At 70.9% G+C, this 57,350-nt stretch carries 50 protein-coding genes; 30 read left to right on the top strand and 20 right to left on the bottom strand.

Annotation, left to right across the window (positions count from 1 at the left end):
* Positions 1-234: 234 nt before the first annotated feature.
* Positions 235-609, top strand: a complete 375-nt coding sequence (locus ABD817_RS08775) for a hypothetical protein (protein ID WP_344916863.1) — start codon at positions 235-237, stop codon at positions 607-609.
* Between the two features lie 49 nt (positions 610-658).
* Here the strand turns inward: ABD817_RS08775 and ABD817_RS08770 are convergent, their stop codons facing one another.
* The 5 genes from ABD817_RS08770 to ABD817_RS08750 all read right to left on the bottom strand — a co-directional run bounded on the left by ABD817_RS08770 (position 659) and on the right by ABD817_RS08750 (position 5,568).
* The gene (locus ABD817_RS08770; protein WP_344916861.1) at positions 659-2,956 is read right to left on the bottom strand and encodes a tetratricopeptide repeat protein; all 2,298 of its coding nucleotides are present in this window, start codon (positions 2,954-2,956) and stop codon (positions 659-661) included.
* A gap of 11 nt (positions 2,957-2,967) precedes the next feature.
* Positions 2,968-3,396 (bottom strand): hypothetical protein, encoded by a 429-nt coding sequence (locus ABD817_RS08765; RefSeq protein WP_344916859.1) that lies wholly within the window; start codon positions 3,394-3,396, stop codon positions 2,968-2,970.
* Positions 3,397-3,513: 117 nt separating this feature from the next.
* The gene (locus ABD817_RS08760; RefSeq protein ID WP_344916857.1) at positions 3,514-4,107 is read right to left on the bottom strand and encodes a DUF6879 family protein; all 594 of its coding nucleotides are present in this window, start codon (positions 4,105-4,107) and stop codon (positions 3,514-3,516) included.
* Positions 4,108-4,194: 87 nt separating this feature from the next.
* Positions 4,195-4,440 (bottom strand): hypothetical protein, encoded by a 246-nt coding sequence (locus ABD817_RS08755; RefSeq protein WP_344916855.1) that lies wholly within the window; start codon positions 4,438-4,440, stop codon positions 4,195-4,197.
* A gap of 357 nt (positions 4,441-4,797) precedes the next feature.
* Positions 4,798-5,568, bottom strand: coding sequence for a TetR/AcrR family transcriptional regulator (locus tag ABD817_RS08750; protein ID WP_344916853.1), 771 nt, complete (start codon positions 5,566-5,568; stop codon positions 4,798-4,800).
* A 128-nt stretch (positions 5,569-5,696) separates the two neighbouring features.
* Here ABD817_RS08750 and ABD817_RS08745 point away from each other — a divergent pair, with 128 nt between their 5' ends.
* The 3 genes from ABD817_RS08745 to ABD817_RS08735 all read left to right on the top strand — a co-directional run bounded on the left by ABD817_RS08745 (position 5,697) and on the right by ABD817_RS08735 (position 8,057).
* Positions 5,697-6,701 (top strand): ATP-binding cassette domain-containing protein, encoded by a 1,005-nt coding sequence (locus ABD817_RS08745; protein ID WP_425583295.1) that lies wholly within the window; start codon positions 5,697-5,699, stop codon positions 6,699-6,701.
* 118 nt (positions 6,702-6,819) lie between these two features.
* Positions 6,820-7,620: an ABC transporter permease gene (locus tag ABD817_RS08740; protein ID WP_344917255.1), complete on the top strand. Its 801-nt coding sequence runs from the start codon at positions 6,820-6,822 to the stop codon at positions 7,618-7,620.
* 164 nt (positions 7,621-7,784) lie between these two features.
* Positions 7,785-8,057 (top strand): hypothetical protein, encoded by a 273-nt coding sequence (locus tag ABD817_RS08735; protein ID WP_344916850.1) that lies wholly within the window; start codon positions 7,785-7,787, stop codon positions 8,055-8,057.
* Here the strand turns inward: ABD817_RS08735 and ABD817_RS08730 are convergent.
* Positions 8,011-9,810, bottom strand: a complete 1,800-nt coding sequence (locus tag ABD817_RS08730; protein WP_344916848.1) for a phosphatidylglycerol lysyltransferase domain-containing protein — start codon at positions 9,808-9,810, stop codon at positions 8,011-8,013. The two genes, ABD817_RS08735 and ABD817_RS08730, sit on opposite strands and share 47 nt — an antisense overlap.
* 411 nt (positions 9,811-10,221) lie before the next feature.
* Here ABD817_RS08730 and ABD817_RS08725 point away from each other — a divergent pair, with 411 nt between their 5' ends.
* Positions 10,222-11,199 (top strand): hypothetical protein, encoded by a 978-nt coding sequence (locus ABD817_RS08725; RefSeq protein WP_344916845.1) that lies wholly within the window; start codon positions 10,222-10,224, stop codon positions 11,197-11,199.
* 25 nt (positions 11,200-11,224) lie between these two features.
* On the opposite strand, the gene ABD817_RS08720 is transcribed toward ABD817_RS08725, so the two are convergent.
* The gene (locus ABD817_RS08720; protein ID WP_329092552.1) at positions 11,225-11,545 is read right to left on the bottom strand and encodes a GroES family chaperonin; all 321 of its coding nucleotides are present in this window, start codon (positions 11,543-11,545) and stop codon (positions 11,225-11,227) included.
* A 194-nt stretch (positions 11,546-11,739) separates the two neighbouring features.
* On the opposite strand from ABD817_RS08720, the gene ABD817_RS08715 reads away from it, so the two are divergent.
* On the top strand, positions 11,740-13,446 hold the full coding sequence (locus ABD817_RS08715; RefSeq protein ID WP_344916842.1) for a DUF885 domain-containing protein: 1,707 nt from the start codon (positions 11,740-11,742) through the stop codon (positions 13,444-13,446).
* Between the two features lie 74 nt (positions 13,447-13,520).
* Here ABD817_RS08715 and ABD817_RS08710 read toward each other — a convergent pair whose 3' ends face one another.
* The 3 genes from ABD817_RS08710 to ABD817_RS08700 form a co-directional block, all read right to left on the bottom strand.
* Complete coding sequence (locus tag ABD817_RS08710; RefSeq protein ID WP_344916840.1) at positions 13,521-14,315, bottom strand: ABC transporter ATP-binding protein; 795 nt, start codon at positions 14,313-14,315, stop codon at positions 13,521-13,523.
* On the bottom strand, positions 14,312-15,400 hold the full coding sequence (locus ABD817_RS08705; RefSeq protein WP_344916838.1) for a FecCD family ABC transporter permease: 1,089 nt from the start codon (positions 15,398-15,400) through the stop codon (positions 14,312-14,314). The genes ABD817_RS08710 and ABD817_RS08705 overlap by 4 nt, the downstream gene beginning before the upstream one ends.
* Positions 15,401-15,544: 144 nt before the next feature.
* Positions 15,545-16,630, bottom strand: coding sequence for a FecCD family ABC transporter permease (locus ABD817_RS08700; protein ID WP_344916836.1), 1,086 nt, complete (start codon positions 16,628-16,630; stop codon positions 15,545-15,547).
* Positions 16,631-16,716: 86 nt separating this feature from the next.
* On the opposite strand from ABD817_RS08700, the gene ABD817_RS08695 reads away from it, so the two are divergent.
* A complete protein-coding gene (locus ABD817_RS08695) occupies positions 16,717-17,736 on the top strand; it encodes an ABC transporter substrate-binding protein (RefSeq protein WP_344916834.1) in 1,020 nt (339 codons plus the stop codon).
* A gap of 91 nt (positions 17,737-17,827) precedes the next feature.
* Here ABD817_RS08695 and ABD817_RS08690 read toward each other — a convergent pair whose 3' ends face one another.
* The gene (locus ABD817_RS08690; protein WP_344916832.1) at positions 17,828-20,224 is read right to left on the bottom strand and encodes a helicase-associated domain-containing protein; all 2,397 of its coding nucleotides are present in this window, start codon (positions 20,222-20,224) and stop codon (positions 17,828-17,830) included.
* A gap of 385 nt (positions 20,225-20,609) precedes the next feature.
* Positions 20,610-21,173, bottom strand: coding sequence for an ATP-binding protein (locus tag ABD817_RS08685; protein ID WP_344917252.1), 564 nt, complete (start codon positions 21,171-21,173; stop codon positions 20,610-20,612).
* Between the two features lie 184 nt (positions 21,174-21,357).
* Between ABD817_RS08685 and ABD817_RS08680 the strand changes: the two genes are divergently transcribed.
* The 3 genes from ABD817_RS08680 to ABD817_RS08670 all read left to right on the top strand — a co-directional run bounded on the left by ABD817_RS08680 (position 21,358) and on the right by ABD817_RS08670 (position 22,836).
* Positions 21,358-22,218: a helix-turn-helix domain-containing protein gene (locus ABD817_RS08680; protein ID WP_344917250.1), complete on the top strand. Its 861-nt coding sequence runs from the start codon at positions 21,358-21,360 to the stop codon at positions 22,216-22,218.
* Positions 22,219-22,455: a DUF397 domain-containing protein gene (locus tag ABD817_RS08675; protein WP_344749145.1), complete on the top strand. Its 237-nt coding sequence runs from the start codon at positions 22,219-22,221 to the stop codon at positions 22,453-22,455.
* A gap of 123 nt (positions 22,456-22,578) precedes the next feature.
* Positions 22,579-22,836, top strand: coding sequence for a hypothetical protein (locus ABD817_RS08670; RefSeq protein WP_344916830.1), 258 nt, complete (start codon positions 22,579-22,581; stop codon positions 22,834-22,836).
* Between the two features lie 90 nt (positions 22,837-22,926).
* On the opposite strand, the gene ABD817_RS08665 is transcribed toward ABD817_RS08670, so the two are convergent.
* Positions 22,927-23,508 carry a histidine phosphatase family protein gene (locus tag ABD817_RS08665; protein ID WP_344916828.1) on the bottom strand — a complete coding sequence of 194 codons (582 nt, stop codon included), beginning with the start codon at positions 23,506-23,508 and terminating at the stop codon, positions 22,927-22,929.
* Between the two features lie 158 nt (positions 23,509-23,666).
* Between ABD817_RS08665 and ABD817_RS08660 the strand changes: the two genes are divergently transcribed.
* From ABD817_RS08660 to ABD817_RS08620, 9 genes are all read left to right on the top strand, one after another.
* Complete coding sequence (locus tag ABD817_RS08660) at positions 23,667-24,521, top strand: Gfo/Idh/MocA family protein (protein WP_329092575.1); 855 nt, start codon at positions 23,667-23,669, stop codon at positions 24,519-24,521.
* 270 nt (positions 24,522-24,791) lie between these two features.
* Positions 24,792-25,739, top strand: a complete 948-nt coding sequence (locus ABD817_RS08655) for an ABC transporter substrate-binding protein (protein ID WP_344916824.1) — start codon at positions 24,792-24,794, stop codon at positions 25,737-25,739.
* A gap of 31 nt (positions 25,740-25,770) precedes the next feature.
* Positions 25,771-26,958: a FecCD family ABC transporter permease gene (locus tag ABD817_RS08650; protein WP_344916822.1), complete on the top strand. Its 1,188-nt coding sequence runs from the start codon at positions 25,771-25,773 to the stop codon at positions 26,956-26,958.
* Positions 26,959-27,049: 91 nt separating this feature from the next.
* The gene (locus tag ABD817_RS08645; RefSeq protein WP_344916820.1) at positions 27,050-27,823 is read left to right on the top strand and encodes an ABC transporter ATP-binding protein; all 774 of its coding nucleotides are present in this window, start codon (positions 27,050-27,052) and stop codon (positions 27,821-27,823) included.
* Positions 27,824-27,914: 91 nt separating this feature from the next.
* Positions 27,915-28,571: an adenosylcobinamide amidohydrolase gene (locus ABD817_RS08640; protein WP_344917248.1), complete on the top strand. Its 657-nt coding sequence runs from the start codon at positions 27,915-27,917 to the stop codon at positions 28,569-28,571.
* A gap of 68 nt (positions 28,572-28,639) precedes the next feature.
* Complete coding sequence (locus ABD817_RS08635; RefSeq protein ID WP_344916818.1) at positions 28,640-29,224, top strand: Uma2 family endonuclease; 585 nt, start codon at positions 28,640-28,642, stop codon at positions 29,222-29,224.
* Between the two features lie 268 nt (positions 29,225-29,492).
* A complete protein-coding gene (locus ABD817_RS08630) occupies positions 29,493-31,091 on the top strand; it encodes a tetratricopeptide repeat protein (RefSeq protein ID WP_344916816.1) in 1,599 nt (532 codons plus the stop codon).
* The gene (locus ABD817_RS08625) at positions 31,091-32,668 is read left to right on the top strand and encodes a serine/threonine-protein kinase (RefSeq protein WP_344916814.1); all 1,578 of its coding nucleotides are present in this window, start codon (positions 31,091-31,093) and stop codon (positions 32,666-32,668) included. Before ABD817_RS08630 ends, ABD817_RS08625 begins: the two co-directional genes overlap by 1 nt.
* 186 nt (positions 32,669-32,854) lie before the next feature.
* Positions 32,855-33,517 carry a response regulator gene (locus tag ABD817_RS08620; RefSeq protein ID WP_344916812.1) on the top strand — a complete coding sequence of 221 codons (663 nt, stop codon included), beginning with the start codon at positions 32,855-32,857 and terminating at the stop codon, positions 33,515-33,517.
* Between the two features lie 154 nt (positions 33,518-33,671).
* Here ABD817_RS08620 and ABD817_RS08615 read toward each other — a convergent pair whose 3' ends face one another.
* On the bottom strand, positions 33,672-34,295 hold the full coding sequence (locus ABD817_RS08615; RefSeq protein WP_344916810.1) for a hypothetical protein: 624 nt from the start codon (positions 34,293-34,295) through the stop codon (positions 33,672-33,674).
* A gap of 614 nt (positions 34,296-34,909) precedes the next feature.
* Between ABD817_RS08615 and ABD817_RS08610 the strand changes: the two genes are divergently transcribed.
* The 4 genes from ABD817_RS08610 (at position 34,910) to ABD817_RS08595 (ending at position 39,626) form a co-directional block, all read left to right on the top strand.
* On the top strand, positions 34,910-35,545 hold the full coding sequence (locus ABD817_RS08610) for a carbonic anhydrase family protein (RefSeq protein WP_344916809.1): 636 nt from the start codon (positions 34,910-34,912) through the stop codon (positions 35,543-35,545).
* A gap of 240 nt (positions 35,546-35,785) precedes the next feature.
* Positions 35,786-37,912, top strand: coding sequence for a DUF6421 family protein (locus ABD817_RS08605; protein WP_344916808.1), 2,127 nt, complete (start codon positions 35,786-35,788; stop codon positions 37,910-37,912).
* The gene (locus ABD817_RS08600) at positions 37,909-38,565 is read left to right on the top strand and encodes an SDR family NAD(P)-dependent oxidoreductase (RefSeq protein ID WP_344916807.1); all 657 of its coding nucleotides are present in this window, start codon (positions 37,909-37,911) and stop codon (positions 38,563-38,565) included. The genes ABD817_RS08605 and ABD817_RS08600 overlap by 4 nt, the downstream gene beginning before the upstream one ends.
* The gene (locus tag ABD817_RS08595; RefSeq protein WP_344916806.1) at positions 38,562-39,626 is read left to right on the top strand and encodes a threonine aldolase family protein; all 1,065 of its coding nucleotides are present in this window, start codon (positions 38,562-38,564) and stop codon (positions 39,624-39,626) included. The genes ABD817_RS08600 and ABD817_RS08595 overlap by 4 nt, the downstream gene beginning before the upstream one ends.
* A gap of 88 nt (positions 39,627-39,714) precedes the next feature.
* Here ABD817_RS08595 and ABD817_RS08590 read toward each other — a convergent pair whose 3' ends face one another.
* Positions 39,715-40,014 (bottom strand): DUF3467 domain-containing protein, encoded by a 300-nt coding sequence (locus tag ABD817_RS08590; RefSeq protein ID WP_329092600.1) that lies wholly within the window; start codon positions 40,012-40,014, stop codon positions 39,715-39,717.
* 74 nt (positions 40,015-40,088) lie between these two features.
* Complete coding sequence (locus ABD817_RS08585; protein WP_344916803.1) at positions 40,089-40,733, bottom strand: DUF305 domain-containing protein; 645 nt, start codon at positions 40,731-40,733, stop codon at positions 40,089-40,091.
* A gap of 134 nt (positions 40,734-40,867) precedes the next feature.
* On the opposite strand from ABD817_RS08585, the gene ABD817_RS08580 reads away from it, so the two are divergent.
* A complete protein-coding gene (locus ABD817_RS08580) occupies positions 40,868-41,623 on the top strand; it encodes a thioredoxin-like domain-containing protein (RefSeq protein ID WP_344916801.1) in 756 nt (251 codons plus the stop codon).
* 104 nt (positions 41,624-41,727) lie between these two features.
* On the opposite strand, the gene ald is transcribed toward ABD817_RS08580, so the two are convergent.
* On the bottom strand, positions 41,728-42,846 hold the full coding sequence (gene ald / locus ABD817_RS08575) for an alanine dehydrogenase (RefSeq protein WP_344916799.1): 1,119 nt from the start codon (positions 42,844-42,846) through the stop codon (positions 41,728-41,730).
* An 847-nt stretch (positions 42,847-43,693) separates the two neighbouring features.
* On the opposite strand from ald, the gene ABD817_RS08570 reads away from it, so the two are divergent.
* Positions 43,694-44,845, top strand: coding sequence for an excalibur calcium-binding domain-containing protein (locus tag ABD817_RS08570; protein WP_344916796.1), 1,152 nt, complete (start codon positions 43,694-43,696; stop codon positions 44,843-44,845).
* A 31-nt stretch (positions 44,846-44,876) separates the two neighbouring features.
* Here the strand turns inward: ABD817_RS08570 and ABD817_RS08565 are convergent, their stop codons facing one another.
* Positions 44,877-47,108, bottom strand: coding sequence for a xanthine dehydrogenase family protein molybdopterin-binding subunit (locus ABD817_RS08565; RefSeq protein WP_344916794.1), 2,232 nt, complete (start codon positions 47,106-47,108; stop codon positions 44,877-44,879).
* Positions 47,109-47,222: 114 nt separating this feature from the next.
* Entirely contained in the window at positions 47,223-50,201 is a 2,979-nt protein-coding gene (locus ABD817_RS08560; protein ID WP_344916792.1) for an AfsR/SARP family transcriptional regulator, read from the bottom strand.
* A gap of 1,270 nt (positions 50,202-51,471) precedes the next feature.
* Here ABD817_RS08560 and ABD817_RS08555 point away from each other — a divergent pair.
* From ABD817_RS08555 to ABD817_RS08540, 4 genes are all read left to right on the top strand, one after another.
* Positions 51,472-52,764, top strand: a complete 1,293-nt coding sequence (locus ABD817_RS08555; protein WP_344916790.1) for a helix-turn-helix domain-containing protein — start codon at positions 51,472-51,474, stop codon at positions 52,762-52,764.
* Between the two features lie 89 nt (positions 52,765-52,853).
* Positions 52,854-53,471 carry a copper resistance CopC family protein gene (locus tag ABD817_RS08550; protein ID WP_344916788.1) on the top strand — a complete coding sequence of 206 codons (618 nt, stop codon included), beginning with the start codon at positions 52,854-52,856 and terminating at the stop codon, positions 53,469-53,471.
* On the top strand, positions 53,468-55,510 hold the full coding sequence (locus ABD817_RS08545; RefSeq protein ID WP_344916786.1) for a bifunctional copper resistance protein CopD/cytochrome c oxidase assembly protein: 2,043 nt from the start codon (positions 53,468-53,470) through the stop codon (positions 55,508-55,510). The genes ABD817_RS08550 and ABD817_RS08545 overlap by 4 nt, the downstream gene beginning before the upstream one ends.
* A gap of 176 nt (positions 55,511-55,686) precedes the next feature.
* On the top strand, positions 55,687-56,100 hold the full coding sequence (locus ABD817_RS08540) for a sensor histidine kinase (RefSeq protein WP_344916784.1): 414 nt from the start codon (positions 55,687-55,689) through the stop codon (positions 56,098-56,100).
* 151 nt (positions 56,101-56,251) lie between these two features.
* Here ABD817_RS08540 and map read toward each other — a convergent pair whose 3' ends face one another.
* On the bottom strand, positions 56,252-57,100 hold the full coding sequence (gene map / locus ABD817_RS08535; RefSeq protein WP_344916782.1) for a type I methionyl aminopeptidase: 849 nt from the start codon (positions 57,098-57,100) through the stop codon (positions 56,252-56,254).
* Between the two features lie 44 nt (positions 57,101-57,144).
* Between map and ABD817_RS08530 the strand changes: the two genes are divergently transcribed.
* Complete coding sequence (locus ABD817_RS08530; RefSeq protein WP_344916780.1) at positions 57,145-57,327, top strand: hypothetical protein; 183 nt, start codon at positions 57,145-57,147, stop codon at positions 57,325-57,327.
* Positions 57,328-57,350: the final 23 nt, after the last annotated feature.

Below are 57,350 nucleotides of genomic sequence, written 5' to 3'. Positions count from 1 at the left end.
CTCGCGAGGCTTCCGTCGGGTAGTTCCTCGCCCTATGCCTGATCCATGGTGATTACTCACTGCAATGGCATCGGCGCCACTCTGGGGGCCTATGACACCCAGTGCTGGAGAAACAAAACCGGAACTCCCCGGAGTTTTACCCGGACTCGCCCACCTCGTTATCCATCTTGGATGTGACTCTCCGTAGTGTCTCCACGTCCGATCCGCAGAGACGAATAAGGAGAGTGACGTTCGATGCGCGCCCTGTCCTCGATGTTGGTCCTGGCGGCCGCCGGAGCCGTCGCACTGACCGGCACCCCCGCCCACGCCGACGACGTCAACCTGGCCGCGAGGGTCCAGCCCGGCGAGGAGGTGTTCCTCACGCCCGAGCTCGTCCCCGCGGCCCAGTACAACGGAAACGTGCTGGTCAAGCTCGACGAAAACAGCGTGCCCGTCAAGGTCAAGATCGGTAACTGCCGCGGCAGGTACATCGGGTCGGTGCCGATCGCCGCCAACGACCACGCCGCGTACGTCGCCGCCAGCACCTCCCCGCCCACCCAGTGCATCCGCTACCGGGTGAGGAACATGGGCAACCAGCCGGCGACCATCACGGGCACCGGCTACTACTAAACCGGCTATCGCATAAACCGGTCCGCCGGGGTGTGCGGGACGGGAACGGCTACCGAGGGCGTTCCCGTCCCGCACACCCCGGTTTTTCGGTTTCCGGTCCCGGTCGCCTGAGCTCCTCGAGCGCCGCCTCGCTCTCCCTGGTCAGGGGATGGTCCGCTCCGAGTCTCGCCCGCTGCCCTCGTACGATCGTCAGGATCTCCCGCTCCGCGGCCTCCGGCTCACCGTTGCCCGCCAGTGCCGAGGCCAGACCTCGGCGGATGGTGAGCGAGTTGGGATGTTCTTCGCCGTAGACGCGGGTGTTCGCGGCGAGGATGTCGGTGTACGCCGTTATGGCGGCGCCGAACATCCCGCGTTCGCGGAGGATCTCGGCGATCTCGTAACGGATGTCGAGGGCGTTCAGGTCGTCCTCGCCGAAGTTTCTCCGCCACGCGCGGAGAACCTCCCGGTAGCCCGCCTCCGCCTGCTCGTACCGCCCCTGGTCACGAAGGGTGCGGGCGAGGTTGAGCGCGGACACGATGGTGTCGGGATGGTCGTCTCCCAGAACACGCCGTGCGGTCGCCACGATGGAGCGGAACGCCGCCTCGGCCTCGGTGTGGCGTCCGCCCTCCCGGACGGTGCGGGCGAGGTTGATGCGGACGCTCAACGTGTCAGGGTGCTCCTCGCCCAGAACGCGGGAGGCGATCGCGAGAACGGCCAGGAACTGTCGCTCGGCCTCGATGTTGTGACCGCTCTCCCGGACGGCACGGGCCATCCTGTTGCGGATGTCGAGGACGTCCGGGTGCTCGTCGCCCAGCGATGGGCGCATCACATCCAGGATGGACCGGAAATCCGTGACCGCCTGGTCGTAGAGGCCGGCCATGTAGCGATACCAGGCGACCCTGCGAGCGGGCAGTGTCGCGCCCAGGACGGTGTCGGGGCGGACGGTCTCGTCGTCACGGACGAGATCCAGCAGACCGAGGCAGTGCTCGGCGAGCGCGGCCCAGGTGTTCCAGTCGTCGGCGTCGTCGGTGTCCAGCTCGCTCGTCGCGGCGTTCAGGAGGTCGGCGAGCAGGTCCCGGAATCCTCCCAGCTCCCCGGAACCCCTGATGTTCCCCCGGGTCACCGTGCGTACCAGCGGATGCATGTCGAGCGTCGCGATCCGGCGTGACGCCGGAGTCCCCGACGCGCCCGGATCGCCGGTCCCGGGATCGAGCGAGATGACGCCGAGCCCGGAAAGGGCCTTGAGGGAGCCGCTCAGCCGCCTGGCGCTGGCGCCGGCGCCGGCGAAGAGCGGGCCGCGTTCCAGCACCTCGGGCCTGAGCACGAGCTGGTAGGGCAGCGGCGACGGCGCGCAACAGGCCAGCAGCCGCATGAGCGGCCCCGCGAGATCATGTCCCTGCTGGGCGAGCAGTTCGACGGACATCTCCCACGTCGTCGTGAGCGCACGGCGCCCGTCACGGAATTCCTCGGAACCGGGTTCGTCCATGGTCAGATCCTGGAGACGTCGTTCGTAGGTGCTTCGGTAGCCGGAGAATGATCCGGTCGAGTCCGGGGCGGGAAATGGGTCGGCGTTGGCGCAGCTCAGGTAGCGTCCCACCAACTCCAGGGCCAGCGGGAGCCCGCCCATGGCGGCGGCCAGCTCTCGCGCGGCCCGGAGGGGCCCCGCGTCGGGCGCGAGGTCCATGAGCACGGCCGCCCCGACCTCCGGCGCCAGTGAGGTGACCTTGTACATGCTCATCCAGGAGGCCCATCGTTCCACCCGTCCGTCCCGGCTCGTGATCAGCACGGTTCCGTACGGGGTGGCCGGCGGTCGTACCCAGTCCGTGCCGTCCTCCAGGGTGCGGTCCTCTTCCGAGAGCACGCGCGGGTCGTCGGCGTTGTCGATGACGAGGAGCCAGGGCGTCGAGCGGGAGTTCAGGGCGCGCCAGAGCACGTCCGACGGGTGGGCGTGGTCGAAGTCTGAGTCCAGCGCGCCCGCGTCGAAGGCGACCGCGTGAAGGGCGGCCCGGGTGCCGTCCGGGCTGCCGGCTCGCACCCACCACGTCGTGGTGCCTTTCTCCGCGGTGCTGTGCGCGAGGGTCTGGACGATCGCGGTCTTTCCCACCCCGCCCATCCCGTGAACGAGAACCACTCTCGGGCGTCGCGCCGGGGTCCGGATGAGCCCGTCGATCTCCGACAGCAGGTCGTCGCGACCTCGGAGCCGGGCCGCGAAGGCCCGCCGCTGCGGTATGGCGAGGGGTGGCGCGGAGGAGGCCACCGAGCGTGCCTGCGCGGCCCCGACGAACGTGTTGTACTGCACCCCGCTCCGCTGGACCGCCTGCTGCGCGCTTCCCGCCGCCTCGGCGTGCTGGCTGTCGCCGGGCCGCATCGTCGTCCTTGTCAGTCGCGCTTGAAGGTGTTGGTCTGGACGCCGGTGTACTGGACGGCCTGCTGGGCGTCTCCCTCGGCATGGGCGTGCTGGTCGCCGCCGACACCCTCGATGCCGACGATGGGGGCGAACTCCGCGATGAGCGAACGTGTTTCCTCGGCGGCGACCGGGTCGCCGGCCATCGCCTCCGCGAGCAACGCGGAGACGCGCTCCCGCTGTGCCGCCACGATCGCGGGACGGTCGGTGCCCGAGGCCCGGAGGATCGCCGCCCGCACCTCGTCCATCACCTCACCCTGGACGACCTCCCGCTGATCGTCACCGCGGCCGAGGATGCGCGCGACGCGGTCACGGAGGGCCTGCCATGCGTCGCTCGCGACGCTGGAGACGATCGCCGTCGCGCCCGCCGAGGCGAGGGCGGCGAGCAGTTCAGTGGAGGCCACGGCGGCACTCCCGCCTCGAAGGGGGATGGACCCGCGTCGCGGGGGTGATCGGAGGAAAGGGGGTGATCGGAGGAAAGAGGGAGTATGTCCCGAAGGATGAAGCGCCTGTCCTCATCCTCATATGACGGATCGGTAGATCGGGCTTTCCAGCATCGGCACGGACCTCTCAATCAGTTCGTCGGACAGCTCCGCGTATTTGGCGACCAGGGCTGGACTGTCCACGAGCCGGGCCTCCCTGACGCGTGCGGTGGCCTCGTCGTAGATCAGCGCGACCACCCGGGTGTCGTCGTACAACACGTAATCCGATATTCCCGAGTCTGACAAGAGTTGCCGGATGTCACGGGAGTCGACGAACCGTATGTCCTCCCCGCACTCGATGTCCGCCAGGTAGGCCGGGATCTCATAGTTGACGAGATATGAGCTCAGCGGGAGGTCGCATATCCGGACGCGGACCATGGATATGCCGCGCTGTCTCGCCAGGGTGTATATCTCCTGCTGCCCCCTGACCATCTCCTGGACCAGCTTTCTGGCAGTGGCGAAATCGCCGTTCTTGAAAGCTCGATAGCCCTCGAAGTCGGACTCGTCGTATTCCTGAAGCCTCTCTACCTTCACCCATCGCGATCGGAGCTCGTTGAAAAACCTCCCGAAATCATCCACATGGCCGTCCGTGGTGGAGAGCTCGGTGGACTCAGCCGGGGGATAGATCCTCAATGCCCATGCTCCTTCTGGTCGATCGTGCCTGCCGTGCGCTGAGCGGCCGGGGCGGCGGGAAGGGGCAGGCCGCGTGCTGGAGAGCGGCTATTCCAGGGGGATGTTCTCGCGGGCCTTGACCAGCACGTGTCGCGGCAGGACCACGATGGCCTCACCCGGATCCAGGAAGGCGTCCGGAGGAAGCAGCGGTTCGAGCTCGGTCGTGCGCTCCAGCCCGATGATCGCGAAGTCGCCGCTTTCCAGCTCCCAGATGTCGGGGCAGTTGTTCGCCCCCGCGCTTCCATTACCGCCGCCGTCTCCGTGAGGATGAGGGCCGATGCGACGCACGAACATGCTTCCCCTCCGATTATCTGTTCGATGTGCGGGGTAGGAATGGCGTCCGTATTTTGTCATCGGTAAAGGCTTTGGGTCAACATTTGGGTGAATAGAGCAAAGCCATATTTGGATGCTCTTGTGACTCATTCGTGGATTATCAGGTGATCAAGGGTGAATCCCGCCCACTCTGCTATGGAGGACGTCGCTCTTACCGTCGCAAACTTCACCGAGTAGCCGATCGATTACGGCATTCCGGTCACGAATGCCGGATCCTGCCGGACTCGTCCCCGGTGTCGGCGGCCCGAAAGATTTCTCTTCGCGGTGTGGTGCGCCCCCCGGGGGCGAGAAAGCGAATCCTCGCCATGCGGGCCAGGTTCACGGGCGGTCCTGGTCCGCTATCAGGCCGGCGACTCCGTCCAGGATGCGGTCCAGGCCGAAGGTGAGGGCGTGGACGGGGTCGGAGACCGACTGGTAGGCCTCCCCGGCAGCCTGGCCGACGCGGGAGGCGAGCGGGAACCGGCCGGAGTCCATGATCTTGTCGAGGAGCGGGGCGTTGGTCAGCCACCACTCGGCGTCGGTGATCCCGCTCTCCTCCTGGATCCGGGCCTTGTTGGCCTTGGCCCTGGCGGTGCTCTCCACGTGGCCGAGTACCAGGGTCAGGACGGAGTCCATCTCGACGTCCGACAGGCCGGTGCCGTCCAGCGGGCGCAGCTCGGCCTCGTACTTGAGGGACGCGTTCGGCCCCAGCGTGGAGCGGACGTCGATGATCTGCAGCATCCACGGGTTGCGCCGGTAGAGGTCCCAGTTGCGGGCGGCGACGAACTCCAGCGCGCCCCGCCACCCGCCGGGCTGCCGGGACGGGGCGTCCACGTCGTCGTAGAGCTCCCCGTACGCGGTGTCGATCATGAGATCGACCAGCTCGCCCTTGCCGGGCACGTGGGTGTAGAGGGACATGGTCCCGACCTCCAGCCGCTCGGCGACGTGCCGCATGGAGACGGCGTCGAGTCCCTCGGCGTTGGCCAGCTCGATGGCCGCCAGGACGATCGAGCGCACCGTCAGCCCGGAGCGTCCGGGCTTGCTGTGTGATCCCCACAGGAGCGCCAGGCTGCGTGCCGGGTCGGCGTCGGAAGCTTTCTTCGCACTCATGGGAACAGTCTCCAGATTCTCGGCGTTGGGACCACCGTAGCTGAGTCGTACGATGTACGGTACGGTCTACGCTTCATGGGAATGTCGATGTACGACAGATGGGAAGACGGGTGCGAAGGGTGAAACCGGTGGACGTGGAGACGGCAGGAGGGGACGCGGTGGCGATCGCCGCGTACGGCCTGCGCAAGAACTACGCGGGTGCCGCGGAGGGGACGGGGCTCAACGGGTTCGACCTGAGGGTGGCGGCCGGAACGGTCTGCGGCCTGCTCGGGCCCAATGGAGCGGGCAAGACGACGGCGATTCGAATCCTGTCCACGCTCCTGCGCCCCGACGCGGGCCGGGCGAGTGTCGCGGGGTTCGACGTCGGGACGCAGGCCGGGCGGGTACGCGAGCGGATCGGGCTGGTCGGCCAGTACGCCGCGGTCGACGAGATCCTCAGCGGGCGGCAGAACCTGGTGATGTTCGGCAGGCTGAACCACTTCTCCGCCGCCAGGGCGCGCAGGCGGGCCGACGAGTTGCTGGAGCGCTTCTCGCTGTCCGGCACCGAGGGCAGGCCGGTCGGCAAGTACTCCGGAGGCATGCGCAGGCGGCTCGACCTGGCGGCGAGTCTCATCGTGGCGCCCCCGGTGCTCTTCGTGGACGAACCCACGACCGGCCTCGACCCGGCGGCCCGTCAGGAGGTGTGGGCGGCCATCCGCGACCTGGTCGGCTCCGGTACGACCGTGCTGCTCACCACCCAGTACCTGGAGGAGGCGGACCGGCTGGCCGACCGGATCACGATGCTCGGGGCGGGCCGGGTCGTCACCGAGGGTACCCCCGAGGAGCTGAAGTCCGCCATCGGCGGCGACTGGCTCGACCTCGTCCTCGCCGACCCGGCGGACGTGACCGCGACGGAGGCGCTCGCGGCGCGGGTCGCGTCCGGCGAGGTCCACGTGGACGCCGAGGCACGCCGGGTCAGCGTCCCGGTCGCCGAACGCACCCGGGCGCTCGTCACGATGGCGACCGCGCTCGGCGACGCCGGGATCGAGCCGCTCGATGTCACGCTGCGCCGCCCCACGCTCGACGAGGTGTTCCTGCACCTGACGGGCGGCGCGGAAGGGGCGCGGCTCACCCGTACGGAGGCGTCCGCTTGAGCATCGCACACCCCGGCGCGGGCGCCCGCGCGAGCACGACGATCCCGCTTTCCGGTACGGAGGTATCCCCGTGAGTACGACGACCGCGGCACCGCCCGCCAGCTCCCCGACGTCCCCTATGTCGCTGATATCCCGGTTCGGCTGGGCGCTGGCCGACTCCTGGACCATCACCCTGCGCGACCTGAGTCACTGGGTCCGGCAGCCGGGCCCGGTCGTCCTCGGGTGGTTCTTCCCGATCCTGATGGTGCTGATGTTCGGCGGGCTGTTCGGCGGCGCCATCGGCGTCCCCGGCGGCGGGGACTACTTCGACTTCCTGATCCCCGGCATGTTCGCCATGACGATGCTCTTCGGCCTGGAGAGCACGATGATGGCGGTCACCACCGACGCGGCCAAGGGGGTGACCGACCGGTTCCGCTCCATGCCGATGAGCGCCTCCGCGGTGGTCGTCGGCCGGGGGATCGCCGACATGCTCAACTCGGTCGTCGGGCTGGCCGTCATGATCGTGACCGGGCTGCTGCTCGGATGGCACGCCGGGGGAGGAGCGGCCGCGGCGCTGACCGCCGTGGGCCTGCTCCTGCTGCTGCGCTTCGCCCTGATCTGGGTGGGGATCTACATCGGCCTCGTCGCGGGAGGGCCGGAGGTGGTGACGTCCGTGCAGATCCTGGTCTGGCCCGTCGGCTTCCTGTCCAGCGTGTTCGTCGACCCCGCCACCATGCCCGGCTGGCTCGGGGCGATCGCGGAGTGGAACCCGCTCTCGGCCACCGCCACGGCCGTCAGGCGGCTCTTCGACAACCCCGGCTGGGGAGGTGAGTCCTGGGTCGCGCAGAACGCCACGCTCATGGCGGTGCTCTGGCCGCTGCTGCTGATCGCCGTCTTCCTGCCCCTGTCGGCGCGTACGTTCCGCCGGCTCGGCGGCTGACGGGCCTCGCCGGTCACCGGTCGCCGCGGAGGTTTGTTTTCCGGTGGATCACCGATGGATCACATGGTTCACAATGTTCGCGGCCCCGGGAAGACGCCCCGTGTTTTACATCGTGGTGACGGGATCCGTCGGGACCTGTAACCGACGGTAGTGAGCCTGGACACATGAGTGGGACGGAACGGGAACGATCCGCCTCGGGGTGGACGCTCAACAGTGAACTGCTCAACGTCGGCGCGATCATCGTCGCCGCTGGTATAGCCCATCTCGTCATGGGCCTGATAGGACACGGGAAGTATGGGCCGCTCATGCTCCTGCTGCTCGGCGGGGTGCTCGTCGTGACGGCGCTCGGTCACCGTTTCTACGAACACCGGCGCCACCGCGTCCCCCTGGTCATGGAGTGCGCGAGGTGCGGGGGGATGCCGGGCGGAGGTTCCTGAGGCGGCGGGAGGCGATCCCGGGAAGGCAGAGGGAGATGAAGGCCTCCGCCTGGAGCGCCGACACGCCGATCCTCGGGAGGTCCCGCGCCGCGGGATAGACCAGGAAGCGGGGTTTCCACAGCGGGTGGAACTTCGCGTTGAACCGGTACAGCGACTCGATCTGGAACCACCTGGACAGGAAGACCAGGAGGCCGTACCAGGCACGGAGGATCGGGCCCGCGCCCAGCCGCTCGCCCCTGGCGAGCGCGGCGCGGAACATGGCGAAATTGAGCGAGACCATGTTCACGCCGAGGGCCGGGGCCGCCTGCAGGGCCTTGACGATCAGCAGGTCGTTGAGGCCCGGGTCGGCGGCGGGGTCGCGGCGCATCAGGTCGAGGGAGATGCCGTTCCTCCCCCAGGGGACGAAGTGCAGGACGGCGTGGATGTCCTCGCCCGGCCCGGCCTCGCCCTCCGTCGCGCCCCCGCCCCCGCCCTCCTCGGCCTCCGCGGTGCTTCCGGTGGCCCCGGCGGGCCGGTGCGCCGTGACGACGACGCACTCGGCGTCGGCGGGGTCGCCGAAACGGCCGAGCGCCATGGAGAAGCCCCGTTCGGTGTCCGTGCCGCGCCAGGAGTCGGCGGCGTAGCGGATCCGGTCCTTCTCCGCCTCGGTGAGGTCCCCGACCCGCCGTACGAGACAGGTGTAGCCCGCGCGCTCCACCCGGTTCACCATCTGCCGGACGTTGCGCATCATCCTGCCCTCGAGGGTGAAGGCGGCGACGTCGACGACGGCCTCGTCGCCGATCTCCAGGGCGGACAGGCGTCCCTCCCTCGTCCAGACCTCACCGCCCGTCTCACTGCAGCCGATCACGGCGGGCACCCAGGCGTGCCGCTCCGCCTCCTCCATGAAACGCCTGATCGCGCCCGGCCACGCCTCGACGTCCCCGATGGGGTCGCCGCTGGCGAGCATCACCCCCGAGACCACGCGGTAGGCGATCACCGCCTTGCCCGTCGGGGAGAACACGACGCTCTTGTCGCGGCGCAGCGCGAAGTAGCCCAGCGAGTCGCGGGCACCGTGCCGGGCGAGCAGCTCGCGGACCGTCTCCTCCTGCCGGGGGTCCAGTTCGGCCGCGGGCCTCTCCGGCCGCAGGGCGAGGTAGAGGGTCGTCACCGCGGTGAGCGCGCCGAGGCCGAGGAGGGAGTAGAAGACCAGGTCGGCGGTCCGCTCCGAGGAGTATCTGACCGGGCCCTCCATCCCGACGAGGCCGAGTAGCACGTGCTGGAGCCGCTCTCCGGCGCTGGGGTCACCGATGGTCGCCCTGGAATGGGCGTTGACCACGAGCCAGCCGATGCCGATGTCCAGGACGCCCAGGACGAGGAGGTTCCACAGCGCCCGCCAGCGGGTCCGGGGATCGGAGAGGGCGTAGAACTCGCGCTGCCTGGCCACGAGCAGGGCGACGACCGGCGTGGTGAGGATGGCGGTGAAGGGGTGGTGCGAGTGCAGGAACTCCGTGAGGACGCTCAGCGGCAGGAGCACCATCACCGCCCGCCAGGCCCGCTTCTTCCTGCGCCGGAGGCCGTGGGCGAGCATGACGATCAGGACGCCCAGGACGAGCGAGGCCGCCTGGGCGAGCGAGGTGAACGTTCCGGGCAGGAACCCGGCGAGCTCGCCGACCCGGCTCCTCCTGAACGCGGGCAGCACGGCTCTGAGGATGTCCAGGACGCCGATCGCCATCGCCGCGTAACCGGCCGCGGTGGGCACCCAGGAACGGGGCACACATGACCGATCCCTCATGGGAGGGACATTAATCGGTGATACGGCCCTCAACTCCATGACAGGGCTCACCGAGCCCGAATCCACCCCGCCCGGATCGGATGACTTTGCGTTGGGCGGCACGGACCCTCCGCGAAAACGGTGAAGGACGGTATGGAACCCGCCGCCGTAAAATCACCGTTCTTTTTCGGTCTGCCCGCCGCGTCGCCCTCGACGGCTCCACCCGCCCCCACGAGGTCCAGCGTCCTCGCTTCTCTGTTCGCTGTTTCCCGTTTTTCCTGTTTCGCTGTTTCCCCGTTTTCCGGCACGCCCGCCTTCCGATGTCCCCTCGCCCCGCTCGGTGTCTTTCACACCTCTTCTAACCGATTCGTTCTAGATCAAGATCTTGAGGGCTTTCCGGCTTAGGATTCCGCCGTGTCCGTGACTCCTGGGATTTACCGGTTGCTCGGTTGCCTCGTCGTCCTGGTCTCGGTGATCGTGCCGGTTCCGGCGACCGCGTACGCCGCCGAGCCGGCAGCCGCCGAACCCGCCGCCGCGCCCGTCGACATCGTGCTGCCCGGCACCCGGGTCACCGTCAGGGAGGATGCCAAGGACGCGCTCAGGGTGACCTCCTACTCCTTCGGCAAGATGACCTACCTGCGCAGGGGCGCCGGATTCACCCGGCAGGCCGCCTACCAGGAGATCACGGTCGCGCCGAAGGGGGCCAAGGCCCTCGCGGTGCCCACCTCCTACCAGAGCGGCTACGACTCGGTCGTCCTGCTCGACCTGGCCACCTCCAAGGGCACCGGGATCCGTACGGTGAGGAAGCCGCTCGTCGCGCACTACGCCCACTGGAACCGCAACGGCGGCAAGGCGGTGCTGACCGTCGAGAGGAAGAGCGGGTCCGCCTGGGTGACCTCCGGGTTCGTGATCGTCGACGTGGTGGCGAAGGCCGCCAAGACGGTGACCGTGGCCAATGTCGACAAGGCCGCGAGGTTCCGCTGGAGCTCCGACGGCGTCGACGTCGTGGCCGAGTACGCGGGGGGCGCCCGCTTCTACGGGCAGGACGGCGCGATCCGCCGCACCCTGGCCAAGACCGGCAGGCCCGCCGGTGGAGAGGACGCCTTCACCCCCTCGGGACGGGGCCTGATGACCTGGTGCCCGTCCAGCTACACCGAGCACGTCTGCGTCTGGGACCGCACCTCGGGCAAGCTCGCGGCCAAGGTGCCCGGCATCAAGCCGAAGGCCCTGTGGGGCTGGTGGGACGAGAAGCACTTCATCGCCGTCATCCCCGCCTCCGGCCACTATCAGGTGGTCCTGTCCACCCTGAAGGGCAAGACCACGCGGGTCCTGGCCGCCTTCTCCGCCGACGACTGGTCCAACAGGCTCTACCTCGGCTACACCCGGAGGTGACCGGGCTCCGGCGCGGGCGTGGCCGTCAGAGGTACAGGCCGGTGCCGTTGTCGGTCTGCGGGGTGGCGATGGCGTGCAGGTCGCGCTCGCGCATGACCAGGTAGAGCTGCCCGTGGACCTCGACCTCGTACTGCTCCTCGGGGTTGAACAGGACCTTGTCGCCGACCTTGACCGCGCGGGCGTTCTGACCGGCGCCGCAGACCTCCCCCCAGACGAGGCGGTTGGCCATCTTCACCGTCGCCGGGATGACGATGCCCGCCGTGCTGCGCCGTTCCTCGGACTCCTGCTCGATCTTGACCATCACGCGGTCATGGAGCATCTGGATCTCGAACTTCGGGTCACCCACGACACGAGTTTATGGGAATCGCGGAGCCGTGCCCGCTTGTCCGCGGACTCGGGGTCCACTCGGGGGTGTTCACCGGGTCCGCCAGGGATGTTCATTGATGTTAAGGAGTGTGTAGGTCCGAAGGCCTGTCCGACAGGGGACGGGCGGGCGACGACACCGGTGACGAGATCATCCGCCAAGTAGGATCCGGCGTTATGACGTCTCCTGAGCTCGTGAGCGGCTTCCTCGACTGGTATCTGGCGGCGAATCCCGTCTACGCCGCCCTCGCGGGCGCGCAGGGGTACGACAGGACCCTCGGTGACTTCACCGATTCCGGCATCCTCGCCAGGGAGCGGGAGGCACGCCGCTGGCTGGAGCGGCTCCAGGAGGTCCAGGCCACTGGAGGTCCCCGGGGTTCCGAGGGTTTCGGGGGTTCCGGGAGCGGGGGAAGCCTCGGGGACGCCGAGAGCCCCGCCGGTCCCCAGAGCCCCGCCGGTTCCGGGAGCTTCGAGGACGAGATCGACCGGGAGCTGGTCATGTCCACGCTGCGCGGCGGGATCGCGTACGAGACGTGGCCCGTCTGGCGGCGCGACCCGTCCGCCTACGTGGGGCCGATCTTCGCCTCGATGTTCGGGCCGTTCCTGCAGCGGCTGGCCACCGAGGCCGAGCTGGTGGACGCGGCCGTCGCCCGGCTGGCCGAGGTGCCGGACGTCATCGCCGCCTGCCGGGCCAACCTCGACCCCGCCCTGGCGGCCCCGCTGCTGGTTCAGCGAGGGCTCGGCCAGTCGCGGACCGCCCGGCGCTTCCTCACCGAGACGGTTCCCGGCCAGGTCGCCGACGAGGCCCTGCGCGCCCGGCTGGCCGTGGCGGCCGAGCCCGCGGCGGCGGCCTTCGACGAGCTGGTGGAGTTCCTCGAAGGCTTCCGGGCGACCGGCACCTGGCGGATGGGGGAGGAGCTCTACTCCACCCTGCTGCGCGAGCGGGAGATGCTCGGCTACGGCGCCGACGAGCTGCTGCGGCAGGGCCAGGCCGCCTACGACGAGCTGGACGCGCGGATGCGCGAGGTCGCCGCCAGGCTGGACGGCGGTTCCGGCGACTGGCACGCGGCCATCACCGAACTCCAGGACGACCACGCGCCGACGTTGGAGGACATGCGGGCCGAGTACGAGGCCGAGACGGAACGGGCCAGGAGGTTCGTCCGCGAGCGCGGCCTGGTGACCTTCGCGGAGGGGGAGGAGTGCAGGGTCGTCCCGTCGCCGGAGTTCCAGCGGCCCATCGTCGCCGTCGCCTCCTACATGTCGCCCCCGCCCCTGTCGACCTCCAGGATCGGGCACTTCTTCGTCCCGTTCACCCCGTCGTCCTTCACCGAGGACCAGATCCGCCAGCGGCTGCGTACCAACGCCAGGGCGCAGATGCCCTCCATCGCCGTCCACGAGACCTATCCCGGCCACCACTGGCACCTGTCGTGGATGGCGGACAACCCCCGGCGGGCCCGCAGGCTGTTCCGCACCCCGTACTTCGCCGAGGGCTGGGGCCTGTATGTCGAGAAGCTCATGCACGAGCAGGGCTACTTCACCACCCCGGCCCAGGAGCTCGCCCACCTTGACTTCAGGCTCTTCCGGGCGGCCCGCATCGTCGTCGACACCTCGCTGCACTGCGGCGACATGACGATCGAGCAGGCCGAGGAGTACATGACCACGAAGTCGTCGCTCACCCCCGGCACGGCGAAGGGCGAGGTCGACCGCTACTGCGCGTGGCCCACCCAGGCGCCCTCCTACCTGACCGGCGCCCTGGAGATCGACCGCATCCGCGACGACTACCTGGCCGCCGGCCGAGGCGACCTGCGCTCCTTCCACGACACGCTGGCCGGTTCCGGCGGGCTCCCCCTGGGACTGGCCCGCCGGGTCGCGCTGGAGGGCTGACCCCCGCGGTCACGCCCGCGTACGGGCGGGAGCTACGCGCGGCACGGGAGCCGACCCACGCTCACGCTTGGGGCCTAGGTACGGATGGGGGCGCGGCGGCGGGTCTCGGGGACGATCAGCGGGGTGCCGCTCTGCGGGTCCTCGATGATCTCGCAGCGCAGCTCGAAGACCTCCTCCACCAGCGCGGCCGTGACGATCGAGGAGGGGTCGCCCTCGGCGACGATCCGGCCGTCGCGCATCACGATCAGGTGGGTGGCGTAGCGGCAGGCCTGGTTCAGGTCGTGCAGTACGGCGACCAGGGTCCTGCCCCGCTCGTGCAGGTCGGCGCAGAGGTCGAGCACCTCGATCTGGTGGGCGATGTCCAGGAAGGTCGTCGGCTCGTCGAGCAGCAGGATCGGCGTCTCCTGGGCCAGTGCCATGGCCAGCCAGACCCGCTGGCGCTGGCCGCCGGAGAGCTCGTCGACGCAGCGGTCCGCCAGCTCGGTCACGTCGGTCGACTCCATCGCCGCCGCCACCGCGACCTCGTCCTCGCGGGACCACTGCCGCATCAGCCGCTGGTGCGGGTAGCGGCCCCGGCCCACCAGGTCGGCGACCGTGATGCCGTCGGGCACGATCGAGCTCTGCGGCAGCAGGCCCAGCCTGCGCGCCACCTCCTTCGACGGCAGCGAGGTGATCGCGGCCCCGTCCAGGTGGACCGTCCCGGCGCGGGGTTTGAGCATGCGGGCCAGGGCGCGCAGCATGGTGGACTTGCCGCACGCGTTGGGGCCGATGATCACGGTGAACGATCCGTCGGGGATCGTGACGTCCAGGTCGCTGGCCACCACGCGCTTGTCGTAGGAGAGCGTCAGTCCGGTGCCGTACAGTCTCAACGTCGTTCCCTCCGGAGTAGAAACACCAGGTATACACCGCCGATCGCGGCGGTCATGATTCCCACCGGCAGTTGCACCGGTGCGAAGACGCGCTGTGCGGCCAGATCGGCGCCGACCAGCAGGGTGGCGCCGGTCAGCGCCGAGGTGAGCAGGGTGACGCCGGGAGAGCGGGTGATCCGGCGGGCCAGCTGGGGCGCGGCCATCGCCACGAAGATCACGGGTCCGGCGGCGGCGGTGGCGACCCCGCACAGCAGCACGCCGACGGCGACGGCCGTCGCGCGCACCGGCTCGACGCGGATGCCCGCTGCCCTGGCCGCGTCGTCGCCCATCTCCATCATCCGCAGCGGGCGCGACAGCCAGGCGCAGACGGGCAGGAGCACGGCCAGCGCGTACGCGACCGGGACCGCGTGCTCCCAGCCGCGCCCGCTGAGGCTGCCGGTGATCCACGCCCCGGCGGTGGCGGCGTCGTTGATGTTGGCGCGGGTCAGCATGTACCAGTCGGCGGAGACCAGCAGCGCGCCGACCCCGATGCCGACCAGGATCAGCCGGTAGCCCTGCACTCCGCGCCGGAAGGCCAGGGCGTACACCACCAGCGCGCAGGCGACGCATCCGGCGAGCGAGGCTCCCGCGATCTGCCAGGCGGTGCCGCCCAGTACGACGGCGGCGATGCCCCCGGTGGAGGCCCCGGCGGTGAAGCCGATGAAGTCGGGACTGCCGAGCGGGTTGCGGGTGAGGCTCTGCAGGATGGCCCCGCTCAGCCCGAACGCGGCGCCGACCAGCAGGCCGGTCACGACCCGCGGCGCCCGCAGGCGGCCCACGATGAGCTCGGCGGCCGGGGGCCCCTCGCCGAACAGCGCGGCCACGATGTCGGGGATGGGAACGGTGAACTCGCCGACGGACAGCGCGACCAGGCTGACGGCCAGTCCCAGGACGGCGACGGCGGCCCCGGCGGCGAGGCCGCGCGGAGAGAGCCGCAGCGACCAGGAACGCAGGCGCAGCGCGCCGGGAAGGGCCTTCGCGGCGGGCGTCGACGAAGGGGTCGTGCGGTGACTCTCCGGGGCGGCTGCCGGTGGTGAGGCGTTCATAGCGGATCCGTGCGGTGGGTCTCCGAGGCGATCGTCGGAGGTGAGGTGTTCATTGAGGGTCCGTGCGGTGGGTCTCTGAGGCGGCTGTCGGCAGGGGGTCCGTGCGGTGAGTCTCTGAGGCGGCTGTCGGAGGTGAGGTGGTTTTCATAGGGCGGCGAGCCTCCGGCGGCGGGCGAGCAGGATGAACACCGGGGCGCCGACGACCGCGCACATGATGCCCACCTGCACCTCGGCGGGGGCGGCGACCACCCGGCCGAGGATGTCCGAGCCGAGCAGCACCACGGGGGCGAGCACGACGGTGTAGGGCAGGACCCAGCGCTGGTCGGGCCCGGTGAAGGCGCGTACCGCGTGCGGCACGGCGAGGCCCACGAACCACAGGGGCCCGGCGGCGGCGGTGGCGGCCCCGCACAGCAGGGTGACGGCGATCGCGGTCAGCCCGCGCGTGCGGGCCACGCTCACGCCGAGCGCGCGGCCCGCCTCGTCGCCGAGCGCGAGGGCGTTGAGCGGCTTGGCGAGCAGCAGTCCGAGCGCGAGCCCGGCCGCGAGGAACGGGGCGAGCCGCACCGCGACGTCGCCGCTCACCCCGGCCAGCGAGCCGGTGAGCCAGAACCGCATCCGGTCGAAGGTCGCGCTGTCGGTCCGCAGGATCGCCGAGGCGGCGGCGTTGAAGACCATGCCCAGCGCGACCCCGGCGAGGGTGAGCCGTACCGGCCCGCCGCCCGACCGTCCGGCGGAGCCGAGCGCGTAGACCAGCGCGGCGGCCGAGGCCGCGCCACCGAACGCGAACCAGACGTAGAGGGAGGGGTCGCTCACCCCGAGCAGTCCGATGGCGACCGTCACCCCGAACGCGGCGCCCTGGTTGACACCCAGCAGCCCGGGGTCGGCGAGCGGGTTGCGGGTGAGGCTCTGCATCAGCGCGCCCGCCAGGCCGAGGGCCGCGCCCACGCCGACGCCGATCAGGGTCCTCGGTACGCGCAGGTCCCTGATGACCGTGTGGTCCACCGACCCGTCCGGCGCGAGCAGCGCGTCCAGCGCCGTGGACAGCGGGACCGAGCGCGAGCCCACCGCTACGCTGACCATCGCCAGCAGCACCAGGGCCGCGACGCCGGCCAGCAGCCCGGCCGCCAGCGCCGCCGAGCGCCGTCCCGGCCCTCCTGCCCGTCCAGGACGCGTCCCGTCCGGTTTCCCGGCCGTCTCGGACGCGGCCGTGGCCACACCGGCCCCGCTCACCCGGTACCCCTCTTCGTCGGTAATGGTTAGGTAAGGCTAATCTAACGGATGAGTCATTTAGGCAAGCCTATCCTTTGGAGGGGGAAATGTCCCTACCTGTCCTGTCCCGGCTAAGGTTCCTGGCCGCGGGCCTCGGTCTCGCGTCCGTCCTGGCCGCGTGCGGGAGCGGAGCGGAGACGACCACGGCGACGGACGCCTCACCGGCCGCCGCCTCCCCGGCGGCGGGCCCGTGGACCTTCACCGACGACCGTGGAAAGAAGATCGAGACTCCCAAGCGCCCGGCCCGCGTCGTCGCCCAGGTCGGCGCCGCCGCGGCGCTCTGGGACTTCGGCGTCCGCCCCGTCGCCGTCTTCGGGCCGCACCGGCTCAAGGACGGTACGAAGGACCCCCAGGTCGGCGACGTCGACATCACCAAGGTCGAGTCCATCGGCAACGTGTGGGACGAGTTCAACGTCGAGAAGTACATCTCGCTCCAGCCGGACCTGCTGGTCAGCGGCATGTACGCCAAGGACGCCCTCTGGTACGTGCCGCAGAAGTCCGCCGCCACCATCGAGCAGGTCGCGCCCACCCTCGGCGTGAACCTGATCGGGATGTCGGTGCCCAAGCTCATCGAGAGGTACGGGCAGGTCGCCGCCGCCCTCGGCGCGAACCTCGACGCCCCCGAGGTGACCGCGGCCAAGGCCAGGTTCGACGCCGCCGCCGCGGCGCTCCCCACCCCCGAGGCCAAGGGCCTGAAGATCCTGGTCATGGCGGGCGGCCCGGAGGCGATGTGGGTGGTCAACCCCGACGACCACCCGGACGTGCGCTACTTCAAGGAACTGGGCCTGGACGTCGTGGTGCCGGAGAAGGTCGACGACGGCGGCTACTGGCAGACCCTGAGCTGGGAGAACGCCGACACCTACGAGGCGGACGTGATCCTGGTGGACGCCCGCACCCAGTCGATGCGGGTCGAGGAGATGAGGAAGAAGCCGACCTTCGCCGGGCTGCCCGCGGTGAAGGCGGGACAGGTCTACCAGTGGCACGCCGAGGAGCGTTACAGCTACCAGGGCTACGCCAACGTGCTGGAGCAGCTTCGCACCGACCTCGCCAAGGCCAAAAAGCTCTAGCCGGATCGCCGCCACGGCCCGCCACGAATCACCGCCACGGCCCGCCGCGCGTCGCCACCACGGCTCGTCGCCGAGGATCGGCTCGCCCGCCTCAGGCGTAGGTGCCGCGGACCTCGACGATGTCGGCCAGCGGGAACTCCAGATAGTCGCCCGCCTCCTCGCACCACGCGTCGAGGATGCCGCTGCGCAGCTCGCCGTGGCTGATGGTGGCGGTCAGGCCGTCGGCCAGCGTGATCGCCGCCCGGACGCCGCGGTCGACGACGAAGCCGAGCAGCGACTGCTGGGCGGTCGGCAGGCGGGAGGCCATGCGGCCGATGACCGCCCACGTCCTGCCGGTGGACTGCGCGGCCTCGCCCTCGGCGACGAGCAGGCGCTGGGCGTGCTCGCGCGGATCGGGAGGTGGCTCCACCAGCGGGTACGAGGGCTGCTCGAACTCGGCGACCCGACCCCCGGGAAGCAGGATCAGCCGCCCGTTCCGCGGCTCCTCGACGCGGGCCCTGCGGATGGTTATCTCACCGGTGTCCTCGATCGGCACCGGCGCGTAGCCGTTCTCCCTCAGCGCCGCCAGGGTCTTGTCGGCGGGCATCGAACTGGCCAGCACGGTCGGGGCGAGCAGCCGCAGGCCCAGCCTGCCCAGCCGCCGGTGCCCGGCGATCTCCGACAGCAGCACCGGGTCGGACGCCTGCACGATGCAGGCGACCGTGGTCACCGTGACCTCGCCGTGCCGCCTGGCCACGTCGTGCACCAGGTAGTCGAGGGGCTGCGGCACCGTACCCACCTCCGCGAGGTCGGCCAGCAGGCCCTCGGCGGTGTAGCCGGAGTCCATGGCCCGGCGCACGCTGGCCGGGGTGAACCGCCACACCGAGGCCGCGCCCCGTGACTCGCGTTCGGCGGCCCGGTCGAGCAGCTCGGCGAGCTCGCCGGCGGGCGGGCCGGTCACCACGGCGGTGAGGTCGGCGCCGAAGAGCGCGCTGCGCCGCACGCTGGCCAGCGCCCTGGTGGAGCACTCGACCAGCACGGGGTCGTTCTCCACGATGGGCGCCGAGTCGTCGATCTCGTCACCGGGGAAGGCGTCCAGCCCGGCCATCGCCCGGCCGAGATCGGTGATCGTGTCGAGGGCGACCAGCCCGAGCATGCGGGCCTCCTCCAGTACGGCGGGGGCGCACTCGGCCAACAGTGACTGGTCCAGCAGCGGGGCGTGCCAGTGCGCGGACCCGACCAGCCCCGCCCGGTCGGTGCACGCCGTGCTGGCGGGCAGGCGGGCCAGTACGCCGAGCAGCGCCCGCCGGGCGCGGGCGACCATGGCTCCGGCCGGGTCGTCGCCGAGCACCGTGCCGTACTTGCCGTCGACCTTCCGCAGCGACGAGCGCTCCATCCGCCACCACGCCGACAGCAGCACCCGCAGCCTGGAGGCGGCGTCGTCCAGCCGCCAGCGGTCGAACTTCTCGGTGGGCACCAGCCCGCCGGCCGGCTCGTCCCAGGCCAGCAGCCGGGCCACCGCGCAGACCTCCAGCAGCAGCCGGGTCTCGTCCTCGTCGCAGCCGGTGTCCTTGGCCACCCGCCGGACCTCGCGCACCCCGACCCCGCCCGCCTTGAGCAGCGGCAGCGGGAACTTCGCGGTGTTCTCCAGCATGGCGGCGCAGCGCTCCACCACGTGCGGGGCGGCCAGCGTCATCAGGTGGTCGACGGCCTCGGGGTCGACGGGGAGGGTGGCGAGGTCGGGCGGCGTAGGGGTGAAGGGAGGGTGGTAGTCGGGGCCGCGCAGCGCGAGCGCCACCTCGCGGGGCATCTCGGCCACGTTCCAGCTGGGCCGGAAGAGCAGCCCGTGGTCAGCCGCCCACTTCTCGGGAGCGCCGGGCACCACGAACCTGCCGCCGTCCACGTCGCGGACCGGGCCGTCCCAGGCGAACTCCTCCAGCAGCCGCCTCGTGCCCTCCGGGGCCTTCTCCAGCAGCGCGGTCACCCGCCCGGGGTCGGAGAGGATCTCGGTGACCCTGGTGACCGTGCGCCGCTTGGGACCGTGCGGCAGGCCGAGGGTCCTGGCCAGCCCGTGCAGCGCGTCGGCGCTGACCGTCCAGGAGTTCAGGTAGTGGGGGAGCGGCTCGCCGAGCCCGCAGGGCGCCGTCCACCACCGGGCGACCCCCTCGGCCACCCGGACGCGGCCCTCGCCGTCGGGCCACGCCAGCGCGTGGTCGTACAGCAGGTCGAGCCAGGGCGTCACCTCGTCCTCGGGCACGCCCATGAACCGGGCGACGGCCTGCGGCCCGGCCTGCTCGCCGAGGGCCAGTGACGCCTGCGCCACCTCCAGCGAGGGCAGCGGCAGGCCGCGCATGACCTCCATCACCGCGAACCCGTTGCCCAGCCGCTGCGCCAGGGTGTCCAGGCGGCGCGGCCACGGTGGGGCGATGGCGTCCAGCCGGTTGGCCAGGACTCGGGCGAGCCGTTCTTCGTCGAGGGTTTTCAACCAGCCGAGCAGGTGATCGTCCATCTCGCAGCTCTCTCAGGAATCTCGCGCGGGGACTCTCCGTGAGCCATAAACATCCACGGTAATGCAGAGGGCATCTCTGGCGGCATCTACCGCGCAGAATGCGATGCGTTATAAAGCTCTCCGCCCGGTTCTGACCGGTCCCGGGGCCGCGATGCGGGAGGAGTGGCGGCCCCGGGACCGGTCGGCGCCTCTTGGGGAAGGGGTGGCGCCGTCCGGGAGGGTTCGGTAGAGGCCTTGGAAAGGCGGAGAAGGTCGGAGCCCTGTCGTTCGGAGCTTTATCGTCCGGAGCTTTGTCGTCCGGAGCCCTGGAGGAACCTCGGGGCCGGGGAGAAGACGGGCCGGCCCGAGGGCGTTCGGAGGATTAGCCGGGGAGTCCCGGGGGGGGTTACGGGTGGTCGAGAGGATCGGGCTGCTCGCGGTGGCCCGTCCTGAGGACGGCCCACACGATCTTGCCGTACGGAGCGAGCGGTGCCCAGCCCCATTGGAGGCTCAGCGACTCGACGATGTGCAGTCCGAGGCCGCCGATGTCGAGGGGGGAGGGGTCGCGCAGCGCGGGGAAGCCGGCCCCCGGGTCGTTGAGTGTGCAGGCGACCAGCCCGCCCCTCCGGAGCAGGGAGAGCCGGATCGGCTCCCTGGCCCGTGACTCGGCCAGTCTCAGGCCGTGCCTGATGGCGTTTGTCGCCAGCTCCGAGACCACCAGCTCCATGTTCTCGCTCAGCTCACCGAGGGTCCAGCCGGTGAGGGTGCCTGTCGCGAAGCTGCGGGCGGAGTGGACGGACTCGGCGTGTGGCGGGAGCACGAAGGTGGCGCTGGCCGTGGTCGCGGGGGATCCGGGAAGGAGATCACGCGCGGAGTCGGGCCACCAGCCGGCGGGGGGCCACCAGTCGAGAGCCGTCCATGACGTTGACGCTCGGGGGGGCGCGGTTTGGGCGGACTGCACAGCCGTCATCATGCTGCAAACTCCCGTGCAGGTGCAAGAGCGAATGCACGTGCATAAGGCCTGTGCAACCGCTACCGTTACCCCTGATCGGGTGATTCCGGACGAAAGGGGATCTTGGTCGTGGCCAAGGATTCTTAGGCCATGAAGTGACAGACTGTCGATCAGGAAAGCGAGCGAGGAGCACCACGTGTCCATGGATCCGCCCGGTACCGGTTCCACCGTTCGGCGAATCATGCTCGGCGCGAGCCTGCGCCGGCTGCGTGAGGAGAAAGGGCTCGCCCGCGAGGCGGCGGGATTTCACATCCGCGCCTCGGAGTCCAAGATCAGCCGCATGGAACTCGGCCGCGTCGGTTTCAAGACGCGTGACGTGGAAGACCTGCTCACCCTGTATGGCGTGCTCGACGACGCAGAACGGCGCGGCCTGCTGGAGATGGTCCGCGAGGCGAACACCCCGGGCTGGTGGCACAAGTACGGCGACCTGTTGCCGAACTGGTTCACCACCTACGTGGGGCTGGAGGAGGCCACGAACATAATCCGCACCTACGAGGTGCAGTTCATTCCCGGCCTGCTGCAGACGTCCGCCTACGCGCACACCGTGATCCGGTTGGGCTACCCGGACGTGCCGGAGGCGGAGATCGAGCGTCGTGTGCATATGCGCATGCAGCGGCAGGATCGCCTGACGAAGAAAGACGGCCCCCGATTGTGGGCGGTCATCGACGAGGCGGCCCTGAGGCGTCCCATCGGAGGCAAGGAGATCATGCGTGAGCAACTCCAGCACCTGCTGGAAGTGTCCACGCTTCCCAACATCACCCTTCAGGTGATGCCCTTCCGATTCGGCATGCACGCGGCCGAGGGTGGTGCGTTCAGCATCTTGCGGTTTCCCGAGTCCGACCTGTCGGACGTCGTCTATGTCGAGCAGCTCTGGGGTGCCCTCTACCTGGACAAACGTGAGGACATTGATCCATACCTCACGGCCATGGAGCAGTTGTGCGTGGAAAGCACCACGCCCGGGGGCACCGCCGAGATCCTCGGCGACCTTCTCAGAGAGATGTAAATGAAGCAGACCTACAACGGTATGCCCGCCACTGACCTTGCCGGGGCCAGCTGGCGCAAGAGCCGCTACAGCAACTCGACGGGTAACTGCGTCGAACTGGCCGAACTGTCGGATGGCAGCATCGCGGTCCGTAACTCGCGTTTCCCCGAGGGGCCTGCCCTGATCTACACGAGGGACGAGATCCGCGCCCTGGTGCTCGGGGTGAAGGATGGGGAGTTCGACGGCTTAACGGTGTAACACCGTTTTTACATCGGGGCCGCCGGGTTAACCGGGGCGCGCCTGTGATGTAACCGGGGGAGTGGATCGGCACGGAAGAGTTTGAGATCACAGTGATTGGGGGCTCAAGCCGTGCTCGACCAGATGACCTTGTATCCGGTGGCCGACGACGTGCTGTTCGCGCCAGGCGGGCGCGTCGTGATCCGCACTTACGGCGTCGCCTCGGTGGCGACGGGGGAGGGCGCGCCCACTCCGGTGTCCTACCGCACATGGGTCACCGGAGTGCGCGACCAGCCGCGTTACTGGCGCTGGGGTCACTTCGAGGACGCCTGCCACGGTCATCGCAAGGTCCTCGAATGGCTGACCGGCCGCGGCCCCCAGCCCGTCGCGGCCGCCGCCTGAGCGAGACCTCCCGCCGTACGAGGTGATCGGGCTCGACCGGGCGGGGGGTTCCCGGCTCCCGTCTCTCTCCGGGCCCAAGCCCCTCCGGGGTCAGACGGGGGCGTTCCAGGCGAGGACCACCGGCTCGCCGTGCTCGAAGCCGAGCCGGGAGTAGGTCCCGGTGTCCAGACGGAAGAGACGCCCGTCCCGCGGGGGCAGTCCGAGCCAGCGGGCGCACAGCACCCGCAGGAAGTGCCCGTGGGCGACCAGGACCACGTCGCCCTCCACGGCCCCGGCGCGGGCGATCACCCGGTCGGCACGGACGCCGACCTGCTCCGCGCTCTCGCCGGGATGGTCGGCGTCACCGGGGACGACACCGTCGCGCCACAGATACCAGCCGGGACGGCTCTCGCGGATCGCGGCGGTGGTGACGCCCTCGTAGCCGCCGTAGTCCCACTCCCACAGGTCGGGCTCGACCTCGTACTCCTTGATCCCGGCCAGCTCGGCGGTGTTCCTCGCGCGCCCGGCCGGGCTCACCAGGGCCAGGTCGAACGTCCGGCCCGCGACCAGCGGGGCCAGTGCCCGCGCCTGGTCCTCGCCCTTGGCGGTGAGCGGCAGATCGGTGAGCCCGGTGTGCCTGCCGTCCCGGCTCCACTCGGTCTCGCCGTGCCGCAGCAGCGTCATCTGGTTCATAGTGCCCACCATCATGCCGGTACGGCGGATGCCGCCACCCGTTACCCTCCCTTCTCCCGTCCGGCGTCTCCGGAGGGTGCCCGCGGCTCATAGACGGCGGGCATGGCACGCCACCCGGGGCACGCGATCACGGTGGGAGAGCGTGCGAAACTGGATCGGTGACGTTATCTGTGGGTCTGGTAGGCGCCGGACCGTGGGCCGAGATGGTGCACGCGCCGATGCTGGCGGCTGGTCCGTACACGCGTCTGGCAGGTGTGTGGGCCCGTCGTCCCGAGGCCGCGGCCAGGTTCGGCGCCCCGGTCTTCGAGCGGATCGAGGAGCTCTTCGACAACTGCGAGGCGGTCGCGTTCTCGGTGCCGCCCGCCGTCCAGGCCGAGCTGGGCGTGCGCGCCGCCAAGGCGGGCAAGGCGCTGCTGCTGGAGAAACCGCTCGCCGCCGACCTGGACGGGGCCCGGCGGCTGGCCGAGGCGGTCGCCGAGGCGGGAGTGGCCTCGCAGATGGTCCTCACCTGGCGTTACTCTCCCGCCACCCGCGCCTTCCTGGCCAGGGTGTCGGCCATCGAGCCGTTCGGCGGGCGGGCGGCCAACGTCTCCGGGGCGATGCTCGGCGGGGCCTTCGCCACCTCCTGGCGACTGGAGCGCGGCGCGATCCTCGACGTCGGCCCGCACATGATCGACATGCTGGACGCGGCACTCGGCAGGGTCGTCGGGGTCCGGGCGCACGGCAACCCGCTGGGCTGGGTCGGCCTGCTGCTCGAACACGAGACCGGCGCGGTCAGCGAGGCGTCGCTGTGCATGAGCGTGCCGGGGGAGAACCCGCCCTCCGACGTCGAGATCTACGGACGGCTCGGCAGGGAGTCCCTCGACGGCACCCGGCTGGGCTCCGACGTCTTCTCCCTCATGCTCGCCGAGTTCGCGCTGACCGTACGGCGCGGCGGCGGCCACCCCCTGGACGCCGCGCACGGCCTGCGCCTCCAGGAGATCATCGCCGCCGCGGAGGAGCAACTCGGCTGAGGAGCAACTCGACTGAGGAGCGGCTCGCCGGAGCGCACGCGCCGGGAGCCTCGACGTCGGGGACCCTCGGGGAACGCCCGGTGGGATTGATACCGTTCGTCTGACGCGCGGCGTGAGCGAAGTCCGGTGTGAGCCCGGCGCTGTCCCGCAACTGTCATGGCCCCCCGGGGTCGAGCCAGGTCGCCTCCGCCGCGTCGACGCCGACCCTCGTGGAAAAGGGTGACCCGTCTCTCCTGGGTCTCTCGGTTCCGGCAACTGAAAGGACCTCGTGTGAGGCCCGTACGCAGCGCCCTCGCCGGTGCCCTGCTCGCCGCGCTGACCCTGGCCGGGTGCGGCCAGAGCTCCCCCACCTCGCCCCCGGCCACCTCCGCGACCACGGCGGCCACCCCCTCGGCGGCGGGATTCCCCGTCACCGTCGAGGCGGGCAACGGCTCCGTCGCCGTCGCCAGGAGGCCCGAGCGGATCGTCTCGCTGTCGCCCACCGCCACCGAGAGCCTGTTCGCGATCGGTGCCGGACCGCAGGTCGTGGCGGTGGACGACCAGTCCACCCATCCCGCCGAGGCGCCGAAGAGCGACCTGTCCGGCTTCAAGCCGAACGTGGAAGCGATCATCGCCAGGAAACCCGACCTGGTCGTGGTCGCCAACGACGCCGACAGTGTCGTGGCCGCGCTGGGCAAGGTCGGCGTCCCCGTGCTGCTGGAGCCCGCCGCGACCAGGCTCGACGAGGCCTACGACCAGATCACCGACCTCGGTGCCGCCACCGGCAACGGCGACCGGGCCGCCGAGCTCGTCGCCGGGATGAGGAAGCAGCTCGACGAGATCGTCGCCGCCGCGCCGAAGGACGCGAAGCTCACCTACTACCACGAGCTGGACACCACCCCCTATTCGGCCACCTCCACCACCTTCATCGGCCAGATCTACGGGCTGTTCGGCATGACCAACATCGCCGACAAGGCTCCCGACGCGGCCGGCGGCTACCCCAAGCTCTCCGCCGAGTTCGTCGCCCAGGCCGACCCCGACCTCGTCTTCCTGGCCGACACCAAGTGCTGCGGCCAGTCCAGGGACACCCTCGCCAAGCGTCCCGGCTGGTCCAAGCTCTCCGCCGTCAAGGACGACCGGGTCGTCCCCCTCGACGACGACGTCGCCTCCCGCTGGGGGCCGCGCGTCGTCGACCTCGCCAGGCAGGTCGGCGACGCCGTCCGGAAGGCGGCGAGCTGACCGGCGTCAAGGCGTCAAGAGGAAACGAGAGATGCCTCCCCTCCGTCCCGAAGGTCGAGGCGCACGACCCGGACATCCGCCGGGTCCCGGCGACGCGGCCTCGGGATCGTCGCTCCCCGCCTCCGGCACCGGGACCGGGACGGACACCGGCACCGGCGTCGGCGCGGTTCGGGAGACCGGTGCCCAGGGGAGGCAGGCGGCCAGGCTGAGCCCGCTGGTGACGCTCTCGGCCGTGGGGGTGCTCCTGGCGAGCATGTTCGCCGGGCTGCTGGTCGGCGCGGCGGGCATCGCGCCGCGCGGCGTGATGCTCCAGTTGCTCGACTGGCTGCCGTTCGTCTCGGCGGACTCGGGGCTGGCCCCGGTCGAGCTCGGCCTGCTCACCGAGCTGAGGTTGCCCCGGGTCCTGCTCGCCGCGATCGTCGGTGGCCTGCTGGCCGTCGCCGGAGCCGGCTACCAGGGCGTCTTCCGCAACCCGCTCGCCGACCCCTATCTGCTGGGAGCCGCCGCGGGCGCCGGTCTGACGACCACGGCGGCGATCGTCTTCACCGGCGGCGACGTCGAGGCGATCGGCGTTCCCGCCGCGGCCTTCGCCGGGGCCGTCGGCGGCGTGCTGCTCGCCTACGCGCTGGGCAGCGCGGCGGGCCGGGGCGGCGGCACCGCCACGCTGGTCCTCGCGGGCGTCGCGGTCACGTCCTTCCTCACCGCGATCCAGACGTTCCTGCAGCAGTTGCGGGTGGAGGAGCTCCAGCGCGTCTACGCCTGGATCCTCGGCGACGTCGGCGGCGGCTGGGGCCAGGTCACGCTCGTCGCCCCGTACGCCGCCGTCTCGGTGGTGGTCATGCTGCTGCACGGCAGGCTCCTCGACGTGCTCTCGGTCGGCGACGACGAGGCGGTCACCCTCGGCCTGAACGCCGCCCGCGTCCGCCTCGTCGTGCTGTTCGCCGCCTCCCTGGCCACCGCGGCGGCCGTCGCGGTCAGCGGGCTGATCGGCTTCGTCGGCATCGTCGTGCCGCACGTGGTCCGTCGCCTGGCCGGGGCGTCGTACCGGATCGTGCTGCCGATCTCGCTGATCGGCGGGGCCGCCTTCCTGGTCCTCGCCGACCTGATCGCGCGGACCGTGCTCGCGCCCGCCGAACTGCCCATCGGGGTGGTGACCGCCTTCGTCGGCGCGCCGTTCTTCGTGGCCGTACTGCGCATGACCCGCCGGGTGGAGACGTGACGCCGCGCGCGGGCCACGGGGCGAGCCCGTACGGTGAGCGCGCGACCGTGACCCGCGCGCCGCGCGAAGGGAAGAGGCGGAGGGGAGAGCGGTGAGCCACCTGGTGGTGAGGGACCTGTCGGTCGTGCTGGACCGCCGCGCGGTGCTGTCCGGTGTCGGGCTCGACGTACGGGACGGCGGCTGGCTGGCGGTCATCGGCGCCAACGGCGCGGGCAAGTCCACGCTGCTGCGGGCCCTGGCCGGAGTGCTGCCCTTCGGGGGAGAGGCGCTCGTCGACGACACGCCGCTCAGGCGGCTCGGGCCCAGGGAGCGGGCCAGGCTGCTGGCCTACGCCCCGCAATCCCCGGCGCTGCCGGCCGACATGACCGTGTTCGACTACGCCCTGCTCGGCCGCACCCCGTACATCCCCTACCTGGGCCGCGAGAGCCGTCACGACCGCGAGGTGACCGCGTCGGTGCTGGAGCGGCTTGACCTGTCGTCACTCGCCGCCCGCACGCTCGCCCGCCTGTCCGGTGGCGAGCGCCAGCGCGTCGTGCTCGCCAGGGCGCTGGCCCAGCGGGCCCCGGTGCTCCTGCTCGACGAGCCCACCACGGCCCTCGACCTGGGACACCAGCAGCAGGTGCTGGAACTCGTGGACCGGCTCCGGCTGGCCGACGGGCTGACCGTCGTCACGACTCTGCACGACCTGAGTCTCGCGGGTCAGTACGCTGACTCGATGACGCTGCTCTCGGGTGGCAGGGTGGCCGCCTCCGGCACCCCGGCCGAGGTGCTGACGGGGGAGCTGATCGGTGAGCACTTCGACGCCCGCGTCCGGGTCGCGACCGGTCCCGGCGGCAGGCCCGAGGTCCACCTTGAGCGTCCCTGAGCGGGACCTGGATTCGTCTGGAGCGTTCGTGAGCGGATTCGAGGCCCGGCCGGACGTCTCCGGGCGGACCCGGGGCTCACACGGGGCCGCGCTGACGCTGAGCCACCGCGACGAGGACGGCGCGCGGCTGGCCTCGCTGCTGTGGGAGTTCGGGCCCGGGTGGCGGGCGATCTCCTCGGCCATGCTCGGCGGCGGCATCGGCCCGGCCGCCTGGATGCTCAACGCGCAGGTGGTCGCCGGATACTCGCGGATGGACCCGGTGGAGCACCTGCTGGAGCTGGCCCCGCCGGGCCCCGGGGTCGGCATGCTCACCGCGGCGTCGGTCGGCCACTTCACCCGGGCCCGCGACGGGGGAGCGGAGGTCGTGGCGACCGTCGGGCTGCGCGTCCCCACCTGGGCCGCCGCCCCGCAGGGCGCCGCCGACCCCGAACTGGCCCCGATCCTCCTGCCGGGAACGATCAACATCGCCGTCGCCGTACCGGTCGCCATGAGCGACGCCGCCCTGGTCAACGCGGTCATGACGGTGACCGAGGCCAAGACCCAGGCACTGCTGGAAGCCGGTTTCCCCTGCACCGGCACCGCCTCCGACGCCGTCTGCGTGGCCGCCCCCGACCGGGCTCCCGGCGGCCCCGAGGAGCTCTTCGGCGGCCCCCGCTCCACCTGGGGCGCCCGCATCGCCCGCGCGGTGCGCGCCGCCGTCCACCAGGGCGCCCGCCGATGGGCGAACCGTGATGCGTTGACTACTTAAAGTAGGGAGATTGTGGGAAGTAGCATGTGGGCGAGGGCGAGACTCCCGATACTGGGCAGGTGACCGCGATGGCGACGACGGAGCCGACGACCAGGCGGACGGTTCTCCACGGAGAGCCGCCGTTCACCGTCGACGACCTGCTCACGTTTCCCGACGACGGGAACCGCTACGAGCTCTTCGACGGGAGCCTGCTGGTGAGTCCCTCTCCTGTCCCCCTGCACCAGCGTGCGATCGCCCGTCTTCTTAGGATCTTCGAGGACGCCGCGCCACCCGAGTTCGAGCCGCTGCCGGATGTCAACCTCCGGGTGAGCGGGCGCGACTTCTTCATCCCCGACCTCGTCGTGGTGCCCGCGGGGGCCGTCGACGAGACGGAGCTGATGTTCGCGCCGCGCGACGTCCTCCTGGCCGTCGAGATGGTCAGCCCGAGCACCCGGGCGCGAGACCGCCACCTCAAGAGGGCCGCCTACGCGGCGGCGGGGATTCCCGCCTACTGGCGGATCGAGCTGTCCGAGGGACCGTCCGTCCACGTTCACGAGCTGGCCGGTGACGAGTACAAACCGGCGGAGAAGCATGAGGCCGGAGAGGTGGCGAGCCTGCTCGCCCCGTTCGAGGTCTCCTTCGATCCCGCCGTGCTGCTGCGTCCCCGGAGCTGAGGGGCGGGCTTCCTCGAAGGGACCGACCTTCGCCGGTATACGTTGTCGCGCCGGAGGGCCGCTCAGGATTAGACTTTGCGTAACTGTCCGCGACGGGGCGTGGGCGTGACGATAGGCCGTAAGACGGGAGGGTCAGGGCGGGGTGGCGATGCCCTGCTCATGACCTCTCACTGGTGATGGCGGAAAGAAAGTCAAGCCCTCGGGCCTGGACGGTTCACTTATTCACCCCCGTTTGCGACCCTGGTCCTATCCCCTGTAGGGAGTGGCGATGCGGCGGTTCGGTTCGGCGCTGGCGGTTTTCGGAGGGCTCTCCTTGGCGATCGCCGGGGTGGCCCCCGCCCTGGCTCACGAGCACCCCAGCGGAATCACCGACCTGGTGACCCCCGCGGTGGTCAGGATCGAGGCCACGGCACGGGTCGACATCCTGTTGCTCGACCACATCGGCGAGCTGGTGCACGTGGAGCGTTCCTACAAGGTGCCGATTGGCGCCGGCACCGGCACCGTGGTCAACCCCGACGGGGGAATGGTCACCCTCACCCGGGTCGTCAAGACCGACCGCGACGTCCGCGTCTACGCCGCCAACAAGATCTTCGCCGAGCGCCACAAGGTCAAGATCCCCGAGGACTTCGAGCGGCACACCCTCAAGGACGATCAGCTCAACCACCACCTGCAGGGGTGCTACCCGCCCAAGCAGCCCACCGCCACCTGCATCGTCGACGTCGCCACCGAGATCACGGTCTTCCCCAACATCGCCCCCGCCGACAAGGAGGGGTTCAAGGCCGAGATCGTCCGTACCGGCGACGGGCCCGACAGCCCCGCGGTGCTGAGGCCGGTCGGCCGCGCCGACGGGAGCGCGGGCCTGCCCACCGCCCCGCTCGCCGCCATGGTGCCCGCCAAGGACGCCTCGCCGGTGGCGGTCGCGGGGTTCACCGGACGGCCCGCCGCGAATGTGCCGGAGACCGTCGACATCGCCCACCTGCGGGCGGGCGGCGCCGGAGAGGGCGGCCGGGAGTTCAAGGACCCGGAGAACAAGGTCAACGAGCCGGAGAAGCTGGGTGCCCTGGTCGACAGGGGCCTGCTCGGCGGCCCGGTGATCGAGGACAAGAAGGGCGAGGTCGTCGGCCTGCTGCTCGGCGGCGGCAAGGACGCCCGGATGATCGGCGTCCGCGAGATCACCAAGGCCCTCGCCGAGGCGGACGTCGCGCCCGCCCGGGGCCCGATCGACGCCGCCTTCGAGCAGGCGCTGACCCGCTTCCACACCCACTACTACGGTGACGCCGTCCCGGCCTTCCAGCGCGTGCTGGAGCTCTACCCGGGCCACACCGTGGCGGCCGCGCACCTGAAGACCGCACAGGCCAAGCGCGGCACCGCCGAGGACGAGGCCACCAAGAGGGCGGCCTCCTCCACCGACCTGCCCGGGGGCACGCCCCTGTGGCCGTTCCTCGTCGGCGGCGGCCTGCTGGTGCTGGCCGTGCTGACCGTCGCGATCCTGCTCTGGCGCCGCAGGTCGTCGGAGCCCGAGGCCGGGCCCGCCCCGGAGCCGAGCCCGGCCGCGAAGACCCGGCCCCCGGCCCCGGCCTCACCACCGATACCGATACCACCGCGACCGGCCTTCGACGAGCAGGCCGACTCCACGGTCGTCGTCGGCCGCTCCTTCCCGGCGCTGCCCAAGGTCTCCTCCACCGCGCCCGGCCAGCCGGTGCTGGTGGCGCGCGACCCGGGGCGCGACACGGCTCCGGGTTCCAACACGGCATCGGGCACGAAACCCGGAGACACGGTGACGCAGAAATACTGCACGGGGTGCGGGATGCGGCTGGGTCCCGCCCACAGCTTCTGCGGTTACTGCGGCCACCCGGCCAAGACGTGATGTCCGTGAACGACAGGGCGCTGATCGGCCGGGAGGTGGCCGGCTACCAGGTTGAGGACATCATCGGCAAGGGCGGCATGGCCGTGGTCTATCTCGCGATCGACCCCAGGCTCAACCGCCGGGTGGCGCTGAAGATCCTCAATCCGCTGCTCGGCGAGGACGACCGGTTCCGTCAGCGCTTCGTGCTGGAGTCGCGCACGGTCGCGAGCATCGACCACCCCAACATCATCCCGATCTACGAGGCCGACACCGCCGACGACGGCACCCTCTACATCGCGATGCGTTACGTCGACGGCCCCGACCTGCGCAAGCTCTTCTACGACCGGGGCCCGATGCCGGTGAGCCAGGTGAGCCGGATCTTCGCCCAGGTGGCCGCCGCGCTCGACACCGCGCACGCCCACGACCTGGTCCACCGCGACGTCAAGCCCGCCAACATCCTGATCGCCGGTCACACCGAGGGCGACCACGCCTACCTCACCGACTTCGGCATCACCAAGCACCGCACCTCGATCTCCGGGCTGACCCAGACCAACCAGTTCATCGGCACCCCCCGCTACATGTCGCCCGAGCAGATCAACAAGGAGCACATCGACGGCCGCTGCGACCAGTACGGCCTGGCCTGCGTGGTCTACGAGGCCCTGTCCGGGCGGCTGCCCTTCCAGCGTGACAATGAGATCGCCCTGCTCTGGGCGCATCTCGCCGAGACGCCCACGCCGCTCACCACGCTCCGTCCCGAGCTGCCGCTCGAGGTCGACGGGGTCATGATGCGGGCCCTGGCCAAGTCGCCCGAGCAGCGCTACGACACCTGCGGCCAGTTCATCGCCGACCTGCGTGACGCGATCAGCGGCGCCGGGCAGCCGTACCAGCTCGCGCAGGGCTCCCCGTCACCGCTGTCGCCGCCGCCCTCGGCGACCGAGACGACCGAGGTGTCCGGGAAGCGGAAGGGGCCGAAGAAGTCCTCGCCGGGCGGGAAGGGCATCCTCATCGGCGCGGCCGTGGCGATCACGGCGATCGTCGCGCTGGTGGCGGTGCTCGCGACGTTCCTGCGCGGCGGCGACACCTGGGTGGCGTACGGAGGCTCCTCCGCGGTGCCGGTCGCCTTCCAGTACCCCGGCACCTGGACGCTGCAGCCGCACGCCGACGTGTTCGTGGCGGCCTCGCCGAGGGTGGAGCAGTTCCGCGCGCTGTTCGCCACGCCCGTCACCGCCGACTGGGCCGCGGCGAACGAGATCATCAAGGACGCCCCGCAGGACGCCACCGGCCTCTACGCGCAGACGCTCGACACCCTCGACGTGCGCGGCGGCGCCGAGCGATTGCAGGAGACCCTGCAGTCCTCGCTTCCCGGGACGGTGAGCGTCTTCTCCCAGGTCGTCCAGGTGAGTGTGGGCGGGAAGTTCGCCATGCGCCTGCGGGGGACGATCGCCGACCCGCAGCGTGGCGGGCAGCTCGAATTCACCGGCTGGGCCGTCGAGCGGCAGGACGAGTCCGCCCTCCTTATTTACTTCTGCGCGTCCGGCAGGTGTGACGACGCGGTCGCCAACCGGTTCACGGGGAGTGTCTCGTTCCCGGCGTTCTGAGGCGTTGACTTGTGTCCCACTTGTGAGCGGCTTGTCCGGGCGGTTTGCCCTATGGGCAAGACGGTCACCAGGCTTTAGTCTCCCCGCAGGGCGGTTCTCCTCTCCCCTTCTTCGGTATCCGCGCGTACGGGCTGTCGATCGCCCGGCCCCGGAGCGAGGTGTCCAGCCGCCTGCCAAGGAGGAGAAGTGAGCATCCGCGTCGTGATCGCCGACGACCAGGCGATGGTTCGCGCCGGGCTGAGGCTCGTCGTGGAGAGCGAGCCCGGCCTGGAGGTGGTCGGTGAGGCCCCCGACGGGATCGAGGCCCTCGCCGTGGCCCGCCGCACCAGGCCCGACATCGTGCTGATGGACATCTCGATGCCGCGGATGGACGGCCTCACCGCCGCCCGCCGGTTGCTGGGCGAGCCGGACCCGCCGAAGGTCGTGATGCTGACGACCTTCGACACCGACGAGAACCTCTACGCCGCGCTCCGCGCCGGGACGAGCGGGTTCCTGCTCAAGGTCTCGCCGCCCGAGCAGCTCGTGGAGGCCATCCGGGTCGTCGTCGCCGGGGACGCCCTGCTCGACCCGGCCGTCACCACCCGCGTCATCGCCTCCTTCGCCGGACGCCACGACCCCGCGCCCCCGCCGCAGCTGGCCGACCTCACCCCGCGCGAGCTGGAGGTGCTGCGCTCCCTGGCGCGCGGCCTGACCAACGCCGAGATCGCGGGGAAGCTCTTCGTCGGTGAGGCGACGGTCAAGACCCACGTGGCGCGGGTGCTGATGAAGCTTCACCTGCGCGACCGGGCTCAGGCGGTGGTGTTCGCGTACGAGTCGGGGGTGGTCCGGCCGGGAGCGGCCGTCGGGTAGTACGCGATCCACTCCTCCCTCGCGGCCCGTCCGGATCGTTGTGCAGCTCAGCACTCGCCCATCGCGGCACGCGTCTGGGACGGTGACATGGGCGGGCCGGTCGTGGCAGGCCCCGGGGCCCGGGACCTGCCGACAGCCGTTGCCGGACGTGTCCTCAGCCCGCGCCGGGGACGACGGGGGTCTTCTCGTTGAAGTTGTAGCCGTTCTTCGTGGCGTTCTGCCGCAGGCTGTCGAAGGAGTTCTTGCTCGCCTGCAGATCGGCCTCGGTGGCGGTGCCGCTCTTCAGCTTGTTGGTCAGGTTGTCGAAGCTGTCGGTGACTGTTTTGACGCCTTTGCACAATGTCGGGTTGGCCAGGGCGAAGCGCCTGGCGACCCTCAGCTCGTGAAGGGTGAAAAGACCGGCTACGGCGGCCTTCGCGAAGGTTCGCTTACGCTTCTCGGCCCCGGCCTTGAAACCACCACTCTGTAGTGGTTTGTAGATGTAGCGGTAGAAAGCTCCCAATGCGAGGCCCGCGTGCAGCGCGAAGCGGGTCTTGGCGAACCTCTTGGTGTTGGCGCCGACCGGGCACTCCTCCGCGGTGTACTCCTCGGCGTCCGTCGCCGAGAGGTCCGCGGCAGGTGGGGCGCCCGCGGCGGGCGGGGCGGCCGCGGGTGACGTGGCCACGGCGGCTTCGGGCTTCACCGCGGTCGGCCTGTCGCCGCCGCAGCCGCCGAGCAGTGTCACGGCCAGCAGTGCCGCTGCCGGGACGGCAACGGATCGGGCACTCCGTACAGGCATTTTCCCCCCTGGAGAACGTTCACGGCATCTTCGTGGCTTTCGTCCTCTTCGTACCCTTTGTAGTTGCTTCGACACTTTTGGTGAGATGGGCGGTTCCTTCCGTGGGGAGCGCCCGGCCCGCGGGTGGCGGCGCGTGAGGATCGTCGAAGGTCGCGAGACCCGGCCGGACGGGGGCTGCCGGGCCGGGCGCGTCTCGCCGGGACGGGGGCCGCGCCGACCCGGCCCGCCGTGGGTTCGGCCCGGCCCGCCCCAGGCCGGCTGTCGCCGGGTCACGGGGGAAGCGGTCTCTCGATCACGAGTAATCGGCTGTTTACTTATGGTCGTTTTGGACGCAAAAAAACAGGGTGCAGATTCGCTTTCTTCGACTAACGTCGCCAATGCCTTATGTCGCCCTTATGCGGACATCGCCCCCTTGGCTCTCCGTAGACGACATATTTGGCGTCCCCTCGTATGAAAGGCGACCGGTGCGACACCGTCTTGCCCCCGTTGCGGTGGCTGCTGTTTTTTCCCTCCCATTCATCTCCCTTTCAACTCCCGTACAGGCTCACGTCAAGCCGTGCCACGGCACCGGCACGGACAGCGCGGTCCAGACTCCTATCGAGATCGACCGTTCGGTGGCGTGTCCTGGCACCGGGCCCGCGCTCGCCATCCACTACCCGCACAGTGTCGACGGGACGCTCCTCTTCCAGGACAAGCCCCCGCTGGACGAGGCGAGCGAGCACGACGACGTCAGGTTCGTCATCGGCACCGGCGGCACCCAGCCGTACATCACCTACGGTGGCCAGCGGTACAACCTGAACAACGTGCACTTCCACGGCCACGCCGAGCACAAGTTCGCGGGCCAGCCCTTCGCCCCCCTTGAGGCCCACTTCGTCCACGAGCGGGCGACCGGGCCGAAGGGGTACGTGGTCTTCTCGGTCCTCGTCGACGCCAAGACCTTCCAGGGCCTGTCCCAGCACGACCGCCTGATCAAGTCGCCCCCCGCTCTCGGCGAGTCCAAGAGCGTCCGCGGCGTCGACCTCAAGGCGCTGCTGCCCGACAGCCGCGCCACCTACCGCTACACCGGCTCCCTCACGACGCCGGACGAGACCGGTTCCTACTTCCAGCCGGTGAACTGGGTCGTCTTCAACCAGCACGCGAAGGCGCACCAGAACAACATCCAGTCGTACCGGTCCCTGTGGGGCCCGGAGGGCAACCACCGGGAACTCCAGGAGAACGACCCGGAGCCCAACATCTACTCGTACCACTGACGCGTTCCGGGTTCGCCCGGCTCCGTGACGACCACGCCGACCGAGGCACGCCTCGGTCGGCGTGGTCGTTTTCGCGTGCCCGGAGCGGCGAGACAGGGGCGAGGACGGTGGGCCGGACGCCGCTCGTCCCCTCGCGAGGTAGCGATCTTCGCCCTGGCCGCCCCCGTAAGGGATGCGTCAAAACGGGCATGGATTGTGTATATTTTCCGTTAACCAATATCACTCAGAGGAGGATTTATCGTGACGGCGTTCCCGTGCGTACTGTTCGACGAGGCACACAGCGAGTCGTGGACCATCCGGCGGGACGTCGCCGAGACGATGAATCCCGGCCATCCCGACGACAGCAGTTACGCGCGCGCGGCCGGGCTGCTGCGCGGGCTGGGGCACACCGTGGACGCGCACGTCGAGGGCCCGCTCACCCCGGGCCTGCTGGGCGCGCGGGACGTGCTGGTGATCGCGCACCCCTCCGCCGACCGGTGGGAGCGCACCACCGGGCTGGGCAGCCCGGTCCTCCCCGTCGAGGAGCTCGACGCGATCGAGGAGTACGTCGGAAACGGCGGCGGGCTGGTCGTGATGGCCGAGTACGAGCAGGAGAAGTACGGCAGCAACCTCACCGAGTTGCTCGCGCGCTTCGGCGTGGGTGTCGAGCACACCCTCGTCCGGGATCCCGGAAGCGCCCACAACGGCGTGGCCTCCTGGGTCCTGGGCACCCCCCGCGACGCCCCGGACGACCCCTGGGACGGGCAGGACCTGCTCGCCGGGGCCCGGCGCGCCTGTTTCTACCGGGCGGGGACGCTCACCGCCCCCGGCCACGCGACCGTCCTGTTCGCCACCTCGCCCACCGCGACCCCCGCGAACCGCCCGCTGGCGGTGGCCGTACGGCACGGGGCGGGCCGCGTCGTGGTGATCGCCGACTCCGACCTGTTCGGTGACGACTCGATCGGCGACTACGACCACGCCGCGCTCTGGGGCAACCTCGTCACCTGGGCCGCCCGCCTCCCCGCCGTCAAGAGCCCGGCCGCCGCGGGAGAGTCCGAGACCGGTGCCGAGATCGAGACCGATGCCGGGGCCCGCGCCGAGTTCCGGAGGCTCAAGGACGCCGTCGAGGCGCTCAGGCCATTGCAGGCCAAGGACGGCTCGGTCCCGGAGGAGAGTGACAAGCCCAGGGCCGCCGGGCTGGTCTCCGAGATCGCCGGGCACGTCGAGCGGCTCGCGCCGCGCTTCCCGCACGACGCCGCCTACCTGACCGCCGTCGTCGCCGACCTCCGGAAGTGGTCCGGCCAGGGGCTGGGCGTCCCCGACTTCCTCGACGCGCTCGACGCCTTCCACCCCGACACCCAGCGGGTGGACGGGCTGGAGCACCTCGTCGTCTTCCCGATGTACACCCAGAACGGCACCACCTCCCGCCACATCGAGGCCGTGTGGATCCGTACGATCTGGCCCGGGTGGCTCGCCGAGCTGGAGCGGACCGGCTACGACAACCCGATGTTCGTGCCGATCGCCTTCGAGGACTTCACCTCCGGCTACGACACCAACTCCGCGGTGCTCTTCCCCGAGACCGTCGCGGTCCGCGAGACCCCGGCCCGCTTCACCTGGGGCGGGATCTTCGCCGACCGGGAGGCCGCCAGGTTCCGCGCGGTGAGCGGTGCCGCCGCGGCCACGCTGAAGCTGGCGCTGCCGCCGGACGCGGCCAGGCTGATCGCGTCGCAGGAGCTGGCCCAGGACACCTTCGTGCTCTGGGACCTGATCCACGACCGCACCCACAGCCACGGCGACCTGCCGTTCGACCCCTTCATGATCAAGCAGCGCATGCCGTACTGGCTCTACTCCCTGGAGGAGCTCCGCTGCGACCTGACCGCGTTCGGCGAGGCCGTGAAGCTGGAGCGGGAGGGCGTGCCGCACGCCCGCTACGTCCAGCTGGCGATCCTGTTCGACCGGCTGTTCCGCTTCCCGATCACCGGTGACCGGGTCCGCAACTACGACGGCCTGGGCGGGCAGCTGCTCTTCTCGTACCTGCACCGCAACGACGTCGTCCGGTGGACCGACAACCGGCTGAGCGTCGACTGGGACCGGCTCGCCGGGGGCGTCGCGGACCTGCGGGGCGAGGTCGAGAAGCTCTACCGGGACGGCATCGACCGCTCCAAGCTCGCCCACTGGCTCGCCGCCCACCAGCTGGTCGCCGCCTACGTCGAGCCGAACCCCGCCTCGGTCTGGGCGCGCGGGGCGGGTGCCCTGCCCGTCGAGGGATTCCCCAAGGCCGTGGTGGACGCCGTGTTGCCCGACGAGTTCCCGCTGAGCATGTTCTACGAGGCCCTGCGCCGTAAGCTCGGCGATGTCGTCGACTCCACGAAGGGCATCCGAGCATGATCATCCTTGTCACCGGCGCGGGCGGTCCCGCCGGCCAGGCCGTCGTCCGCAGGTTCACCGGCGAGGGCCACACGGTGATCGGCGTCGACAGGAGCGGCGCCGAGGGGACCCTCGCGGTCGACCTGCTCGACACCGACGCCGTCGCGAGGCTCGCCTGGGAGGTGGAGGCCGAGTACGGCAGGGTGGACGGGATCGTGCACCTGGTCGGCGGCTGGCGCGGGTCCAAGACCTTCGCCGAGACGTCGCTGGAGGACTGGGCGCTCCTGCACGACCTGCTGATCCGTACCCTCCAGCACGTCACGCTCGCCTTCGAGTCGCTGCTCAGGGCGAGCGAGCGCGGCCGGTTCGCCATCGTCTCCGCGAAGGCGGCCGAGCGTCCCACCCAGGGCAACGCGGCGTACGGCACGGCCAAGGCCGCCTCCGAGGCGTGGACCCTCGCCTTCGCCGACGCGCTGGAGGGCACCGCCTCCACCGCGAACATCCTGGTCGTCAAGGCGCTCGTGCACGAGGGCATGCGCGCGGCGAACCCCGAGCGGACGTTCCCCGGCTTCACCGACGTCGACGACCTCGCCGAGGCGATCGACGACCTGTGGAAGTCCGACGCGAACGGCACCCGGATCGACCTCACCGCCACGAAGGGGGAGACCGCGTGACGGACGCCATCCGCAGGCACGACCCGCTGGTGAGGGGCTTCGCCAGCGACAACTACGCCGGGGTCCACCCGGAGATCCTCCAGGCGATCGCGCTCGCCAACGGGGGCCACCAGACCGCGTACGGCGACGACGTCTACACCGCCGCGCTGCAGGAGGTCTTCGGCGGGCACTTCGGCCCGGCCGCGCGGGTGTGGCCGGTGTTCAACGGCACCGGCGCCAACGTGGTCGCGCTCCGCTCGATGACCGCCCACTGGGAGGCGGTGGTCTGCGCGGAGTCGGCGCACATCCACACCGACGAGGGCGGCGCCCCCGAGCGGTCGGCGGGGCTCAAGCTGCTGCCGGTCGCCACCCCGGACGGCAAGCTCACCCCCGAGCTGATCGACAGGCAGGCGTGGGGCTTCGGCGACGAGCACCGGGCACAGCCCAAAGTCGTGTCGATCACGCAGAGCACCGAGCTGGGCACGCTCTACACGCCGGAGGAGATCGGGGCGATCTGCGACCACGCCCACGAGCTCGGCATGGTCGTCCACCTCGACGGCGCCCGCGCGACCAACGCCGCCGCCGCGCTGGACGTGCCGCTGCGCGCGTTCACCACCGACGTGGGCGTGGACGTGCTGTCCTTCGGCGGGACCAAGGCCGGTCTGATGTTCGGCGAGGCCGTCGTGGTGCTCAACCCCGGTGCCGTGCGCGGCCTGCGCTACCTGCGCAAGAGCGCCATGCAGCTCGCCTCCAAGATGCGGTTCGTCTCGGTGCAGTTCGAGGCGCTGCTCGCGGGCGACCTGTGGCTGCGCAACGCCCGCAACGCCAACGCGATGGCCCTGCGGCTCGCCGACGCCGTGCGGGACGTGCCCGGGGTGGAGATCTCGCGCCCCGTGCGGGCCAACGCGGTCTTCGCGATCCTGCCCGGGGACGTGACCGAGCGCCTGCAGAAGCGCTTCCGGTTCTACACCTGGAACGAGGCGACCGGCGAGGTCCGCTGGATGACCGCGTTCGACACCACCGAGGCCGACGTGGACGCGTTCGCCGCCGCCGTGGCCCAGGAGCTGGGCTCACCGGCGTGAGCGAGCCCGGCCCGGGTCCGTGGCGGATCCACGCCGGTCTCGCCGCTCCGGAGCGTTCCCGTACGACCGGCGCGGGGGCGGCCGGGCCTCAGTTCTTGTGACCCGTCTCGTGCTCGTACGCGGTCAGCTGCTGTTCGAGGGCCTTCATCAGCTCGAACACCTGGCTCGGGGGGATGCGGATCCGGCTGACGATCCGGGTCGGCACGCTCACGAAGTGCTGCCCCGAGGAGGGGTCGTTGGCGAGCTGGGGCGGTCTGGTGATCACCGCGAAGTCCAGGACGAAACCATCCTGGGTGTGCCACACAGAGGCGAAGTTGGCGTACTGCCCCATTTCCACCTCGGCGGAGATGCTCACCTCCAGGCGGTTCTCCGGCTCGTCGTTCACCATTCTCTTTCCTCCGGCCAGGTTGGCTCCATGCTGCCCTGGCCGGAGACCGGCCACACAGGGACGCGCCGACGCCATTAAAGGATGGAAGGCAGTCGCTGGGCGCCGCGCTGCCGCAACATGTCGGTCATCAACTCGATCTCGCCCGTCTGACCGTCGACGATGTGCTGTGCCATGGTGGCCACCTCTTCACGGTCGGACAGTTTCAGCAGACCTCTGCCCATCTGCACGCCGCCCTCGTGATGGCGGATCATGAGTTGGAGGAAGAGGACCTCCTGGTCCTTGCCTGTGGCCTCGCGGAGCCTTTCGAGCTCGGCCTCACTTGCCATACCGGGCATCGCGGCGGGCGCGTCCGGTGTTACAGCGTGACCGCCGCCGCCGTGACCGGTCATCCACGCCATGGCGGGACGCTCGCTCGACGAGGTGAGGCCCCACTGCTGCAGCCAGCCCGTGAAAATACCGCGCTGGGCCGTCTGCGTGACGATGATGTCGTAGGCCAGCCGCCGGAGCGCGTCGTCCTGACTCCCGTCCCTGGCGATGAAGGACATCTCGACGGCCTGCGCGTGGTGGACGGACATGTCGCGGGCGAAACCCGCCTCCGCCGAGGCGTCCGTCGGGGTGGCCGTCCTCCCCATCACCAGCAGCAACACGACCGCCGTGACCAGGCAGCCGAGCAGCACGCCGACCACCACGCCACGCCTGGACTTCGCGCTATTTTCCACCGAGGTTTCCATTACCAGCCCAGAGTACCCACTGTCGTGAATCGTCGCTGTATCACGCGTTGTCATCCCCTTATTCTCCACATACGGCGGTAGGGCATAGGGTGACCCGAAGTTGTTTGCCGGCTGGAGGGTTGATGACCAAGGAAAAGGCGCAGGCGAGGCGTGAGCACCTCACCCGTATGCGTGAGGAGCAGAAGCGCAAGGAGCGCAGGGCGGCGTTCCTGATGTGGGGTGCCGGAGGTGCCGTCGTCGTTCTGCTGGTCGCGGTCGTCGCCTTCTACCTGGTCAACGAGCGGGCCGCGACCTCACTGGACAGCGTCGCCACCACGAAGTACACCGGTAGCCAGCACACCCAGACCAAGGTGACGTACAAGGAGACCCCGCCGATGGGCGGTGAGCACAACCCGGCCTGGCAGAACTGCGGCATCTACGAGCAGCCGATCAACAACGAGAACGCCGTCCACTCCATGGAGCACGGCGCCGTGTGGATCACCTACCAGCCGGACCTTCCCAAGGCGGAGCTGGACACGCTGAGGGAACTGGCCGCCAAGGACTACATGCTCCTGAGCCCGTACCCGGGGCTGCCCTCCAAGGTCGTGGCCAGTTCCTGGAACAACCAGCTCAAGCTGAACAGCGCGACCGACGGGCGCCTGGCCAGGTTCATCACCAAGTACAAGAACGGCCCGGGTACCCCCGAGCTCGGCGCGTCCTGCAGCGGGGGCGTGGGCACCACCACCGCGGAGGCGCCCATCCCGGCGACCGCGCCCAGCCAGCCGCCGGCCGCCCCCGACGCGTCCACGGCTCCCAGCGACGCCCCGGCCACCGACGCTCCCGCCACCGACGCCCCGGCCACCGACGCCCCGGCTCCCAGTGGCACCCCGGCGCCCTGATCGGCCGGTACCGACGCCGGTGACGCCGTCCTGACGAGGCGTCCCGGCCGTCGAACCCGCCAGGGCCTGTTTTGTCGCCGTAGCGAGGATCCACAAAACAGGCCCTAAGCCCGCAGGATTTGTTCCAGGGGCACCGCCTCCAGCCCGTGAGCCTCGGCCACGGGCCGGTTGGTCAGGTGCCCCTCGTGCGTGTTGAGGCCCGCCGCCAGCGCCGGATCCCTCCGGAGGGCCTCCCGCCAGCCCAGCTGGGCGATCGAGAGGGCGTAGGGGACGGTCACGTTGGTCAGCGCGTACGTCGAGGTGTGCGGGACCGCGCCCGGCATGTTGGCCACGCAGTAGAACACCGAGTCGTGCACCCGGTACGTCGGGTTGTCGTGGGTGGTGGGCCGGGAGTCCTCGAAGCAGCCGCCCTGGTCGATGGAGATGTCCACCAGGACCGACCCCGGCCTCATCCGCGAGACCAGCGCGTTGTCGACCAGCTTGGGCGCCCTCGCGCCCGGTATCAGCACCGCGCCGATGACCAGGTCCGCGTTCAGCACCGCCCGCTCGATCTCGTACGTGGAGGAGGCGATGGTCCTGCAGTGGCCCTTGTAGATCATGTCCGCCTGGCGGAGCCTGTCGATGTCGCGGTCCAGCAGCAGCACCTCCGCCTGCATGCCGAGCGCGATGACCGCGGCGTTCATGCCGGACACCCCGGCGCCGATCACGACCACGCTGGCCGGGTGCACCCCCGACACCCCGCCCATCAGCACGCCGCGCCCGCCCCCCGGCCGCATCAGGTGGTACGCCCCCACCTGGGGCGCGAGCCGTCCGGCCACCTCCGACATGGGGGCCAGCAGCGGCAGGGAGCCGTTCGCGTTCTGCACGGTCTCGTAGGCGATGCCGGTGACCCCTCCCTCCAGCATGGCCCGGGTGCACGCCTGCGAGGCGGCCAGGTGCAGGTAGGTGAAGAGCACCTGGCCCTTGCGCATCCGGTGGTACTCCTCGGGGACCGGCTCCTTGACCTTCAGGACCAGCTCGCCCTCGGCCCACACGTCGTCGGCCGAGTCCAGGATGGTCGCGCCGACCTCCTGGAAGTCGGCGTCGGGAATGGAGGACCCCCTCCCGGCGTCTTTCTCGACGAAGACCTCATGACCGTGCCGGACGAACTCGTGGACCCCCGCGGGGGTCAGCGCCACGCGGTACTCGTGGTTCTTGACCTCGCGGGGAACGGAGATCTTCACGGCTCCTCCAGGGTGGGCGCGTGTCCTTTTCTTCACTGTGCGTTCCCCGAAAGAGAGTCATCACGCGCAAGGAGGCAGGAATGGGGGCGGAGTCGATGACATTCCGTCAGCGGGCGTCGGCATCCGGCCTGCCGGGGAGCGGCGTGACGTGCGGGGTTACCGGCTCCCCCCGCCGATCGGTAGGCTCGCCGCGAACGGACGCGAGGAATACGGGGATATGACGATGGGGATGCACGCGGGGCAGGGTGGGCCGCCCGTACCGCAGGGACCTCCAGGAGGGCCTGACGACCCCTCTGACGCGTCGTGGTCCTCGTCCGGCTCCTATGACGCCTTCACGCCGCCGGGGCGCTCTGACGCCACGCCCGGACGCCACGCCCGAAACCCGAGGAAACCGGTCGAAGACCCCCTCGGCGGTCCCGGTGGTCCCGACGGCCTCGGTGAACCAGGTCGTGGCGATCGAGGTTTCGGCGGCCCCGGTGGGTCCGGCTTCGACGCTTTCGGGGGATCCGGTGCCGGTGCCGGTGGTTCTGGCTTCGATGCCTTTGGTGGATCCGGAGCCGGTGGTTCGGATTCAAGCGCCTTTGGGGGGCCCGGCCCTGATCCCGGTGGTTCCCGCTTCGACGCTTTCGGGCGTCCCGGTCCCAGCCCCGCCGAGCCTGACGTCAGTGCTTTCGGCGGATCCGCTACCGTCCCCGGCCCCGGTGGTTCCGGTTTCGACGCCTTCGGCCGTCCCGGTGCCGGTTCCAGTCTCGGTTCCGGGGGTTCCGGGGGTTCCGACTTCGACGCTTTCGGCACCGGGCGTTCCGGTGCCGACGCTTTCGGCCCCGACGCTTTCGGCCCTGGCGGTGTGAGAGCCGGCGATCCCGGCTCCGACGACCTGGGTCCCGGCGGTGCGAGGTTCGGCGATCCGGGGCCGATCGACTCCGCCTTCGGGGGACCGGCCTCCGATATCCCGGTTCCCGAGGGGCCCGGTGTCCCGCCTCCCGCCGAGCCGGGAGCGGACGGGCCGGGGAAGGGGGCACCCGGGCCCGGCGGGAGGCGGGCCGGAGAGCCGCCGGACGGGGAGCCCAGGGCGAGCCGGGTCACCACCGCGATCCTGGTGAGCACCCTGGTCGTCGTCGTGCTGATCACCGGCGTGCTCGGCACCATCGCGGTGCTCATGACCCGCAACCCCGACATGCCGCTCGGCGGCGCGCCGCCCAGGCGGCTGGCGGTTCCCATCCACTTCGCCCCGGTGACCGAGGCGAAGGCCGGAGCCTGCACGGTCGCGGAGACCTACCCCGACGACGCCGGGCAGAACTGCTACTCGGTCGCCGCCGGGGTCACCGTGAACGCCGTGCGGAAGATCGAGGCGATCCAGGAGAAGAGCGGCGCCTACTCGGTCAGGATCGCGTTCGCGCCCGCCTTCCGCGAGCAGATCAACGACCTGACCGCGGAAGCGGTCAACGAGGACGACCCGGTCAGGCAGCAGATTGCCATCGTCGTGGGACAGAAGGTGGTGGCGGCCCCCAGGGTCGCCCAGGCGATCACCGACGACAGCCTCAGCATCGCCGGGTCCTTCACCAAGGAGCAGGCGGACACGATGGTCGTGAAGCTGCTCGGCACCGGCGGCGCCGTCGTCCCGCAGCCGTCGGACGGCGCGCAGCCGAGCGCGTCGGTCTTCGTCCCGTCGGACAACCCGGTCGCGACCCCTCCGGCCACCCAGCCCACGACCCCTCCGGCGAACCAGCCGGTGACCCCTCCGCCCACGGCCGGAGCGCCCACCGGAAACCCGGCCGCCACGAACACCGGGGGAGCCGACCAGAACCGCCCGGCGAACACCACCGGGGACACCTCGGGGAACGCGTCCGGCGAGGGCACCGACCGCAGGTTTCCCACGTGCAAGGCCGCGCAGGAGAACGGATACGGCCCCTACACCCGGGGCACCCACGAGGAGTACCAGTGGTACATCGACGGGGACGGGGACGGTGTCGCCTGCGAGCGGGATGACGTCGGCTGACATCGGCTGACACGGCCCCCTCGGCTCCCGGTCAGTTCTCCAGGGCGATGTCGTGCGGGCGGATGGGCACCCGGGGCAGCCGCAGGCCGGTGGCGGCCCGTACGGCGGCGGCCACCGCGGGGGTGGACGAGAGCGTGGGCGGCTCGCCCGCGCCGCGCAGGCCGTACGGGGCGTTCGGGTCGGGATTCTCCATGATCGACAGCCGCATGGGCGGCATGTCGAGGATGGTGGGGATCAGGTAGTCGGTGAACGACGGGTTGAGCACCAGCCCGTCGCGGACCTGGATCTCCTCCATGAGCGCCAGCCCCAGCCCCTGGGCGGAGCCGCCGTGGATCTGCCCCTCCAGCGCCAGCGGGTTCATGATCTTACCCACGTCCTGGACGGCCGCCAGCTCCACCACCTTGACCAGGCCGAGCTCCACGTCCACGTCCACCACGGCCCGGTGGACGCACAGGGCGAGCTGGGTGTGCGAGTTTCCCTGCCCGGTGACCGGGTCCAGGGGGAAGGTGGGCCGGTGCCGGTACTCCCTGGTCTCCTCCACCGCCCCGGCCCGTTCCAGCGCCTCGACCAGTGACGACCCGTCGCTCGTCAGCTTCGCCAGCCGCTCCCGTACGGCCTCGCAGGCCGCCCGGACCGCGCCGCCGGTGACGTACGACTGGCGCGACGCCGACGAGGACCCGGCGGAGCCGACCGACGTGTCCGCCCGCGCGACCGTCACCGCGTCGATCCCCAGCTCGGTCCTGGCGATCTGCTCCTGGACCATCAGCAGGCCCTGCCCCACCTCGGCCGCCGCCGTGTGCACCAGGACGTGCGGCTCGCCGCCGATCAGCTCCACCCGCACCCTGGCGGTGGAGTGGTCGTCGAAGCCCTCGGAGAAGCAGATGTTCTTGATGCCCACGCCGTACCCGACACCGCGCCGCACCCCCTCGCCGTGGGTGGTCTGCGAGACGCCGCCGGGCATGCCCAGCAGGTCCGGGGCTCCCGTGGCGCCCGTGACGTCCGGTGCGGCGGGCAGCGGCATCGCGGCGAGCTCCCTGAGCATCTCGGCCAGCGGCGCGGGCGAGTCGATCACCTGCCCGGTGGCGAGCGTCGACCCCTGGGAGACCGCGTTGCGGATCCTGACCTCGACCGGGGAGATCCCGCACGCCTCGGCGAGCCTGTCCATCTGCGACTCGTACGCGTAGCAGGCCTGTACCGCGCCGAAGCCGCGCATCGCGCCGCAGGGCGGGTTGTTGGTGTAGACGCCGTAGGCGTCGATCCACACGTTGTCCACCTCGTAGGGGCCCACCCCCAGAGAGGCCGCGTTGCCGACCACTGCGGGAGAGGTGGAGCAGTAGGCGCCGCCGTCCAGGAGGATCTCCGCCCTGACGTAGAGCAGCCTGCCGTCGCGGGTGGCGCCGTGCTCGTAGCGCATCCGGGCCGGGTGGCGGTGGACGTGGCCGTAGAAGGACTCCTCGCGGTTGTAGACGATCTTCACGGGGCGGCCCGTACGCAGGGCCAGCATGCACGCGTGGACCTGCATGGACAGGTCCTCGCGGGCGCCGAACGCCCCGCCCACCCCGGCCAGCGAGAGTCGTACCATCTCCTCGGGCAGTCCCAGGCACGGCGCGATCTGCTCCCGGTCGGCGTGCAGCCACTGCGTGGCGATGTACAGGTCCACCCCGCCGTCCTCGGCCGGTACGGCGAGCCCGGACTCGGGGCCGAGGAAGGCCTGGTCCTGCATGCCGACCTCGTACTCGCCGGTGACGACCACGGGGGCCTCGAAGGTGGAGCCGACCCGGATCGGCTGGTGGCGAAGCACGTTGCCGCGCTCGTGGACCGCCGGGCAGGAGGCGTCGAAGGCGGCCCGGCGCGGGTCGGTGACGGCCTCGCGGACCTCGTACTCCACGACGATCGCCTCGGCCGCCCGCCTGGCGCGCTCGGGGTGGTCGGCGGCGACCAGCGCGACCGGCTCGCCCTGGTAGCGGACCTGGTCGACGGCGAGCACCGGCTGGTCCCTGTGGTCCAGGCCGTAGAACTTCGCGCCCGGCACGTCCTCGTGGGTGAGCACCGCGTACACGCCGGGCATGGCCAGCGCGGGACCGATGTCGATCGAGCGGATCCACGCCGACGGGTGCGGGCTGCGGAGGGTGACCCCCCAGATCATGTCCGCCAGGTACAGGTCCGAGGAGTAGGCGAACTCGCCCGTCACCTTCAGCGTCCCGTCGGGACGCAGGACGCTCTCGCCGACGCCTCGGTGCTGCCGCGTTTCGATGCCGCTCATCACAGCAGTACATCAGCCGGGCCCGGAACCGGACATGGCAGAGGCGACGAAACACCGGGTGGGCCGCTCGGCAACTGTTGCGGACCGGCGGGCCGCTCCCGAGGTGCCCGGCCGCTACGGGCGCGCCCGGCAGGCCGTGACCGGCGTCGCGGACGCGGTCAGGATCGTCGCCTCCTCCTCCGTCAGCCTCTCCACCACCGGGTTCCCCACCGCGCGGGCGGTGGAGAGGGAGAGCTCCAGGTAGGCGGCGGCCCGGTCCGTCTCGCCGAGGAGGCGCGAGGAGCGGGCCAGGCCGAGCAGCAGGTACGGCTCGGCGACCTTGAGCTTCACGGCACGGGCGCAGCCGAGGCCGTCCTCGAACGAGCTCCTGGCCGACTCGGGGTCTCCCCGGTCGAGGTGGAGGCGGCCGAGCTTCTCGTGCACGGACGTCTCCTGGTACCGGTTGCCGTCCCGGCGGCACCTGGACAGGGCCTCCTCCAGCACCGCCAGCGCCTGGCCGGTACGGCGCATGCCGTGGTACGCCGAGCCGATCATGGTGAGGGCGAAGTGCTCGCCGGACACGTGACCGGCCTGCATCGTGACCTTCCGCTGCGCCTCACCGCAGCGGAGGGCCTTCTCGTAGCGGCCCAGTTCGAGATAGTTCGTGGCGAGACTTCCCAACGCCTTCTGCTCGCCGTGCAGGTCGGACAGCCGCCGGGAAAGGACCAGCTGCCGCCGGATGTGGTTCTGGGCCTCCTCGAGGCGGCCGACCATGTTCAGGGCGCTGCCGAGGTGGTTGTGCGCGTTCGCCTCGATGCGGTGGTCGTTCAGCCGCCGCCCGACCGACAGCGCCCGCCGGTTGAGCGACTGGAGCCGGGCGGGGAGACCCGCGTGCTGGAGGTGCCAGAAGAGCGCGAAGGCCAGGGCCGCCCCGAGGCGCGCGATCCGCTCCCCGGGGGCGCCCATCGCCTGGGAGGCGGCGGACACGAGGTTGGCCTGCTCCCGGTCGAGCCAGTCGCGGGCCTGCCGGCCCGAGCCGAGTGGCAAAAGGCCCGCGCCGAGCTCCAGGTCCGTCGGTACGGTGCGGGGATAACCGCACAGCTTCACGGCCAGGAGGGTCGTCCGGAGATAGAGGCTCAGCGCCCGGTCCAGCGCGGCGTCACGCTCGCCCTCCGTCTCCTCGTGGGTGACCCGCTCCTTGGCGAACAGCCGCACCAGGTCGTGCAGCCGGTATCTTCCCGGCTTGTCCATCTCCGAGAGATGCGCGTCGACCAGCCGTTCCATGGCGTGCTCCGCCGTCTCCACGGGGACGTCGAGCAGGGCGCCCACGAGGTGCGCCGTCACGTCGGCCGTCCGCAGCACGCCGAGCGCGCGCAGCGCGCGGGCGGCCGTCCGGTCGAGGTGGTGGTCGCTGCCGGCGAGCATCTCGTAGCTGACCGCCAGGCTGGATCTCACCGCGAGATCGCCCGCCGACAGCTCCCGCAGCCGCCCACGCTCGTCCTCCAGCCGGCTCACCAGGTCGGCCACGTTCCAGCGCGGCCGGTTCGCCAGCCGGGCTCCCGCGATGCCGACGGCGAGCGGCAGGTCCCCGCAGAGGTCGATCAGGCGCGTCGTCGCCCGGGGGTCCTCGGCGGCCCGCTCCGCCCCGATCAGCTTCGTGAGCATCGCGGAGGACTCGGCCCGCCGCATCCCGGAGATCGGTACGCGGGCGCAGTCGTCGAGCAGGGTGAAGCTCTCCCGGCTGGTCGTCAGGATCGCGTTGCCCATCGGCACGGACAGCAGCGGGCGGATCTGGGCCAGGTCCGCGGCGTCGTCCAGCACGACGAGGATCTCGCGGCCGTCGAGCTCGCCGCGCCACAGGGCCGCGGCCTCGTCGACGTCGGCGGGGACGGCGTGCGGGGGCGTGCCGAGGTCACGCAGGAACCTGCCGAGCACCTCGATCGGCCGGAGCCGCCGCATGCCCGGCGTCGCCCCGCGCAGGTTCACGTACAGCTGCCCGCCGGGGAAGCGGTCGCGGACCAGGTGCGCGGCCCGGACCGCGAGGGTCGACTTGCCGGATCCGGGCGCTCCGGTGATCGCGACGACGTGATGGGGCGGGGTGCCGTCGCGGGGGGAGAGCAGCGCCTCCAGCCGCGCGAGCTCCTCCGCGCGCCCGACGAAGTCGACGGGGTCGCGTGGCAGCTGGCGGGCCACCTTCGTCCTCACGGCCGTACGGCGCCGCGAGTCAGGGAATCTCCGCTCGCGGGCGTCCGGCTCGGGATCGGGGGAGGGCCCCGGGGAGGGGAGGGGCGCCGAGGGCGGGCCCAGCAGGGGGTCGGCGCGCAGGATCAGCTCGTGGCACCTGCGGAGGCTCTCGTGCGGCTGGGCGCCGGACTCCTCCATGAGCAGGCGCCGGGTCTCCCGGTAGACCCTCAGGGCCTCCGCCCGCCGGTCGCAGCGGTAGAGAGCGATCATGTACAGCTCGCGGAGCCGCTCGCGCAGCGGGTGCTCGGAGGTGAGCAGGACCAGCCGGGCGGCGGCCTCCTGGGGACGCCCGAGCAGGAGCAGCAGGTCCGCGTGCAACTCCAGCGCGGTCAGGCGCAGCCCGCCCAGCCGGTGCCGCTCGAACTCGGCGAACGGGCCGGGAACCCCGCTCAGGCAGGTGCCCCGCCACAGTTCCGCGGCCCCGTCCAGGAGGCGCATGGAGGTCTCGTACGCCTTCTCCGCGTGCGCCTTCCCTGCCTGGTCAAGACGCCGCTCGAACAGCAGGGCGTCCACCCGCTCCGGCGCGAGGCGCAGCGAGTATCCGCCGGAGACGGAGACCAGCACCTCCGAGGGCCCGCGCGGATCCCGGCCGGGGTCCAGGGCTCTGCGCAGCCCGGACACGTAGGTGTAGACGCTCTGCCCGGCCGTCTTCGGCGGGCTCTCTCCCCACACCCCGTCGATCAGCCTGTCCTTGGTGACCACCTGCCCGGCGTTGATCGCCAGGACGCAGAGGACGGCCTGCTGCCTGGGCTCTCCCAGGTCGAGCCGCCGCGCGCCCCTCCGGCCGGTCACGGGTCCCAGGATGTCAATGCCGAGCCTCCCCGCAGGGAGGTCCTCTCCGGTGGGGGCGGTGGCGTGCGTCTCGTCCATCGGACCTCCACGCGGTCGGGCATGGCGCAGCGAAGTCGTGGAGAAGACACTAGCCGACGAGTTCGTGACGCGGGATTTCCCGCGAACCGCCCGCTCCGTCGCGGTGTCGAGGGGGCGGCGTACGGTGCGGGAGGGCGGTCCCGGCCGTCGCCCTCCCTTCTCGTCCGCCACCCTCCCGAGGCCATTCCCGGAATGGTTTCCCAGACCGGGGAACCCCTCTCCGGCGGGCGTTCCGCGACGGGGGAGTCGGGCGAGGAGGGAGGACCGCGCGCCGGTGCGGGAGGGGCGGGATCCGGGGGGAAACCAGGGCGGAGACGGGCACGCGAGCGGATCGCGCCCGCGGGCCCCCTCGGGCGGATCATGCTTTTCCGGCTTTCTCGACGGGCGGGCCGCATTCCCGGTTTTCCGCGAACCGCCTTGGCCGAAAGCTTTCTTTACGCCCACGACAAAAAGACGGCCCGCCTTCTGAGAATCAGGCTGACCGCTTCAGGACATTGACTTGATAGTGGATTAATTCAATGTATTTTCTCAGGTAATGGCTGGTTCAAAAGCGGGACCGCCGGAGGACGGCGCCGGCGACACGGGATCCGTGGACCGACCGGCCTGCGGACCGGTCGGCGACGGAGGGTGGACGGAGACGGTATGACGCCGACGAGAGAGGCCGGGCGGCCGTCACCGGAACCCTCGACCCGGGTCGCGTGGCCCGCGAACCGTGACCTGCGATGAAGCCGTACGTACGGAGCGCGAACCATACGCGTGTGTTCTTCCGGCCGGGATCCCCCGTGAAGGACAACGACCTTCACGGAAGGGTTCGGATCCCGGCGCGGCCGCGATCGGTGACACCCAATCCGGGGGCGCGGACGCCCCGGTGTTCAGCTGTCCCGCCTCGCCGGAGCGTGCATGACGGACGCCTGCACGCTCACGCCGGTGCGATCGTACCGGTTCCGCCGGATGGAGCCGCTCACTGGCTGAAAGCTCTCCACTGGGGCGGGCGGGGTTCTTTGTGTTCCTTGTCCTCGCGGTGGCCTGAGCCGCCGCTCAGTCCGCGTGACCCCAGCCCAGGTTGGCCTGGGCGACGTTCGCCTGCAAAGAATACTTGCCGGTGTCCTTCTGGGGGGCAGACGAATCAGCACTCTCGGTCGTAACATTGCTAGTGACGGCAAAAGTGGCCGTAAATAGCATGGCGAGGGCAGACAAGGCAAGACGTCGGCGCACGGGGAGACTCCTGTCGTAGGTTCTGCTGCTCAAATGATATCTTTCAAGGGGTAACGTGACTGGTCAAGACTTGGTGGGGCAGCGCATCAAAACCGTCCGTCGGCAACGTGGTCTTTCTCAGGCGCAGCTCGCTCATCCAGAACTGTCGGACAGTTACGTCTCTCTCATCGAGAGTGGCAAGCGTACTCCGACACCCGCCGTGTTGGAGCTCCTCGCCGAAAAACTCGACTGCTCCCTGACCTATCTGATCAACGGTGTCACGGCCGAGCAGATGCAGGAGATCGAGCTCGCGCTGAGCTACGCGCAGATGGCCCTGAACAACGGCGAGGTCGTCGAGGCGCGCACCCGCTACGCCGAGCTCCTCGCCGACAGCGGCCTGGCGGGCCTGCCCCAGATGCGGCAGGACGTCGAGTACGGCCTGGCCCTCGCGACCGAGGCCTGCGGCGATCTGGACCAGGCGATCGTCCTGCTCAACGGGCTGCGCGAGAACGACGAGGCGGCCACGAGCCCCGAGCGTCACGTCGCGGTCGCCGTCGCGCTCTCGCGCTGCTACCGCGAGAAGGGGGACCTGGCGCGGGCGATGCAGGTCCCCGAGCAGATCCTCACCGGCCCGGTCCGGCCCGCCTGGACCGACGGCCTGATGAGACTGGGCGGCCAGCTCCTCGCCGCCTACATCGACCGCGGCGACCTGCTCCGGGCCCGCCAGTTCGCCGGTGAGCTGATCGCCGCCGCCGAGCTCCTCGCCAGCCCGCAGGCGCTCACCCTGGCACACTGGGAAGCCGCGATCGCCGCCGTCGAGGCCGGTTACGCCGACGAGGCGGTCACGCACGTCGAGCGCGCCCTCGCCATCCAGTCCGAGTACGGCGACCCGCGCCGGCTGGCCCGGCTGCGCAGCGACTACGCCCAGGTCCTGCTGATCGTCCGGCCCATGGAGGCCAAGACCTGGCGCGACGTGCTGCTGAAGGCGGAGAAGGAGCTCGCGGAGAGCTCCGCCAGCTCGATCGACAAGATGCGCTGCGCGATGAACCTCGTCCGGGTGGAGCTGCTGCTCGCCCAGCCCGAGCGGGCCGAGGAGCACATGCGCTTCGTCTGCGACCTGCTCGACGGCATGCCCAAGGTCCTCCAGGCGGAGGCCCGGCTGCTGCACGGCGAGACCCTCGCGGCGCTGGGCATGCAGGCGGACGCCTCGCGGGAGCTGCTCGCCGGGGCCGAATGCCTGGGGCAGGCGCCGGAGACCCGCTTCACCGCCCACGCCTGGCTGACCGCGGCCCGGGTTCTGGAGCGGATCGACGAGCCCGACCGGAGCGTCGACGCCTACAAGCGGGCGATGGCCTGCGTCGGACTGTAGATCGAGAGGGCGGGGGCGACTCGCGCCGGGCCGTGGAACGGACAGGGGGGTCGAGACCGCGCGGTCGCGTCGGTAGCCTTGTGGTTGCCATGAAGACTTCCCCTGTCGCGGTCGCCCTCGCGCTTCTCGCCGCCCTCGTTCTCGGCACGGCCTTCGCCTCGCCCGCCCTCGCCCACGACCGGCTCAAGAGCAGTGACCCGGCCAAGGGAGCGAAGGTCGAGAGCCTGGAGGAGGTGAAGCTGACGTTCAGCGCCACGGTGCGCTTCCCGAACGTCGTCGTGCGTTCCGGAGACGAGACCCACCAGGACGGCAAGCCCGCCGTCGACGGCCCCGTGGTGACCCAGAAGGTCAAGGGAGATCTCCCTCCCGGCGAGTACGTCATCGCCTACCGCGTGGTCTCCTCCGACGGCCACCCGATCGAGGGGGAGATCCCCTTCACCCTGCTCGGCTCCGCCGATCCCTCCCCGTCGCCCTCCACGGCGTCTCCCGAGCCCACCGGGAGCACGGCCGCCGGGAGCGACCCGGCCGCGAGCACACCGGCCGCGAGCACGCCGATCGCCACGCTTAGCCCGGCCGCCGCGGCCGGGGAGTCCGGGGAACCGGGCTCCTCGGGAGGCGTGCCAGGCTGGATGTGGATCGTCGTCGGCGGCCTGACCGGCATCGGCATCGGCCTGTTCTTCAGCATGCGCGGCAGGAAGCGGTCATGAGCAAACCCGTGCGGACCGCGCAGGCGGCACAGGTCGAGGCGCCGGAGAACGGCCGGGCCGTGAAGCTCGCCCTCGCGGGCGCGGCGGCGGCCGTCGCCGCCCTGGTGATCGCCATGATCGCCGGAGGTGCCGCGAGCCCGCGCATCATCCCCGGCCTGCCCGACCAGGGCTCCTTCACCCGCTGGGGTCTGCCGCTGGCGAAGCTGGCGATGGACGCGGCGGGCGTGCTCACCGTCGGCACGCTCCTGGCCGCCGCGTTCCTGCTCCCCAACGACAAGGGCCTGCTGGGCAAATCCGCCCTCGGCTACGTCAAGGCCGCCTCCTGGATCGCCCTCGTCTGGGCCGGGGCCGCCGCCGCCACGATGGTGTTCAGCCTCTCGGAGGCGCTCGGGCTGCCGGTGGCCGACGTGCTCGGCGGCGACGAGCTCACCAGCTTCGCCAGCCAGGTCTCCCAGGGCATCGCGCTCACCCTGGTCGTGCTGTTCTCGGTCGCGATCGCGCTCTTCGCCCGTGGTGCGATCACCGCCGGCGCGGCCGGCGGCCTGCTGGTCCTCGCCCTGGCCACCATGCTCCCGCCCGCGCTGACCGGCCACTCCGCCTCCTCGCCCAACCACGACCTGGCCACCACGGGCGTCGCCGTCCACCTGGTCGTCCTCGCGCTCTGGGTGGGCGGCCTCGGCGTGCTCTGCGTGCACGCGCTGCGCCGTCAGCCGCACCTGGAGATCGCCGCCGCCCGGTTCTCGGCCCTGGCGCTGTGGTGCTTCGTCGGGGTGGGGCTGTCCGGCCTGTTCAGCGTGATGGCCAGGCTCAGCGCGCTCTCGGAGCTGTTCACCTCCGCCTACGGCCTGCTGCTGCTGGCCAAGACCGTCGCGTTCGCGCTGCTCGGCGCCGTCGGCTGGTGGCACCGCAGGCGGACCCTGCCGCTGCTCGCGGCGGGCGGGTCCGGTACGTTCCTCCGCTTCGCCACCGGCGAGATCGTCGTCATGTTCGCGGCCGTCGGGCTCGCCGTCGCGCTGTCCCGCACCGCGCCGCCCCCGGCGGTCCTGCCCGTCGATCGGGCCTTCGAGGTGCTCGGCTACACCATGCCGCCGGAGATCTCGCTCGCCAACCTGGCCTCGCTGTGGTGGTTCGACCTGTTCTCCGGCACGCTCATCGCCCTGCTGGCCGGCCTCTACCTCGCCGGTGTCGTCCGGCTCGCCCGGCGCGGCGACGCCTGGTCCAAGGGCCGCACGGCCGCCTGGTTCACCGGCGTGCTGATCCTGCTGATCGCCACCCAGAGCGGCGTCGCCCGCTACGCCAAGGTGCTGTTCAGCGCGCACATGGCCGAGCACATGACGCTGTCGATGATGGTGCCGATCTTCCTCGTGCTCGGCGCGCCCGTCACCCTGGCCCTGCGCGCCCTGCGGCCCGCCGCCCGCAGGGGCGACCGGGGGCCCCGGGAGTGGCTGACGACGATCCTGCACAGCAGGTTCGTCCGCTTCATCGCCCATCCGGCGATCGCCACCGCGATCTTCATCGTCTCCACCTACGCGCTGTACTTCACGCCGTTGTTCGCCGCCGCGATGGAGGAGCACCTCGGCCACATCGTGATGACGGTGCACTTCCTGCTCAGCGGCACCCTGTTCTTCTGGGTGATCATCGGCGTCGATCCCGCCCCCTACCGGCTGCCGCACGTGGCCCGGCTCATCCTGCTGTTCGTGACCATGCCGTTCCACGCGTTCTTCGGCATCGCGCTGATGAGCATGACCACCGTGCTGGCCTCCGACTGGTACGACCAGCTCGGCCGCACCTGGGGCGCGTCCGCGGTCGAGGACCAGCAGACCGGTGGCGCCATCGCCTGGGCGTTCGGCGAGATCCCGACCCTCGTGGTGCTCCTCGCGCTGGCCTTCCAGTGGTGGCGCGACGACGATCGCGTGGCCCGCCGCGCCGATCGCCGCGCCGACGCCGCCGCGGCCCGCGACGGCGGCAGTGGTGACGCCCAGCTCGACGCCTATAATGACTACCTGGCCAAACTCAACAGGCGAGACGGCGCGGAGTAGCCGGACAGCTACGGCCTTCTATCTTCGAGCCCCCTCAGGGATACCTCCCGGTAGCCTGTATTTCAGGGGGCTCGTGCTCACCGCAGCGGGTGCAGCGCTTCGTCATCGCGCGCCACGCCCAGCCACCATCCGGTCGGGGGGCCGGTGGCTGCAATGTGCATCAGGAAGGTTGAGCAGTGTCCGAGGAAGTGCGCGTACGTGAGGGCAGGAGCCGGAGCCTGGCCCAGGCGCTCGAAGAGCATCTCACCGAATGGGCCGAGCGCACCGGGATCATCGTCGAGATCTGGGCACTGCCCGCCCAGGACGTCCCGTCCAGGGTCGCCAGAGCCGTGCTGGCCGCGCTCGGGGAGGCGCTGGCCAACGTCGAGCGGCACAGCCGTGCCCGCGTCGTCTCCGTCGCCGTCACCTTCGGGCGTGCCGGCCTGCGGATGACGGTGAGTGACAACGGTGTCGGCTTCTTCGGGGAGGCGGAGGGCCGGGGGGTCGCCGCCATGCGCGCCCACTTCGAACAGCTCGGCGGTACGCTCGGCGTCAACGGCGTTCCCGGCGAGGGAACCACCGTCACCGGCGTGGTGCCCCGCCAGGACTAGCCGCGACCTGACGGTCACCGACGGGAGCGGCGCGGGGAGGGCAGCGGATCCCGCGGTCGACCCGGAGCGGGGTCTCGGGTCGTCGTCCCAGGTCAGGGGCGTCCGGTCGTCGCCCAGTCGTCACCCAGGGGGAGGGATCCCGGGCCGGGGCTCAGGGAAGTGTCAGGATCTCGTGGCCGGTCTCGGTCACCAGGATGGTGTGCTCGAACTGGGCGGTCCGCATGCGGTCCTTGGTGACGGCGGTCCAGCCGTCGGGCCAGATGTCGTAGTCGATGGTGCCGAGCGTCAGCATGGGCTCGATCGTGAACGTCATGCCCGGCTCCAGCGTGACCGCGAGTGACGGGTCGTCGTAGTGGGGGACGATCAGGCCCGAGTGGAACGTGGTGCCGATGCCGTGGCCGGTGAAGTCGCGGACCACGCCGTAGCCGAACCGCTTGGCGTAGGCCTCGATCACGCGACCGGCCACGTTGAGCTGGCGGCCGGGGGCGATGGCCTTGATGGCGCGGTTGGTGGCCTCGCGGGTGCGCTCGACCAGCAGGCGCGACTCCTCGTCCACGTCGCCGACCAGGAAGGTGGCGTCGGTGTCGCCGTGCACGCCGCCGATGAAGGCGGTGATGTCGATGTTGACGATGTCGCCGTCGCGCAGCACGGTGTCGTCGGGGATGCCGTGGCAGATCACCTCGTTGATCGAGGTGCACAGCGACTTGGGGTATCCCCGGTAGCCGAGCGTGCTGGGATAGGCGCCCCGGTCGCAGAGGAACTCGTGGCCGATCCGGTCGAGCTCGTCGGTGGTGACGCCGGGTGCCACGTGCCTGCCGACCTCTTCGAGCGCCTGGGCCGCCAGCTTGCCCGCGACCCGCATGCGCTCGATGATCTCGGGGGTCTTGACGTCGGCCTCACCGGTCTTCGGGGATTTCCTCCCGACGTACTCCGGCCGCTGGATGTGAGAGGGCACCTTGCGGAGGGGAGAGATCCGTCCGGGCTGGAGCAGTGTCGTCATGGTCCGACAGTCTAGTTGTGCTTCTCCCTGGGCAGGATTGCCGCATGAGTGACCAATGGTGGTTCTGCCTGACGCACATGGCCGTCGAACCCGACGAGGGGTGCCCGAACAAGGACCGGATGGGGCCGTACCCGACGCGCGAGGCCGCGGCCGACGCGCTGAAGACCGCGGCCGACAGGAACGAGGAGTGGAAGAGGGGCGACCGCGCCTGGGACGGGGACGACTGAGGTCACCGGCCGGTCGCCGGCCG

The sequence above is a fragment of the Streptosporangium oxazolinicum genome, from assembly GCF_039537505.1.
Lineage (GTDB): Bacteria > Actinomycetota > Actinomycetes > Streptosporangiales > Streptosporangiaceae > Streptosporangium > Streptosporangium oxazolinicum.
Note: the sequence above shows the minus strand (reverse complement) of the source record. Positions and strands in the feature narration are given on the sequence as shown.

Bases quoted from the DNA above. Each gene is read 5' to 3' on its own strand.
- ABD817_RS08775 (WP_344916863.1), top strand. From the start codon at position 235: ATGCGCGCCCTGTCCTCGATGTTGGTCCTGGCGGCCGCCGGAGCCGTC.
- ABD817_RS08770 (WP_344916861.1), bottom strand. From the start codon at position 2,956: ATGCGGCCCGGCGACAGCCAGCACGCCGAGGCGGCGGGAAGCGCGCAG.
- ABD817_RS08755 (WP_344916855.1), bottom strand. From the start codon at position 4,440: ATGTTCGTGCGTCGCATCGGCCCTCATCCTCACGGAGACGGCGGCGGT.
- ABD817_RS08750 (WP_344916853.1), bottom strand. From the start codon at position 5,568: ATGAGTGCGAAGAAAGCTTCCGACGCCGACCCGGCACGCAGCCTGGCG.
- ABD817_RS08740 (WP_344917255.1), top strand. From the start codon at position 6,820: ATGTCGCTGATATCCCGGTTCGGCTGGGCGCTGGCCGACTCCTGGACC.
- ABD817_RS08735 (WP_344916850.1), top strand. From the start codon at position 7,785: ATGAGTGGGACGGAACGGGAACGATCCGCCTCGGGGTGGACGCTCAAC.
- ABD817_RS08715 (WP_344916842.1), top strand. From the start codon at position 11,740: ATGACGTCTCCTGAGCTCGTGAGCGGCTTCCTCGACTGGTATCTGGCG.
- ABD817_RS08705 (WP_344916838.1), bottom strand. From the start codon at position 15,400: ATGAACGCCTCACCACCGGCAGCCGCCCCGGAGAGTCACCGCACGACC.
- ABD817_RS08695 (WP_344916834.1), top strand. From the start codon at position 16,717: ATGTCCCTACCTGTCCTGTCCCGGCTAAGGTTCCTGGCCGCGGGCCTC.
- ABD817_RS08690 (WP_344916832.1), bottom strand. From the start codon at position 20,224: ATGGACGATCACCTGCTCGGCTGGTTGAAAACCCTCGACGAAGAACGG.
- ABD817_RS08685 (WP_344917252.1), bottom strand. From the start codon at position 21,173: ATGACGGCTGTGCAGTCCGCCCAAACCGCGCCCCCCCGAGCGTCAACG.
- ABD817_RS08680 (WP_344917250.1), top strand. From the start codon at position 21,358: ATGGATCCGCCCGGTACCGGTTCCACCGTTCGGCGAATCATGCTCGGC.
- ABD817_RS08675 (WP_344749145.1), top strand. From the start codon at position 22,219: ATGAAGCAGACCTACAACGGTATGCCCGCCACTGACCTTGCCGGGGCC.
- ABD817_RS08670 (WP_344916830.1), top strand. From the start codon at position 22,579: ATGACCTTGTATCCGGTGGCCGACGACGTGCTGTTCGCGCCAGGCGGG.
- ABD817_RS08665 (WP_344916828.1), bottom strand. From the start codon at position 23,508: ATGAACCAGATGACGCTGCTGCGGCACGGCGAGACCGAGTGGAGCCGG.
- ABD817_RS08650 (WP_344916822.1), top strand. From the start codon at position 25,771: ATGCCTCCCCTCCGTCCCGAAGGTCGAGGCGCACGACCCGGACATCCG.
- ABD817_RS08635 (WP_344916818.1), top strand. From the start codon at position 28,640: ATGGCGACGACGGAGCCGACGACCAGGCGGACGGTTCTCCACGGAGAG.
- ABD817_RS08630 (WP_344916816.1), top strand. From the start codon at position 29,493: ATGCGGCGGTTCGGTTCGGCGCTGGCGGTTTTCGGAGGGCTCTCCTTG.
- ABD817_RS08625 (WP_344916814.1), top strand. From the start codon at position 31,091: ATGTCCGTGAACGACAGGGCGCTGATCGGCCGGGAGGTGGCCGGCTAC.
- ABD817_RS08615 (WP_344916810.1), bottom strand. From the start codon at position 34,295: ATGCCTGTACGGAGTGCCCGATCCGTTGCCGTCCCGGCAGCGGCACTG.
- ABD817_RS08600 (WP_344916807.1), top strand. From the start codon at position 37,909: ATGATCATCCTTGTCACCGGCGCGGGCGGTCCCGCCGGCCAGGCCGTC.
- ABD817_RS08590 (WP_329092600.1), bottom strand. From the start codon at position 40,014: ATGGTGAACGACGAGCCGGAGAACCGCCTGGAGGTGAGCATCTCCGCC.
- ABD817_RS08580 (WP_344916801.1), top strand. From the start codon at position 40,868: ATGACCAAGGAAAAGGCGCAGGCGAGGCGTGAGCACCTCACCCGTATG.
- ABD817_RS08565 (WP_344916794.1), bottom strand. From the start codon at position 47,108: ATGAGCGGCATCGAAACGCGGCAGCACCGAGGCGTCGGCGAGAGCGTC.
- ABD817_RS08560 (WP_344916792.1), bottom strand. From the start codon at position 50,201: ATGGACGAGACGCACGCCACCGCCCCCACCGGAGAGGACCTCCCTGCG.
- ABD817_RS08550 (WP_344916788.1), top strand. From the start codon at position 52,854: ATGAAGACTTCCCCTGTCGCGGTCGCCCTCGCGCTTCTCGCCGCCCTC.
- ABD817_RS08545 (WP_344916786.1), top strand. From the start codon at position 53,468: ATGAGCAAACCCGTGCGGACCGCGCAGGCGGCACAGGTCGAGGCGCCG.
- map (WP_344916782.1), bottom strand. From the start codon at position 57,100: ATGACGACACTGCTCCAGCCCGGACGGATCTCTCCCCTCCGCAAGGTG.
- ABD817_RS08530 (WP_344916780.1), top strand. From the start codon at position 57,145: ATGAGTGACCAATGGTGGTTCTGCCTGACGCACATGGCCGTCGAACCC.